Below are 53,643 nucleotides of genomic sequence, written 5' to 3'. Positions count from 1 at the left end.
CCTGATCCCCGGGATCTTCGTGCAGACCGCCGTCTTCGGCTCGATGAACACGGCGATCGGCCTGGCCACCGACATGCAGACCGGCCTGATGGAACGCTTCCGCTCCCTGCCGATGGCGCGCTCCGCCGTGCTGGTCGGCCGTACCACGGCCGACCTGGCGCGCAACGTCTTCGTGGTGGGGCTGATGACCGGGGTCGGCTTCGCGCTCGGGTTCCGCATCCACGCCGGCGTCCCGGCCTTCCTGGGCGGGGCGCTGCTGGTGCTCGCGTTCGGTTTCGCGATGTCGTGGATCTTCGCCGTGGTGGGCATGGCGGTCGGCGACCCGGAGACCGCGCAGGCCGCCGCCTTCCCGGTGCTCGCGCCGCTGGTGTTCGCCTCCGCGGCGTTCGTCCCGGTGTCCACCATGCCCGGTTGGCTGCAGGCCTTCGCGAACCACCAACCGGTGTCGCAGACCGCGCAGGCGGTGCGGATCCTGGTCCTGGGCGGACCGGCCGCCACCGCGGTGTGGCAGGCGCTCGCCTGGGACGCCGGGATCGTGGCGGTCTTCGCACCGCTGGGAGTCCTGTTCTACCGCAGAGCCGTGTAGTTCGCTCCCGTTCGAGGGGAGGTGGTCACGGCCTCGATCCGCCGGGTCATCCGGTTCTCCGGGATCGCGGTCCCATCGCGCCCGGCGAGGCGTTCTTGCCTCCGACGGCTCCAAGCAGCACGCGGCGCAGGCAGAGCAGGACGACCGGCCCGAGCCGATCGCGCCGGAGCCTGACGGGGCGCAGCATGGAGGTGAGAGGTGGCCGCCCCGTCGTGAGCCGCCGGGGCGCCCTCGGTGGCGGAAGGGACGATCGATCATGGCCGAGCCGGTCCTCACCCCCGACCAGCTGGAGCTGCTGGCCACCGCCGCGGGTGCGGCACCGTCGGTGCACAACAGCCAGCCCTGGCGCCTGCGCCCCACTGCCGACGCCCGCGGGATGCTCGTCTTCGGTGACCCGCACCGGGCCGTCGCCGTCAGCGACCCCCTGGGCCGCGCCCTGCACATCTCCGTCGGGACGGCGGTGTTCAACCTGCGGGTCGCCGCCGGGCGGCTGGGCCGGGCGGCCACCGTCCGCCTGCTGCCCGACCCGGCCGACCCGCACCTGCTCGCCGAAGTCGACCTCGGCGCACCCGCCGCACGGCACCCGTTCGGCCATCACCTCTACCCGGCGATCGCGCAGCGTCACTCGAGCCGGCAGCCGTTCGCCAACCGCGACGTCCCCGAAGCCGTTCTCGGCGAACTGATCGAAGCCGCCCGCGAGGAGGACGCCCTGCTCACCCCGCTCGAGGAGGACGCCGTCCTACGCGTGCTGAGCGTGACTGCCGAGGCCGAACAGCGCACCGCCGCCGACCTGGCCCGCCAGGCGGAACTCCGCGGCTGGCTGCGCCTGGAAGCCCCCGCCTCGGACGGCATCCCGGCCGCCGCCCTCGGACCGCAGGACCGCGACGCCCGGGTCCCGATGCGCGACTTCGCGGCAGGACGCCCCGACGCCCCCGCCGAGGTCCCACGACACTTCGAGGCCCTGCCACAGCTGTGCCTGCTGACCACCCGCACCGACCACCCCGCGGACTGGCTGCGCGCCGGACAGGCACTGGAGCACGTCTGGCTGCTCGCGACCGTCCACGGCCTGCGCGCCTCGGTCCTGCACCAGGCCGTCGAATGGGCCGAGACCCGGTGGCGCCTGCGCGATGCCGACGACCCGCCCGGCCACGTGCAAGTGGTGCTGCGCCTCGGCTACGGACCGCCGGGAGCGGCCACCCCGCGCCGTCCGGTTCAGGAGATCCTCGATCTCAGCGGCTATCACGACACGGTGGGATACGGCGAGTCCTCGGCCTGACGACGCTCCCGGCAGCCGGCGGACACAGCGTGTGATCGGCAGGAGGACGAGGTGGCTGGTGAACCGCGCGGTTGCGTGGGTACTCTCCCGGGTCTCCCGGGTCCCCCGGCTCCGGACGACCCGGCGTCTGAGCCATGAGCGGTGACGAAGCGTTTCCGCCACCTGCGGCGGGCACCGGGAGGAGGCGTCCGCGGTCGCAGGCCGTGCCGCCGATCCTCACCCTGACGGTGAACCCCACCGTCGACATCTGCTTCGAGGTCGACCGTCTCGCGGACGTGGGCAAGAGTCGCGCCCGCGTCAGGTTCGTGGCCGCGGGTGGGGGAGGGATCAACGTCGCCCGGGGCGTGTCGCGGCTCGGGGGACGAGCGATCGCCCTCCACACCGCCGGCCGCGAGGTCGGCCGGCGCCTGAACCGGCTGCTGGACGAGGAGGGGGTCGACCACCTCTCTCTCGAGATCGCGCACGAGACCCGCGAAGCGGTCGTGCTGTTCGAGTCGCAGACACGACGCAGCTTTCACATCGTGCCGCCGGGCCCGCGTCTGGACGACCGCGAGGGACGGCGCGTCCTGGAGGCGCTGGAGCGAGCGGTCGCCGGCCACGAGTACGTCGTGGTCAGTGGGAGTCTGCCCGGTGGTCTGCCCGACACCTTCTACGGTGCCGTCGCCCGCCGGGTCAAGGAGGCCGGGTCCCGGCTGGTGCTGGACACCTCGGGGCGGGCCCTGCGCGAGTCCCTGCTCGAGGGCGTCTTCCTGCGCAGGTGCAACAACCACGAGGCCGCCGGCTTCGCCGGCAAGGCCGTTCGGACCTTCGACGACGCCCGCGCCGTCAACGAGTACCTCCTGGCCGCCGGGGCGACCGAGGTCGCCGTCACCACCCTGGGAGAACTGGGCGCACTCTGTTCGACCCGCCACGGTCACACCGAGTTGCGCGCCCCGTCCTTGCCCGGGGAGCCGCTCAGCGACGCCGGGGCGGGAGACGCGATGGTCGCCGCTGTCACCCTTCGGCTGGCCACCGGCGGCGATCCGGTCGAGGCCTGTGCCTTCGGGGTGGCCACGGCCGCTGCCGCGGTGCTCACCCCCGACACCGAGCCGTTCGATCGAGAGGTGGCCGAGTCCCTCTACCCCGCGGTGCGGGTCGTCCGGCCGGCCGGCTCATGACCCGAGGGCCACGGGCCGCTCGACCCTGGAGGGACTGCTCACGGTGGGCGGCGGCCGTGCTCGGCGCCGATCCGCCGGGCGTGGGCGACGATGTCGGCGGCCGCGTGTTCGCTCACGTCCAGGGCGCGGGAGAGGTGGCGCGCACTCCAGCCGTGACGGGCCAGCAGGACGGTCAGGGGGTGGTGCCCGCCGGTGTCGGGCGCGGGCGCGGGGAGAGCCGGTGCGGGCGGGCTGGGCCGGGGCACGGGGGAAGGGCCGGCGCGGTGGCGCAGCAGGGCCCGGCGCAGTTCGTCGGCGCCCCAGACGACGAACGGGAAGGGCAGCACGGTGGCGAGTTGGAGCGGGCTGAGGGCCGCGGTGCCGAAGACGGAGTGCAGGGGCGGCAGGTAGACCAGTGCGGCGGCGAAGGTGAGCGAGAAGGCGATGCCGCCGAGCAGCTGGCGGTTGCCGAGGACGCCCACGGAGCGCAGCGAGGCGTGCTCGGTGCGCACGGCGAAGGCGGTGCCGATCTGGCAGGCGACGATGCCGAGCCAGGTGACGGTGGTGGCCTGCTGGTAGGTGTGGTGCAGCGCGGTGCCGGTTCCGGTGGGGTCGCCCGGGTGCCAGCCGCCGCGGCCGAGGGTGAGGAAGTAGCCGCCCATGACGAGGGCGGCGGAGATCAGTCCCAGGAACCCCACGCGCGGGCCAGCATCGCCGGTTGGATGACGCCTTCGCCGCGCGGGCGGGGCGGGCGGTCCATCAGGCCGGGTTCGGCCTGCTCGCGGCCCAGGGCGAGGGCGGGCAGGGTGTCGGTGCCCAGGTCGATGGCGAGGATCTGCATCACCGTCAGGGGCAGCGGGACGAGGCCACCGGCGAGGGCGAAGACCAGGAACGGGAGGACCTCGGGGACGGCGTGGGCGAAGATGTAGACGATGAACTTGCGGATGTTGTCGTAGGTCCGTCGTCCGGCTTCGACGGCGGCGATGATGGTGGCGAAGTTGTCGTCGGTGAGCACCATGGTCGCGGATTCGCGGGCGACGTCGGTGCCGGAGCGGCCCATGGCGATGCCGATGTCCGCGCGGCGCAGGGCAGGTGCGTCGTTGACCCCGTCGCCGGTCATGGCGACGGTGTTGCCCTCGGCGCGCAGCGCGTCGGCGATCCGCAGTTTCGCCTCGGGTGAGGAGCGGGCGAAGATCACCTCCTCGCCGCGGGCGAGCAGGGTGTCCAGTTCGCGTTCGCTCATCGCCTCCAGTTCGGTTCCGGTGACGATGCGCATGCCACGGTGGCCGATGCCGACCCTGGCGGCGATGGCGGCCGCGGTCAGGCCGTTGTCGCCGGTGACCACGTGCACCGTGATCCCGGCCCGGTGCGCCAGTTCGATGGCGTGGGCGACCTCCGGGCGCGCCGGGTCGGCCATGGCCACCAGGCCGAGCAGGCACAGGTGCCGTTCGGCGTCCTCGCGGCTGCCGGGCGGCGCCTGTCCGGGGCGGCAGGCGTCGACGGGCCACGGCCAGGACCCGCAGCCCGCGTTCGGCCAGCGAACCGACGGTGCGCACGATCCGAGCCCGGTCGGCGGGGGTGAGCGGGCGCTCGTCCCCCTGGTCGAGGAGGGTGTCGGAGCGGAGGAGGAGTTCCTCCGGTGCGCCCTTGCTGTGCAGGACCACGGCGTCGTCGTCCGCCTCGGCGTCGGCGGTGGTCATGAGCTTGATCCGCGGATCGAATCGGAACACCGACCGTCGCAGCCGGTCGCGCTGTTCGGGTGGGGCCCGGTCACCGAGGCGCTCGGCGAGGTCGAGCAGTGCGAGTTCGGTCGGGTCGCCGGTGGGACGACCGTCCGTGCCGGCGGCCGGTGTCGCGGTGGTGCAGACGGCGGCGGCCGCGGCCAGCAGGTGGACCTGCTCGGGGACGGCGATGGGGACGGCGTCGCCGACGTCGATCTCGCCCCGTGGAGTCCAGATGGTGGTGACCCGCATCCGGTTCTCGGTCAGCGTTCCGGTCTTGTCGGTGCAGACGACCCTGGTCGAGCCGAGCGTCTCGACGGCGGAGAGCCGCTTCACCACCGCACCGCGCCGGGCCAGGGCGCGCACACCCGCCGCGAGGGCGAGGGTGACCGTGGGCAGCAGGCCCTCCGGGACGTTGGCGACCAGCAGACCGATCGCGAACGTCATCGTGGCCGTGAGCGACAGTCCGGAGGCCAGGCCGAGCGGGACGAACGCCACGCCCACACCCACGGCGATCACCGCGATCAGTCGCGCAACCCGCTTGACCTGGTGCTCCAGCGGGCTCTCCTCACGCCGGGTGCGCTGGCTGAGCGCCGCGATCCGGCCCAGCTCCGTGTGCATGCCGGTGGCCGTGACGACCCCCAGCCCCTGCCCGCCGGTGCACGTCGTTCCGCTGAAGAGCAGCTCGCGGGCCTGGAGCAATGGGCCGGAGGAGTCGACGAACTCGGCCGAGCGGAACACCGGGACCGACTCGCCGGTCAGCGCCGACAGGTCCACCTCCACCCCACCCGACAGCAGGCGGGCGTCCGCGCAGATCCGAGAGCCCTCCTCCACCACCAGGACGTCACCCGGCACCAGGGTGCTCGCCTCGACCTCCTAGCGCACCCCGTCGCGCACCGCCGCCGCGCGATCCGGCAGGAACGCGGCCAGGGCCTCCACCGCCCGCTCCGCCTGCTGCTCCTGCGCGAAGGCCAGCAGGGCGTTGAGCACGATCACGGCCAGGATCGCCAGCGCCAGTGCCGGTGCGCCGGTGGCCGCGGCGAGAACGGCCGCCACGGTCAGCAGCAGCGCCAGCGGTTGCGTGAACTGCTGGGCGAGCTCGCGGTGCCACCGGCGCCCGCCGCGGCGTGCCAGCGTGTTCGGCCCGTAGACCGTCAGCCGGCGTGCCGCCTCGCGGGTGGCCAGGCCCCGCGGTGAGGTTCGCATGTCGCGCAGGAGCACGGACAGCGGCTCGCGTGGGTCGGGCGGGTCGAGCGGCTCGCGTGGGTCGGGCGGCTCGGCCCCGGCCGCGCTGTCCGCCGGCGGATGGCGCGTCAGGGGCGCTGTCCTGTCGGCCATGTCCCGCTCAGTCCGTCGTCTGCCCCGGGCCACCCCTGGGGCCTTCGTGCAGAACGCTCCAGGAGATGGGGCCGAGCAGGTCGGCCAGGTGCTGCAGGACGTCGCGGAAGAGGTCGTCGACGGCGAGCATGCCGACCGGCCGGTGATCGTCGAGGACGGGCAGGCGCCGGACGCCGCTGCGGCGGAAGAGTCGGTAGGCGGTCTCCAGGTCGTCGGTGACGTCCAGGGTGACCACGGGCGTGGACATCAACTCGGCGACGGGCGCGGTCGCGTCGAGTCCGCGGGCGAGAGCGCGGAGCGCGAGGTCGCGGTCGGTGACGACACCGCACAGGTGCTCGCCGTCGGCGACCAGGAGGCACCCGACGGCCTCCTCGTCCATCCGCTGGGCCGCCTGCCGCACGGTGACACGGGGGGCGACGACCACCGGAGGGGAGGTCATCAGGGCGGAGACCTTCACCGCGCTGCTCCGCCCGCGCGGGTGGCCCGGATGTCGCCGCGGTCGGCCGGCGCGGTCGGTCCGATACCGATGACGATCTCCTGGAACGGTGCGTCGCGCCCCACCGCGATCAGTGCATGGGTCATGACGTCACCCACGGTGTGCAGATGCTCCATGATGCTCTCCTCGACGGGGACTCGATCGTGGCAGTGCCGCGGCCACGGGTGACCGGGGATGCGACTGTCACTGTCAGAGGTGCGGCGTGTGGGGCCCGACCCGGCTGGGCACGAGGGGGCGTCCGGGGTCATCACGTCGTGGACGGTGCGGTGCTGCATGGCCCTCACACCTCCTGGGTGTGGATCCCTGCCGAGGGAAGGATCGCCCTCCACCTCCCAGCCTCCGCCCACGCCACCGACCGCGACCAGGGCCGATCGGTCCCTGCCCGGCGACCGGGCGGCCCGGACGCGCCGATCCCGTCGGCCTCGCGGTGCAGCGGGAGCGACGCCGGTCGAGCGCTGCGGGTGGTCTGCTCGGGGTCGGGTTCCGGCGGGAGAGCGGAGGCCGGGCCGGGGATCAGGCACACGACCGGGACGGGCCCGCGACTGCTGACAGATCCGAGCACACGGGGAAGAGCAGGACGTGCGTCCGCCACCATCGGAAGAGTCGCGCGGCACCTGCCGGGCCGTCGGTCGGCACGACCACGACGCGGGAGGCCGTATCGGTAGCGGCTCATGATTCCTGCCGGCTGATCCACCGGGCGCCCGCGCGGCGACGATGCCCGCCGGCGTCAGCGGGTCGGTTCGTCGGTGGTCCGGATCGCGCGGCCGCTGATGTCCGTCGGTCTGATCCGGATCCACAGGTCCCGCTCGCCGCCCGCCCAGGGGGACGGCTCGTCCCGTTGCTTCAGGTGGGCGAGCGCGGGCCGGTCGTCGATGAGGGTGGCGGTACCGGTGACCAGCACGCTCCAGCCGGTGCGCAGCACCTCGTCGATCCGGTCGACCTCGAAGGCGATGCGCTCACCCACGGTGGTGGCCAGCGGGCCCTCGGCAGCCGTCCGGAAGATCACCGTTCCGTCCAGCACCCAGTAGTTGACCGGCAGGACGAGGGGACCCGCTGCCGTGCCGAGGGCGACCCGGCCGACACCGTCGGTGGACAGTCGATCCCAGCACTCGGCACGGGCCAGCTCCTCCAACACCGGATGTGCGGCGGCGCCCGCCCGGCCCGGCGGCAGGTCGAGTCCGCCACCGAGCAACTGGTCGACCGAGGTACCCAGGACACCGGCGAGCCTGGCCAGAGCTCCCCTCTCGACCTCGGTGGGGGAGGTTTCCAGGTACTCCAGGTACGGCACCGCCATGCCGGCCCGGACCGCGGTCTCCTCCCGGCTGAGTCCCAGCTGCTCACGACGCGACGCGACTCGTCGGCCGAGGTCACCGGGGTTGCCCGGCTTGGCCCGCGCCTCGCTCCGCGCTGTCTGCGCGGAGGTGTGCGGCCGGTCGGACGGCCGCTGCGGGTGCCCGTTCGGGTCTTGGCCGGTGAAGTGGTGCAGGTGGGTGTCCGGGCCGGGAAAGAAGAGGGTGGCGTGGTCGGTGTCAGACCACCGGACCTCCCACGGGGGCTCGCCGTCCGGGCGGTGTACCGCGATCACCTCTCCGTCGCGCGGCGGTACGCCGGGACGGGTGCCCTCCACGATGACGCGGTCTCCGATGGCGGCTCTCATGGCAACCTCCCGAGAGGATCTTCGGCGGTGGACGGCGCGGTCTCGGCCGCTGAGCGGATGGCGCGGGTCCCCGTTCGACGCCGGGTTTCCAGCCTGACCGCCGCCGGTTGTGGTCGCATCCCGGGCGGACGGGGAGGATACGGGCCGGCACAGCGGGAGCCCAGCAGCCGGTCACGCGACCTTCGTCTTCCGGGTCCTTGCACAGGGCCGATCGGTCTGTGACCGAGGGCGCCTGACCCATGCCGCGTGAGCGTCGCAGTGTGACAGTGGACTGGCGGGGATCTCGGTGCGCGCGCAGGAGCGGCGGGCCAGGAGAGGCGGTCATCATGGTCGGCGCCATCGCGAGTGACAGGAACGCCGGGAGGAGCGGCCCGGAGCTCCGGCCGGGGCTGCTGACCTTCCTCGGTGGGGTCGGCACCGTCACCGGCAGCAAGTTCATGGTCGAGACCGACCACGCCCGGGTGCTGGTCGACTGCGGCATGTTCCAGGGCGTGGCCGAGCTGCGGCGACGCAACTGGCGTCCGCTGCCGCTGGCCCCCGAGGACGTGCACGCCGTCGTCCTCACCCACGCCCACCTCGATCACTGCGGCTACCTGCCCCGCCTGGTGCGGGACGGCTTCCACGGCCGCGTGGTCTGCACACCCCACACGGCCCGCCTGGCCGAGATCGTGCTGCGCGACAGCGCCCACCTGCAGCAGGAGCAGGCCGAGCACGCCAACTCCCATGGCTGGTCCAAGCACCGCCCCGCCCAGCCGCTCTACGACAACCACGACGTCGACCGCGCGCTGAGCCTCTTCGCTGCGATGTCGCCGACGGGACGTTGCCGGCCCGCTGCCACCAGCGTTGCGCCGACCGTGCGGCGGCGATCGCGCGCCACGCCGGACTCTCGGCCGAGTCGGCTCGGTAGCACCCGGGGCGAGCTCGTGGGTCGGCGTCAGGGCGTGCCGGCCGCGGCGGTCGCCTCGAGCAGGAGCCGCTTGGTCGGTTCGTGCAGCACGCTGCCGTGGTGGGTCGCCACGACGGCGGCCTGCACGGGGTCGCTCAGGTCGATCGTGAGGGGTCCACCGCGCTTGAGGTGGCGGAGCAGGGCGGTGACGTTGTGCGCGTAGGCGGTCGACGCGGTGACCGGGACCTGGGCGGGGAGGTTGCCGGCGCCGATCACCGTGACCGCGTCGCCCACCAGGGTGAGGGTGTCCGGCTCCGCGCACTCGACGTTGCCACCCGGCGAGTCGGCCGAGCCGACCGCCAGGTCGACCACGACGGAGCCGGGGCGCATGGCCTGCACGGCCTTGGTGGTCAGCAGCACCGGCACCGGGCGGCCTGGCGGGTCGAGCGCGGCGATGACGATGTCGAAGCGGGGCAGCGAGTCGGCCAGCCCCTGGCGCAGCTCGGCCAGCTCGGAGTCGAGTGTCCGGGCGAGCGCGGCACCGTCGTCCACGGGCCGCAGTCCCGGCAGGTCGAGGAGGGCGGCACCCAGCTCGGTGGCGTCCTGGCGGGCCCGTCGGCGCAGTTCGTGGGCGTGGACGAGTGCGCCGAGCCGGCAGGCGGTGTCGACGGCCTGGAGACCGGCGGGCCCGGCGCCGACGACCAGTGCCCGGACCGGCTCGAACGTCGCCTCCGACGAGCCCCAGGGCGGCAGGCAGCGGCGCGTGCGTTCGGCCGCGAGGAGAACCGCTCGGTAGCCACTGACACGGGCCTGGGAGGTGAGGGCGTCCACCGGGTGTCCGGCACCGAGGCCGTCCGGGACCAGGTCGAGTCCGACGGCGGTGACACCCTGGTCGGCCCACTGCCGGATCTGGAAGGGGATGAGCGTCGGTTGCAGCATCGCGATCAGGAGCTGTCCGGGCCGGAAGCGATGGGAGGGGCCGAGCAGGGGGACCCGCACGCCTGCCAGGAGGTCCGCGTGCCGAAGGATCTCGGCGCGCGGGACGACATCCGCGCCGGCCTCGGCGTAGGACTCGTCGTGGAACAGGGCCCCGGCCCCGGCACCGCGCTCCACCAGGACGGCGATCCCCAGGGCGTCGACCGTGTGGACCAGGTCGGGGACGAGAGCGACCCGCCGTTCGCCCGGTGCGGTCTCCCGCAGCACACCCAGGGTCAGCGCCGTCATAGCCGCCGCACCGCCTTCTCGCAGAGATCCTCATGCCCAGTATGTCGCGTTTGCGGCCACCGCTCCCGCGGTCGGATACTCGTCCGGAAGGCGGCTACTCGTCCGGAAGGCGGCGCGAAGGCGACCGGCGTGCCTGGCCGGGAAGCGGAGGAGCCGGAGATGGCCCGCAGGGGTTGGCAGTTCTGGGTGGACCGCGGGGGCACCTTCACCGATGTCGTCGCGCTGAGTCCCGAAGGCCGTTTGCTGACCCACAAGCTCCTCTCGCACGACCCGGCGCGATACCGTGACGCCGCCGTCGCCGGAATCCACGCCCTGCTGGCGGCGGCGGGGGAGGGCGACCGGATCGACGCCGTGCGGATGGGCACCACGGTGGCGACCAACGCCCTGCTGGAGCGCAGGGGCGAGCCGACCGTCCTGGTGATCACCCGCGGCTTCGCCGACGCGCTGCGGATCGGTTACCAGAACCGTCCGCACATCTTCGACCGGGAGATCGCCCTTCCCGAGCCCCTCTACGAGCGGGTGATCGAGGTCGACGAGCGGATCACCGCCGACGGAACCGTCCTGCGCGCTCCTGACCTCGAACAGCTGGCACGGGACCTGCGCCTCTGCCATGGGGACGGCATCCGCTCGGTGGCGGTGGTCTGCCTGCACAGCTACCTGCACCCCGACCACGAGCGGGCGATCGGCCGGCTCGCCGCGGAGATCGGGTTCCCGCAGGTGTCGCTCTCCAGCGAGGCCAGCCCGCTGATGAAGCTGGTCCCGCGCGGCGACACCGCCGTCGTGGACGCCTACCTCTCGCCCGGACTGCGCCGCTACGTCCGGGACGTGGCCGAGGAGTTGAGCGGCGTGCGGCTGATGTTCATGCAGTCCAACGGCGGACTCGCGGAGGCCGGCCACTTCCGCGGCAAGGACGCGATCCTCTCCGGGCCGGCAGGCGGCATCGTCGGCATGGCGCGGATGTCGCAACTGGCCGGCTTCGAAAAGGTGATCGGGTTCGACATGGGGGGCACCTCCACCGACGTGTCGCACTTCGCCGGCGAGTACGAGCGGGTGGTCACCACCCAGGTCGCCGGGGTCCGGCTGCGGGCGCCGATGCTCGCGATCAGCACGGTGGCGGCCGGCGGGGGCTCGGTGCTGCACTTCGACGGCAGCCGCCTGCGGGTGGGTCCCCAGTCGGCGGGGGCCGACCCCGGTCCGGCCTGCTACCGGGGTGGCGGTCCGCTGACCGTCACCGACGCGAACCTGATGCTGGGGCGCATCCAGGCCGAGCACTTCCCGCACGTGTTCGGACCCGGCGGTGACCAGCCACTGGATGGGGAAACGGTGAGCCGTCGGTTCCACTCGCTCGCCGAGGAGATCACCGCTCGCACCGGAGAGCGGCGCTCGCCCGAGGAGGTGGCCGAGGGGTTCCTGCGGATCGCCGTCGACAACATCGCCAACGCCGTCAAGCGGGTCTCCGTGCAGCGGGGACGCGACGTCACCCGGTACGTGCTGACCACCTTCGGCGGCGCGGGCGGCCAGCACGCCTGCGCCGTGGCTGATGCCCTGGGCATCGGCAGCGTCCTGGTGCCCCCGATGGCCGGGGTGCTCTCTGCGCTGGGCATCGGACTGGCCGACACCACCGTTCTGCGCGAGAAGGCGGTGGAGCGCCCGCTGGAGGCCGCGTCGATGAAGGAGGTCCGGGCGATCGCGCAGGCGTTGGAGTCGCAGGCCCGCGCCGAACTGCTCGACGAGGGCGTCGCGCCCGAACGCATCGAGGTCGTCCATCGCGCGCGCCTGCGCTACGACGGGACGGACACCACCCTCCAGGTCGCACTGGACGTGCCGAGCGTGATGATCGCCGCCTTCGAGGCGCGTCACCGTGCCACGTACTCGTTCCTGATGGAACGTCCGATCGTCGTCGAGGCCCTGTCGGTGGAGGCCATCGGTATCACCGAGCAGCCGGACCTCGGTGTGCCGGGCGGATCCGGGGCCCGCTCCGCAGGGACCGCACGGTCCGTAGGGACCGCACGGTCCGTGCGCCTGTTCACGCGCGGAGCCCGGCGCGAGGTGCCCCTGTGCGAGCGCGAGTCGATGCGGCCGGCCGAGACCGTGACCGGTCCGGCGATCATCGCCGAGGCCAACGCCACCACCGTGGTGGACGACGGCTGGCAGGCGACCGTGACACCGCTCGGGCACCTGGTGATGGAGCGGGTGGTGCCCCGCGCGGACGCAGGCGCCGGAACCGAGGCCGACCCCGTGTTCCTGGAGATCTTCAACAACCTCTTCATGGCCATCGCCCAGCAGATGGGCGCCCGCCTGGAGTCGACCTCGCAGTCGGTCAACATCAAGGAACGTCTCGACTTCTCGTGCGCGCTCTTCGACCCGGAGGGCAACCTGGTCGCCAACGCCCCCCACATCCCCGTCCACCTGGGGTCGATGGGCACCACCGTCAAGGAGGTGATCCGGCGCCGTGGCGACACGATGAAGGCCGGCGACGCGTATGCCGTCAACGACCCCTACCACGGCGGCACCCATCTGCCCGACGTCACGGTGGTGACGCCGGTCTTCGATCCCCCCGGTGAGCGCATCCTGTTCTTCGTCGCCTCACGCGGCCACCATGCCGAGATCGGCGGACTCACCCCCGGCTCGATGCCGGCGACCAGTCGGCACATCGACGAGGAGGGCGTTCTGTTCGACAACTGGCTGCTGGTCGAGGACGGGAGGCTGCGCGAGGCCGAGACCCTGCGCCTGCTCACGCAGGCGCCCCACCCCTCCCGCGACCCGGCCACCAACCTCGCCGACCTGCGCGCCCAGATCGCCGCCAACCGCAAGGGCGTCGACGAAGTCGCCGCGATGATCGACCACTTCGGCCTGGAGGTGGTGCAGGCCTACATGCGGCACGTGCAGGACAACGCCGAGGAGGCGGTCCGCCGAGTGATCGACACGCTCGCCGACGGCGCCTGCCGCTACGAGACGGACTCCGGCGCGGTGATCGCCGTGCGGATCTCCGTCGACCGTGAACAGCGCCGCGCCACCGTGGACTTCACCGGCACCTCGCCGCAGCTCGACTCCAACCTCAACGCGCCCTCCGCCGTGGTCACCGCGGCCGTGCTCTACGTCTTCCGCACCCTGGTCGCCGACGACATCCCCCTCAACGACGGCTGCCTACGCCCGCTGAGCATCGTCGTGCCGGCCGGGTCGATGCTCGCACCGCGCCATCCGGCCGCCGTGGTCGCCGGCAACGTCGAGACCTCCCAGGCGATCTGCGGCGCGCTCTACGCCGCACTGGGCATCCAGGCCGAGGGCTCCGGGACGATGAACAACGTCAGCTTCGGAAACGAGCACCACCAGTACTACGAGACGATCGCCTCCGGTGCCGGAGCGGGCAGCGATTTCGACGGTGCGAGCGTCGTGCAGACCCACATGACCAACTCCCGCCTCACCGACCCGGAGGTCCTCGAATGGCGCCTGCCCGTCCTCCTGGAGGAGTTCTCCGTCCGGCACGGCAGCGGCGGCACAGGCCGGTGTCGGGGAGGTGACGGCGCGCTGCGCCGGATCCGGTTCCGCGAGCCGATGACGGTGAGCATCCTGTCGGGACACCGCCGGGTGGCCCCCTACGGCATGGCCGGCGGTTCGCCCGGAGCGCTCGGCGTCAACCGTGTCCGTCGCGCCGACGGCACGGTGGTGCCGCTGAACGGCTGCGACCGCGCGGACCTCGCGGCGGGAGACGCCCTGGAGATCGAGACGCCCGGCGGGGGAGGCTACGGCAGCGGCCCGACCCACGATTCCGGTCGGCCGGGCGGGTGAGAAGTCGGACCCGGTGATCGGCGACGAACGCGAGCCGACCCTCAGCCGGCTGCTCGCCGGGGGCGCCCGGTGCTGGTGCTCGGTTCACGGGGGACGGGGACCGTTCGGGGCTTCCTGCTCGGCTCCGTCAACGGCCCACCCTCGTGGTCAGGCGGGCCAGCATGGTGCGGAACCGGGTGTGCTCGGCCGGGCTGAACCTGGTGAGGAGCCACCTCGGGCCACCCGCCTTCGCTCCAACAGGGACAAGGCGGTTGCCGTCCTGCGGAATGACCACCGTCATATCGGCTGGGCGCGGGCGTCCTCGGCGGGCGAGGCCTGATGACGGCAGGGCCGGTTCAGCCGGGCTGGGGGCCGTGGGTGCCGGGGCCGCGCAGGGAGCGTCCGGTCCAGACCGGCTCCGTGCGGGCCCAGGAGTCCTGCCAACCCCTGGCCGCCGTGCGGGCCAGGAAGTGCAGCCGCAGGCCGAGGCCGGAGGCGACGAGGACGGACAGGCAGCCGAGGGTGAGCAGGCCGAAGCAGGCGGCGTCGCCGACGAGGTCGGCGGCGCTCGCCGGAGGGGCGGCGAGCCGGCCGGCGTCGGTGACCCGGATGCTCACGGTGCTGCCCGGGAGGGCGTGCCGGGTGACGTCGACCGTTCCGGTGTCCTGCTGGCCGGCCGGGTCGGTCCAGGCGGCCTTCGCCTGGTATCCGGTCCGGCCGACAGCGGCCGTGGCAGTGGCCCGGCGGGCCGGGGTCAGGACGATCGCGTCAACACGGTGCAGCCGAGCGGCCGTCACCGCTTCCTGCCGCTGGGCGGATGCCAGCTCGGTGGTCCCGGCGGCCGCGCCCAGCGGGGCGGCCAGCGCGAGGCCGAGTGCTGCGAGCAGCAGTGCCCGGCTGCGGCTCCGGTCGAGGGGGCGAAGCAGCTCGTTGCGCTCGGTGCCAAGGGCCCGGCGCAGGTGCCGGCGCCACCTGCGGACGGCGGGGCGGGGTACGTCGGGCATGTCCGTTGCTCCTCGGGGACGGGGACGGGGACGGGGGTGCGGTGACAGGGGGACGCGCGTGTTGGTCGGCCTCAGCGGTGCGGGATCACCGCGACCGGGGAGTCGGCGTGATGGAGTACGGCGTGGGCCACCGACCCGAGCCGGGGCCCGAGTTCGCGACCGCGCTCGCGCCGGCCGACGACGATCAGGTCGGCGTCGCGGCCGGCGTCCAGCACGGACTGCGCCGCCGAGCCCAGCCGGACCTCGGCGGTCAGTGCCACCTCGGGGTACGTGCGCCGCCAGGCGACGAGGGCTTCGGACAGCAGGGCCTGCTCGGCCTCCTCCTGCTCGGTGACCTCCAACCGCGGCGGGGCCCAACCGAGGGCCGGCCAGGGCGAGAGCGGCGTCCGGGCGTGGACGGCCCGCAGGCGCACTCCGCGCAGGGCGGCTTCGGTGAAGGCGAAGTCGATGACGGAGTCGGCGAGTTGGCCGGTTTCCACCCCGACCACGATCTCCCGCCCGCCCCGCTCCGGGTCAACGGTGGGCTGCCCGGCGCGGACCAGGACCACCGGGGTGTCGACCCGTGCGGCCACGGCGAGGCCGACGGAGCCGACCAGCAGACCTGCGTGGGGCGCCGAACGGCACCGGGCACGGCCCCGCGTAGGGCCTGCGATCAGGCGTGCGGAACGACCGCGACGGGTGCCGGGGCATGGTGGATCACCGCGTGGGCGACCGGGCCCAGCCGCGGCCCCACGCCCAGCGACCGGTCACGTCGACCGACCACGAACAGGGCGGCCTCGCCAGCGGCGTCGACCAGCGCACCGGCCGCGCCGCCGGCCCGGACGTCCTCCACGACCAGGACCTGCGGGTACTTCTCCCGCCACGGCGCCAGCGCGTCCGAGACCAGCCTCGTCGCCAGCGTCTCCAGCAGGCGACGGTCCTCCTGTGACGGCACCCATCCCGCGGCGTAGCCGTAGTTGTAGGTGGGCGGCGTCTCCCAGCCGTGCACCACGTGCACCGGAGCGCCGCGCCGCGCGGCCTCCTCGAAGGCGAAGTCCAGCACCGGACCGGCGGGGACCTGCGGGTCCAGCCCGACGACGACCTCCGGCACGGCGTCGCGCGGCACGGCGTGCTGTGCCGCGCGCGGGTTGGGCGGCATCTCGGCCCGCACCAGCACCACCGGTGTGTCGCAGCGGCCGACGGTCGACAGGCTGACCGAGCCGACCAGCAGGCCGTGGAACCCGCCGAGTCCCCGGGTGCCGAGCACCAGCAGCTCGCATTCGGTGGCCGCCCGCAACAGCGCGTCGACCGCCGCGCCCGCCACCACCGAGGTGGCCACCTCGACTCCCGGATGCGCGGCGCGCAGCTCGTCGGCGAGGCCGTCCAGCATCCGCCGGGCGGCTTCGCGCAGGTCGGCGAGCAGGAGCTGGTCGCCGTTACCGGAGTTGGGCCAGGCGTGCAGGAGCCGCAGCGGCGCCCCGCGGCGGAGCGCCTCGGCGGCCGCCCAGTGCGCGGCCGCTCCGCTGCGCTCCGGGGTGTCGATGGCGGCGAGAACAGGGCGGTTCATGGCAGTGCCTCCAGCGGGCTCGGGATCCGTCGGGACCACTGTCACCGTCGTCGACGGTCGCCGGACAGGGCCCGCGTGGCCCGTAGCCGGGGCCGTTGGTCCCTCGTGAGGATGGGCCGCGGTGGGCTGACCCACCGTCAGGAGTGGAGGTGGATTGTGCCATCCGAAGGGTCCCGCTACGTCCGTGGCCACGACCGGCGCAAGCCAGGGCACGGCCGAGCAGGTCGCGTCGGGCGTCGCTGCTCTCGCGTCGTCCGAGTGGCCGATGCAGGTGGCCGGGGCGCTCGGGTACGCGGTTGTGCCGAGCAGCTTCTTCTCGGGTTCTTCGAGTGGATGGTGCAGCGTCATCGACGCCGGTGTGCCCTTCGCGTGGGTGACTGCGGACGAGGCGTTCGCACCGGTCCCACAAAGGGCCTCACCCAGCCGCGAGTTGCTCGCTTGGACTTCGCAAATCTAGCTAACGCGATGATTGCGTGGTGGGGCCGAAGGTGCTTCGATTCAGTTAGGCAACTTTACTAACCAGTGACGGAGGCCCCCACCGCCATGTCATCGACCCGGACACGCCTCGCCGTGGCAGCCGCCGCGGCCCTCGCGCTCGCCACCCCACTGGCCATCGCGAACGCCGACGCGGCCACGACCCCCAGCACCGTCCAGGCAAACGCCGCCGCCGCACCGGCCGCCGGCTCGTACACCCCAGCCCAGGTCCTGGCCGGCATCCATCAGAACTCGACGGCCGCGAACCAGGTCAACACCAAGCCCCACATCAACACCATGACACGGGCCCAGAACGTGAACGTGTACCAGGTCGCGAAGGGCGTCTACGCCTACACCTCCAGCATGGCCATCGACACCGACGGCAGCGATCCCGACCCCGACCCCGATCACCAGGGCGACACGACCTGGTCGGACAGCAGCGGCAAGGCCCTGGGCGCGCACCACGTGCCCTTCTACGTGCTGGGCGACGACTGCTGGGACCGCACGTCCCCCTGCCCGCACTTCTTCTACAAGGAACACGGCATGTCGGGTCGTCAGTTCGCGCTGATGTTCTACAACGGCAAGGTCATCGGCTCGATCTTCGGCGACACCCAGACCGCGAACAACCAGCAAACCTCGGACAACGACTCCCGCGAACTGGGCGAGGCCTCCGTCAAGGCCGCCCAACTCCTCGGCATCCCGAGCAGCGGCACCACCGGCGGCGTCGACAACGGCGTCACCGTGGTCATGTTCTCCGGCTCCTCCTGGGTCGTGAACGGCACCAACGCCAACCTCAACGACAACGCTCAGGCCCTGGTCCAGAAGGCCCTCGACAGCCTCGGCGCAAGCATGGCCGGAGGCACGCCGCCCAGCAGCCCCCCGCCGACGAGCCCTCCGCCCACGACGACCCCGCCGACCGGCGGGAACACGTCGTACGAGGCCGAGGCGGCAACCCTGGCCGGCGGCACCACCGTCACCAGCTGCGCCCACTGCTCCGGCGGCAAGAAGCTCAGCTACCTGGGCAACGGCGGCACCGCGACCTTCACCGGGATCTCCGAGCCGGCCGCGGGCAGCTACACCATGACTGTCTCCTTCCTGAGCGTCGGCCAGGCCCGCACCGCCACCGTCACCGTCAACGGCGTCGACCAGACCGTCAGCTTCCCCGAAACCCCGGACTACAACACCGTGGTCACCAAGACCGTCACCGTCCAGCTCAAGGCCGGCAGCGGCAACACCATCGAGTTCTCCAACCCCTCGGCCGGAGCGCCCAACCTCGACCGCATCGTCGTCTGAGGAGGGTCGGGGACTGGCACGGTGGCCGATGCTCCGTTTCCAGTCCCCGCCCCGCCGCCTCACCGTGCATGCGGTGCACACGGCTTTGCGACATCGTTCACCGCTGGGCACGCACTGGCGCCCCGCGTACGTTCTCGATCAGGTGGTGGAGCCCGAGCCGGGTGATCCCCCATAGGCGTAGCGGGTGGTCCAGTTCCGACCCCCGAACCCCGTTCTGCGAGGCTGGGCCGGTCACTCGCCGACGACGGGCCATGTGATCGCGGCCGCCTGCAGAAAGAAGAAGCACGGCTGCGATGCAGATCGCGGCTGCGGCCTCCCCGTACCCCCACTTGGAGGCACGACATGCCCAAGGGCACCAGCACCACATCCCACCGCTCCGTCCCGACCGGCACGGCCGCCGTCGCGGTCCTGGTCCTCTCCGTCCCCATGGGACAGGCCGTCGCGGCTGCGACGGCGTCGTCCACGGTCAGCGTCTCCACCGCGGCCCAACTCGTCAGCGCCCTGGCCGCCGCCAAACCCGGCGAGACCATCAAGCTCGCCGACGGAACCTACAAGGGAGTCTTCAGGACCACCGCCAAGGGAACCTCCTCGGCGCCGATCACCCTGACCGGGAGCTCCAAGGCCGTGCTGACCTCGGGCGGCGGCAACGGCTACGGTCTGTGGCTCGACGCCGCGCCCTACTGGCTCCTCACCGGCTTCGCGGTGACCGGTGCCAGCAAGGGCATCGTCATGGACGCATCCCCCTATGTGACGATCAACGGTGTCACCGTCTCCAAGATCGGCTACGAGGGCGTCCACTTCCGCTCCGGCAGTAACCACGGCGTGATCGAGAACTCCTCCGTCCACGACACCGGCACCAGTGAACCCGGCTACGGCGAAGGCGTGTACATCGGCTCGGCCAACAGCAACTGGGACCAGTACGCCGGCCCCACCGGAGTGGACGCCTCGGACTACGTCCAGGTCCTCAACAACAAGATCGGCCCCAACGTCGCCGCGGAGGGTGTCGACATCAAGGAGGGCACCCACTCCGGCGTCATCCGCGGCAACACCTTCGACGGCACCGGCGAGAAGGACCAGAACTCTGGCGACTCCACCATCGACGTCAAGGGCGACGGCTACACCATCGATTCCAACACCGTCACCCACCCCTACACCGACGGCTTCCAGGTCCACAACGTCTACGCCGCCTACGGCTGCGGCAACACCTTCACCAAGAACAGGTTCACCCTCGGCGGCGCCGCCGGCTACGGCATCAACGTCACCGACAACAGCGGATGCAAGACCAAGAACACCGTCTCCACCACCAACACCTCCACCGGAGGCAAGGGCTTGACCAACATCCCCACCACCAAATAGCAGACCGAACACACTCGACCTCCCACCCGTGCACACTCCCCACCGTCCAGTCCATCGCGCGCCACAGACCAGGCGTCATGCCCGGTGACGGCAGCCCCGAACACCGGTGGCGCCCACGCCAGATCCTGACCGGACGCGGGCGCCACCGGGACCGCGGGAGCGCTGCAAGGTACTGGCGTTCCGCCTGGACACGGGTAGCGCGTCTCGGTCTCGGCGCGCACGGCGCGGCGGCCGGCCGCGGCTTGCGGAACCGCCTCCTCTCGACCGGATGCGCACCGTCGCGCCGGGCGGTTGACTGGAACGAGGGCGCGGGCGTCACCGAACGTGGGGTGATCGGGGTTCGACGGGGCGCGCTCGACGCGACCGACGCCGGGGCCGCCGGGCAGGACCGGGAGACCTACCTCAACGAGCGGCTCGACCTGGTGGTCGCCGACGGTGGCTTCGCCGGCTGTCCGCCCGGTGCCCGCGCATCGTCACCACGTCCTGCGCCGCTGCCGGCGCCGCACAGCGCGAAAGGGTTCTCATGAGCGCCGAGAGCAACACCGCCACCGTCAAGTCGATCTACGAGGCCTTCGGCCGGGGAGACGCCCGGACCATCCTGGACGCGTTGAGCGACGACGTCGACTGGGCCACCGAGACCACCTCGACGGCAGCCCCTTGGTACGGGCCGCACCAGGGGAAGGCCGAGGTCGGGGCCTTCTTCGAGCAGTACGGTTCGAGCGTGGAGACCGACGAGTTCATGCCGACCTCCTTCGCCGCGAACGATTCCGAGGTGCTGACCGTGGTGCGACTGCGTGCCCGGGTCCGCGCCACGGGTCAGCCGGTGACGATGGACCTGCACCACCGCTTCACCTTTCGCGACGGCAAGGTCGTCCACTACCGCGGCAGCGAGGACACCGCCCAGGTGGCTGCCGCCTTCGGCGCCTGAGCCAAGCTGAGCCGAGCCGAACGGCGGCGCCGCGGATCAGCCAGCCTGTGGGTCCGGCGCACAGGCCGACGTCGGCCACAGCGAGCAGCCCGCCGGAGCGCCACGCCGCGATGTGCTGCGGGAACACGACGAACTGCGCCACGGCTGCCACCACGCGCTGTACCAGCCGGCCGTCTACGAGGAGATACCAGGGCCGGTGCGCACCGACCTTCACCGCCGCGCGATCACCGTCCTCCGGGTCCTCCCCTCGCCTCCACTGGTCAAGGTCGCCCACCACGCCCGGGCAGCGGGGGACAGTGACACGTGGCTGCGGTTCGCCAAGGCGGCCGCCGACCAGGCCGGGGCAGTCGGGGACGACGGAACCGCGGCTACCCTACTCAACGACATCCTCCAGCACCCCCGGCTCGACAGCCAGGACCGCGCCCGGTCCGCGGTGGCCCTCAGCCGGTCCGTCGTGGAGCGAATCGACTACCGGCGCAGCATCGCAACGCTGAAGACAGCGCCCCCACCGTGGCACGCGACGCGGTGCTCGGCGCCGTCGGCCGACGTGGTCGCCTCGGCGAGTCCGGAGTCGTTGCGGGCGATGGTGAAGACCTTCGCCGAGGCGATGACGTCCGCCGACGTGGACCGGGCCTGCGGCGGGTTCTGTGGACGGTGCAGTGCGAGGCGACGGCCAGGAGGGCCTCGTGACGGGCCGGGTCCAGCCCGGCGGGCACGTCGAGGACGAGGCGGATCTCGCTCACCCGGGCGGGCCGGTCGGAAGCCATCGCGAACTCGGCCCTGACGCACAGGCCTTGCGGATCGACACGGTGGCGGGTGAGGTAGCGGCCGGCGTAGAACGCCACGCAGGAGGCGAGCGGGGCGGCGAACAGCTCGGTCGGGTGGGGCCGGTGTCGACCCCGCCGTCTGCGATCGGAGCCGGCTGCGTGTGGGTCGGCGGGTGCGACGTGGTCGGTGCCGCAGCGGGCTACTCCCCGGCTCGGCGCGGGGCCCGGTCCGGCAGGCCGCCGTGTTGGGCCTCTCGGGGAGATATACCCCACCGGGTACACTTGGCCACAGTGGTTCACTCGAAAGGTGACTGGTATGCAGGTCGACGACGATGCGGTCGGCGCGGTTCTGAACCGGCTCCGCCGCGCCCAGGGGCAGCTCGCCGGCGTGATCGCGATGATCGAGGCCGGGCGCGACTGCAAGGACGTCGTCACCCAACTGGCGGCCGTCTCCCGTGCGCTCGACCGGGCCGGCTTCAAGATCGTTGCTAGTGGCATGCGCCAGTGCATGGCGACCGCGGACGGCGACGCGCCGCCGATGAGTGAGGCCGAGCTCGAGAAGCTGTTCCTCGCGCTGGCCTGAAGTCGGGCGCGTACGGTCGGCGAGGCCGAGAGGTGGGAGCGCCACCCCGGGCAATCCGGGATGTTTGTCTCTTCACCGGGAGATCTGTACTCTCGAAAATACCCGTGGGGGTATTGAGAGCTATGGCGGATGGCCGAGGTGGACATCGAGGCCGCCTCGGTGGCGGACGGGACCACCGCGTGGGCGCACTCCGGCCGGGGGCTGGAGGTCGGCGCGTTCACCGCCACGCCCGACGGCGGCACGGCTGCTCACTGGGCCACGGCCGCTGCCCGCATTCCGGACTACGCAGACATCCTTTTAGCAAGCTGGAGTTGACATGGACTACGGCATTACCGTCACCCTCGACACCCCGTTTCCCGCAGCGGTCGAGCGGGTGCGCGCGGCGCTCGCGGAGCAGGGCTTCGGCATCCTGACCGAGATCGACGTCCAAGCCACGCTGCGGGCCAAGCTCGGCGAGGAGATGGAGGACTACCTGATCCTCGGAGCCTGCAACCCGCCGCTCGCCCACCGCGCGCTCGGCGTCGACCGGCACATCGGCCTGTTGCTGCCGTGCAACGTCGTCGTGCGCACGGCCGACGGCCGCACGGTGGTCGAGGCGATGGACCCGCAGATCATGGTGCAGGTCACCGGACGGCCGGAGTTGGCCGCAGTGGCCGACGAGGCCGCGACCCGCCTGCGCCAGGCCCTGGACGCCCTCGTCGGCTGACCCACCACTCCCCGGCGGTCGTTCGGCCGACTGCGGTTCGCACCCGCGGTCAGCCGTCCTCCGGGGATTTTCTTGGCACTTCTATATACCCCCACCGGTATATGGCCGGCGATGTCGGTCCATTGCCCCGTATCGAGGAGCTCCCTTGAACAGCTCAGCACCCGTCCTGACGGACGGTCCGCCCCAGTCGGGGCCCGGGTCCGCAGCCGCGCGCCCCGGTCTGCTCGGCCGCCTCGGCGTCTGGTCGGTGCAGCACTTCAAGACCGTCCTGGTCGGCTGGCTGGTGGTGGTGGCCGCGCTCGGCGCCTTCGCCCCCCAGGTCACCACCGCGCTGTCCGGGGCGGGGTGGCAGGCGAACGGCTCGGACTCCGTGAAGGTCCGCGCGCTCGCCCAGGACCACTTCGCGGGCAACGCCTCCTCCGCGCTGCAGATCGTGGTGCACGCCGACCGGCCGGTCACCGACCCCGCCGTCCAGCAGGTCATCACCAGGGCTGAGGCGACAGCCGGCGCCGATCCCCGGGTCTCCGTCGTGATCCCGCCGCAGCCCGGCGCCACCGTCAGCCAGGACGGCCGCACCGCGATCCTGCTCGCCGGAGCCAAGGCGAACCCGGATGAGATGGTCCGCGCGGCCGACGACCTCAAGGGCCCGCTCGCCGCCCTGTCCGGCAACGGTGTTCAGGTCAACGCCACCGGCGCCTCCGTGCTGTGGAGCGACTTCAACACCGCCAACCACGACGCGATGATGAAGTCCGAGATCATGTCCTGGCCGGTCACCCTCGCGATCCTGGTACTGGCCTTCGGCTCGCTGGTCGCCGCCGGCCTGCCGCTGCTGCTCACCATGGCCGGCCTGGCCGCCTCCGCCGGCTCACTCGTCCTGATCAGCCACCTCTTCCCGGTCTCCATCTGGGCGATGAACTTCGCCATGATGTTCGCCCTCGCCCTGGGCATCGACTACGCCCTCTTCCTGGTGATGCGCTTTCGCGGCGCCCGCACGGGCCGCCACCGCGGCACCGCCGAAGCGGTGGGCGAGACCATGGACACCGCGGGCAAGGCCGTCCTGCTCTCCGGGGCGACCGTGCTGGTCAGCCTCTCCGCCGTGATGCTGGTCCCGTCCCCGGCGTTCCGCTCGATGGCCGGCGGCATCATGCTCGCCGTCCTGTTCGTGCTGGCCGCCACCCTCACCCTGCTGCCCGCCGTCCTCGGCAGGCTCGGCCACCGCGTCGACGCCCTCGCCCTGCCCTGGGTCAGGACCGGCGAGCAGCGCTCACCGCGCTTCGCCGCCTGGGGCGAACGCCTCTGGAAGCACCCGCTGCGCTACGGCGCCCTGGCCCTGGTCGCGCTGCTGGCCCTGGCCGCACCGGTGATCGGCCTGCGCACCGCGATGCCCTCCATCACCGTCATCCCCACGACCGACAGCGCCCGCGCCGGCTACACCACCGTCCAGCAGGCCTTCGGCCCCGGCGCCCCCGGCACCCTGCAGGTCCTGACCCCCACCAGCCAGGCCGCCCGGAGCGCGGCGACCGTCGCGGCCACCCCCGGCATCGCCGGCGTCATGCCCACCCAGGCCGCCGCGGACGGATCCGGCTGGTCGATGATCCAGGCCGTCCCCACCGTCGACCCCTCCAATCCGCAGCTGGGCACCACCGTGCACACCCTGCGCGCCGAACTCCCGCACGACACCCTGGTCGGCGGCGCCGCCGTCGAGAACCTCGACCTGCAGCACCTGCTCACCCAGAAGACCCCACTGGTCATCGGCGTGGTGATGGGACTGGGCTTCCTGCTCCTGCTCATCGCCCTGCGCGCCCCGCTGATCTCCGCCCTCGGCACCGCCGCCAGCCTGCTCTCCACCGGTGCCGCCTTCGGCGTCGCCCGCCTGATCTTCCAGGACGGCCACGGCGCCGGGCTGCTCGGCTTCCACCCGCAGGGCTTCCTCGACGGCTGGGCCCCGGTCTTCTTCTTCGCGATGATCTTCGCCATCGCCATGGACTACACCGTCTTCCTGCTCGCCTCCGCCAAGGAGCACTACGAACGCACCGGCGACCCGAAGGAGGCGATGGTCGGCGCCATGGCGCACTCCGGCCGCGTGATCTTCGCAGCCGCCGCGGTCATGGTCGCCGTCTTCTTCACTTTCTCCCTGTCCGGACCGCTCCCGCCCAAGGAGATGGGCGTCGTCCTGGGCGTCGCCGTCCTGCTCGACGCCGCGCTCGTCCGGCTCGTCCTGCTGCCGGTGCTGCTCCGCCTCACCGGCCACGCCGCCTGGCACACCCCCGCCTGGCTCGACCGCATCCTCCCGAAGATCCCCTTCTCGCACGGCTGACGCACCCCTGGAGGCGGGCCTGTCGCACCGGCAGCCCCGCCCACCGGGCCTGTCGGACCGCGCGGGACCTCAACCGGCCGACTGTCGGCGCTCCCCGCACCGCGCGCCGGGCCGGCCGCTGCTTGCGGTGGGGGCGGGACGGCTCGGCGCGAGCGAGCCCACCGAGGAAGGGTGGGCGAAGTCGGTGGCAGACGCCACCGCGGACGGCGACGCGCCGCCGATGGGCGAGGCCGGGCTACGGGAAGCTCCTCCTCGCCCTGGCCCGACTCCTGACGTGGAGGGCGGCCCCGTGCGCCGTGTCGGCGCCTGCGTCACTCGTGGGTGCTCTGCGGTGGGGAGGAGCGCAGCGTCGCCAGACGCCTGCGGTACTCCTCGTCGTCGATCTCCCCTCGAGCGAGGCGTTCGGCGAGTAGCTGTTCGGCTGCGGGCGGGGGCGCGGTGGCGGGGCGATCGGTGGGGGGCGGGGTGCGGCCCAGAGCACGGAAGAGCATGATGCCGACGACGATGATCACGGCCAGGAGCAGCAGCATGCCCAAGGACATCCCGAACCAGCCCCACCCGCTCATGCCGTGGTCGTTCCAGTACATCATCAGGCTCACTTCCCGACGTGCCACGGTGCGGGCCCGGTACCCGCAGGATGCCTCACCTCCACACTCTCGCGGTCCGGGCGCAGGGGCAGGGGCCATCCGGCCCCGGTCGCCAGGGGCGGCCGGCCCGATGAGGCCGCTCCTCCTCTCCTTCCGCGCCATCGGCGCGACCGGGGCCCTCCCGTGTCCACCTTGGCCAGGGCCACCGCCACTGGGGCTCCGACCACGGCGATGGCGCAGGCGAGGATCGCAGGCTCCACGAGGACGGCCCACACCGCCCGCAACCGGCCTCGCCTGGAGGGCAGCGGGGGAGCGACCCGCAGTCGTCCTGGCCGAGGATGGCGCTGACCGGCGGCTCCGAGGCGGTCTGCACCGTCAGGTGCGCCTGAAGGGTGCGATCATCCCGGGCCAGGGCCGCCGTTGCACGGGCTCGGCAGCCCGGGCCGAAGGGGGACGTGTGTCCGGTTGTCCCGGCCCGGCGAAGTGGGAGGCTTGGCCTGGGAGGCGTTCCTTCCGGAGGTGGCGGTTATGATCATCGCTTTGGCCATCTGCTTGGGCTGGCTGGTCGCGGGTTCGGTACGGCTTGTCGCCCGCTGGTTGCGGCCGGGTCAGCCGCCCGGTAGCGGGCAGCGCACGGACGCTCGCGAACGGCGGGTCGATCCTCCGGGTGCGGTCACGTGGGAGGAGGCCGAGCTGTTGCTCACGGCCGGGCTGCTCGCGGGTCTGGTCGGGCAGGCGGATTACCAGGACGGCCTGGAGCTGCTGGCCTGCGCCGATGATGAGCGCAGCCCGCTCGAAGTGCCGTCGCTGCGCGAGCGGTGAGCGGCCGGTGGCGCCAACCAGGAGCCGACACGGTGCCGATGGCACGCATCACGGACCTGTTCGAGGTGACGATGGCTCACTCGTACCTATCGAGGGCGAACTGAGGGTTATAGGGAAACGTCGCGAGCCGACAGCGGCCGGAATCGACGTCCATGAAGTCGATCCCGCGCATGTCGAAACGGTGATCGTGCGGCGTGAAGCCCTGGAACGGCTTGCCGTTGAACGTGCCCGTGATCCGCCACGCGACGGCTACGCGCTGTCCGTCGCCGGTTACGGCCTCAACGGTCATCGAGAAGTCCGGCAGGGTGCCGAGGAGTTCAGCGAAGAACTCGCGCACGGCGACCCGTCCGCGTCGCTCTCCGAAGGGGAGGACGTCGTACAGGGCATCCTCGTGGACGAGTTCGGCGAAGCGGTCGAGATCACCGGCGCTGAGGGCTTCGGCCGCGCTCCGCGCAACCTCGACCGGTGGTGCAGACGAGGCGGGTGCGCTCATGTCCTTCTCCTGACAGTCGCCCCGGGGCGCGTGCCCCCTCAGCATCGCGCGGCGTGCTGAGCGGCGCCAACCGGCCGGAGACCGTGGCTGGAGGGCCGAGCCGGGTTCGCCGCTCCCGCCGCCGAACACCTGGTGGCGCGAATTCCGGGGCAGCGCCTCCTAGTCTGGGAGGATGCGCATCGGCGTGGTCACGGTGTTCCTGTGCGGTGACGTGAGGCTCGGTCGCGGTGTCGGATTCCTCGTCCCGTCGGCTTCTCCTGGCCCTGGGGCGAGGCCCTGACCGTGCAGAACCTGGTCGAGCGACTGACCGGGCGGGCCGGTTGCCGGATCGACGAGGACGACTACCCGCGCCTGACCACCCTGAACAGCGCCGCCTCGTTCCTCGTCGAGCGGACCTGACGGTTCGGCGTAGCCTCGCCGCCCGTGCGCGCGGCATCGCCGGTACGGCTGGAGGACATCGTGCAAGGACCGATCGTCGTCGGATTCGACGGATCCCCCGAGAGCGCGGCTGCCGCGGAGTGGGCCGCACGCGAGGCGGCGCGCCGTGGCCTACCGCTGGAACTCGTCCAGGCCTGGCCCTGGCCCCCGAGCCACGTGCTGGGGAGCGAGTCCGCCGTGAGCTGGGGCAGAGCGCGGCTCACCAGCAAGGAGGTCGCACTCCACGCGATGTTCTCCCGCGTGGAGGTGAGCGCCGCGCACCTGCCCGGCGCCCCGGTCGCGGTGCTGGAAACAGCCGGGAAGCACGCGACCGTGCTGGTCCTCGGTTCACGGGGGATGGGCACGGCGCAGGGATTCCTGGTCGGTTCCGTGGGCCAGGAGGTCCTCGGGCGGGCCGACTGCCCCGTGGTGCTGGTCCGGGCGGGCGAGACGGCAGCGGACGAGCACGTGCCGACCGCCGCCGGCCGGGACCCGGCGGACACGCCCTACCGGGAGGTCGCCCTGGGACTGGACCTGCGCCACCCCTGCGATCCCGTCCTCGCCTTCGCCTTCGAGGCCGCCGCGCTGCGCTCGGCCCCGCTGCGCGTGATCCATGCCTGGGGGTCCTCCCTCGTCGGCGAGTACATGGCCCTCGGTGCCACGGCGGGCCTGGCGGTGCGCGTCGAGCAGAGCGAGAAGGAGGCGCTCTCCAGCACGTTGCGTCCCTGGCGCGAGCGGTACCCGCAGGTCGAGGTCCTGCCCAGGTCGGTACTCGGGAGCACGGCACCCGCCTTGCTGGATGCCGCCGCACGGGCCGGGCTCCTGGTGGTGGGCCGCCGCAGCCGGCGTGCGCCGCTGGGTCCACACCTCGGGTCGGTCACCCACGCGGCCGTCCACCATGCGTCGTGCCCGGTGGCGGTGGTGCCCTGCGGCTGAGCCGACCGCGACCGGTGGCTCCCCGTCGTCCCAGGTGTGACCCATGAGTACGCATGTCCATGCGAGACCGCGCAGCGGCCTCGGTGTGAACGACGACGGTGAGCTGGTGGAGCAACTGCGGTGCGGCTGTGGCGAGAGCTGGACGAAGACACACCTGCTGGAGGGTGGGCAGGCCGAGCAGCGGGAGATCGCTCCACCCGCGCGTGATCACGGCGATCGCGCAGTCGCCGGGTGCGCCGCACTCGCCATGGCCGTGATGCGCCCGTCGGCCCCGGTTCCCGGGACGCACGGCCCGCAAGCCGACAGCTCGGCGTGGTCGTAGCGTGGGATCGAGGAGGGAGTGTCGGCGGCGACCAGAACCGGGTGAGGTGGGTGATGCGTCATCGCACCGTGCAAGAGCTGATGACCCGCGAGGTCGTGCGGGTGGCTCCGGAGAGCGGGTTCCGCGAGATCGCGGAGCTGCTGACCGAGTACGGCATCACCGCGCTGCCCGTGGTGGACGGCGAGGACCGGCCGGTGGGAGTCGTCTCGGAGGGCGACCTCATTCGGGCCCAGGCGGCCCAGGAGGACCCCGGCGCGCTGCTGCCGCCGCCGGCGGACCGGTCGGTGGCGAACACGGTGATGACGGCCAGGGAGCTGATGAGCAGCCCGGCGGTCTGCGTCGCGCCCGGCGCCAGTGTCGTGGCGGCCGCCCGGCTCATGGACCGCCACCGGGTCAAGCGCCTGCCGGTGGTGGGGGAGGACGGCCGACTGGTCGGACTGGTCAGCCGTCACGACCTCCTCCAGGTGTTCCTCCGCGATGACCTGGCGATCCGCAGCGAGATCGTGGAGGACGTGCTCAGCCAGATCGAGGGAGTGAGCCCGGCAGCGCTCGGCGTCGAGGTCGAGCAGGGGCACGTGGTACTGAGCGGCACCCTCGAACCCCCGTACCTGGTCCCGATCGTGCTGCGCCTGTGCGGCGCGGTGGACGGGGTGCTCTCGGTCACCGACCGGACGCGGCGGGCGTACCCGTCATCGGGACCGGGGGCGGATCACGAAGCAACGGAGAACGAACGGAGTTCCCGGTCATGAACACCACCAGTGTGCCCGCAGACGCGCCGACCCTGCGCACCAAACGATGGTCCCTGCGCCTGGACCTCTTCGAGGAAGGCGACGTCACCAAAGTCCACGCGGTCCTCGACACCGGTGACAACACGCTCGAGAGCCGCACCACCGCTCGCCGCAACCCCGACGACCCGCCGGTGGCGGAGATCGGCGACGAGTACGCGGCCGGCCGGGCCCTGGTCGATCTGGGGCAGCAACTGCTGAGGGCCGGGCGGGCCGACTCGCAAACCAACGCGACCGGGGCCTGACCTCGCTGACCCGTGGGTCGCCGTCAGCGGGTCGGTTCGTCGGTGGTCCGGATCGCGCGGCCGCTGATGTCGGGGGGTCTGATCCGGATCCACAGGTCCCGCTCGCCGCCCGCCCGGGGCGACGGCTCGTGGGCGGTGCCGTCGGCGGCGCCCAGGAGGTCGGCGAGGCTGACAGGCGCGGGCGGAGTCAGAGGGCTTCGCCGCCGAACGGGAGAGGCTCAGTGGTACGGCACGACCGCGACCGGGCAGCCCACGTGGTGGATCACCGCGTGCGCCACCGGTCCGAGGTGGGCTCCCACAGGGCTGCGGCGGTGGCGGGCACCGATCACCAGCAGTTCGGCCGTGACGGCGGCTTCCACCAGGGTCAGTCCGGCCTGGCCGCGCAGCAACGCGGTCGCTGCCGGCAGGTCGGGGTAGCGCCCCAGCCAGGGCATCACCGCCTCCTCCAGTGCCTGCCGTTCGGGCTCCGCCAGTTCGTCCTCGAGGCCGCCGATCGCGCCGAAGTGCATGTACTCGGTACCGGCCGGCGGACCCCAGGCATGCACCACGGTCAGCGGAACCTTGCGCCGGGCGGCTGCGTCGAAGGCGAAGGCCAGTACCTCCTGGCACGGGTGCGCGAGGTCCAGGCCCACGACCAGGCCCCCAACCGCGCTGCCGTCCGAACTCGGCGTGTTCGTCAGGGCGGACGGTGCGCGCACCAGGACGACCGGGCACGTGGCGTGGACGAGGACATGGTGGCTCACCGAACCGACCAGGAAGCCGCGCAGCGCGCCGAGGCCACGCGAGCCGAGCACCAGGACCGCGGCCCGCTCCGAGGCGGCCTCCAGCACGTCGACCGCGTCATCCGGCACGTGCGTCGCGCGCACCTCCAGGCGGGGGAAGCGGGATCTGATCGCGTCCGCGTGCTCGGCCAGTCGCTGGCGCGCCCAGCGCTCGGCCTGCCCGGTGCCCAGCGGCCTGCGCGGCCCCCACGGCCAGGCCTGGAGAATCTCCAGTGGGAGCTCGCGCCGGGATGCCTCTCGCGCGGCCCACTCGACGGCCGTCCGGCTCGGGTCCGATCCGTCGAATCCGGCGATCACCAGTTCGCCCACTGCGCGCCTCCAGTACCGGGTCGCTGTTCACAGCCGTGGGGCCCGGCTTCCATCGTGCTCACGACGCGGCGAGCCGCGCACGCCGATCACCTTGCTCCAGTGGCCACCGGCCTGGCACGAGCGGTCAGGACCACCGCCGCCGCCCGCCGCGCGGTCGTCCCGGTCGGCGGGGCGCTGGGTCCGGGGTGGTGGTGGGGGAGCGCTCGCATCAGTGCTGTGGCTCGGCACCGCCCAGGTCCAGCCGGAACGGCGGATACTCGTCCGACATCAGGGCTGCGTACACCGCCACCCGGACGACCCACCGGTTGAGGCCCATCAGGAACTCGAAGATCCCGGTGGGATATTTGCTGGTGAAGGCCATGGCGACGGCCGCGATCAGCACCAGCAGGCCGATCAGCCCGCCCGAGTGCCAGTAGTCGCCCAGGAAGAAGCCGACCACGAGGTAGTGGGGGATGGCCAGGAGCCACCACTTCACCAGCACCAGGCCGCGCGAGAGCTGTTCGGGGTAGGCCACCGTCAGGTGGGTCGGATAGTCCGGCACGTCGGCCAGGGTGAACGGGGGGTACCGGTCGGTGCCGAGCGCGGCGTACGAGTAGTAGGCGACGCGCCAGTTCCACCGCAGGACTCCCACGTTGAAGTCGAAGATCGCCCGTGGATAGCGGCCGGTGAACAGGATCGCGAAGAACGCCACCACGGTGAGCACCACGAACGCCAACCACAGGAACACCAGGATGACGTAGTGGGGGATGGCGAGAAGCCACTTCACGAGCCAGAGCCAGCGTGACAGCGGGGAGTCGAGGACCGCCTCCAGCCGGACGGGCTGAACCGTTGCCGATGACATGTCGATCATCCCTCCTGGCGGGCTGCCGCACCGACGCGTGTTCGCAGGTTGTGGAACTGGCGGGTCTGCATGACCAGATGAGCGGGTTCCCCGAACAGCAGGTCCAGGGGTCGGGTGAGCGGCCGCGGTCGGCTGCGGCTACGGGAACGGACCACCAGGCGGGTCCGGCCACCGGAAGCGGGCGCGAGGTGGAATCCCCAGACCGAATCGACGTATGCGCGGGGCAGCGGTCCGCCGTGCACGTCGAACGGCCGGCCGCAGGGCAGTTCGAGTGCTGCCCGTAGCACCAGGGTCCGGTCCGGTACGAGGATCGCGACCGTGAACCAGCTGGCGCCGCTGGGCAGCGAGTCCAGGCGTTGCCCCTCCTCGAGGTTCTGCCACTGGGGAACGATGTGCTCGGCGCTCGGCCGGCCGCCGTTGTCGAGGCGGTTCCAGCTGTACCAGCCGCCGCGGTTGCATCCCATCTGCTGCAGCCAGGGCCAGACCTGCTCCGGCGGCCCGGGCAGGGTCGTGGCCATCGTCCACGTGCTGCCCGGGCCGGGGACGAGGTCGTCACCGGGGTAGGCGCGCACCCGTTCCTCCCAGGTCGCACCCCAGCTCAGCAGCCGCGGCCGCACGAACCACCCGTAGGCGGCCGCGGTGGCCGCCAGAGCGAAGGGAACGCACCCGATCCAGGGCCGATGCTCGTTCACCTCTCCAGCCTCTCGCCGCCGGTTCGGTGGCACCACCGGTGCCAGGCCGCCCCTGCTGGTATCCGTCACTTCGCCTGGGCGCCACCCGGCACGACCATGAGCGGGCAGTAGGTCCGGTGGACCAGGGCGCGGCCGGTGGAGCCGAGGACCATGCCCCGGAAGCCGCCGAGGCCTCGACTGCCGATCACCAGGCAGTGCGCGTGCCGGGCGGCGGTGGCCGGCATCTCGGCGGGGTGGCCGGTGAGCACCTCCTGGCCGGCCCTCGGCGAGTTCGGTGATGACCTCCAGGTCGGGGTGCCGTTCGGAGGCCACCCTGCGGGCCGTCTCCAGAAGCTCCTCACCGTGGGCCCGGAAGCCGATCGCCCAGTGGTGTGCCGGATGCTCGGGCTCGGTCGGGGACCCGGTACCGGAGTGGGAGGCGCCCGCGAGTACGGGGTGGCGGCCTTCGGGCGCGGGGGGCGGGCGGCTACCGGAAGCGCGGCGACCGCCACCGGCAGTGAGACTGAAGAGTGTGACGAAGGCCCGCCGCTGGCTTGGCCGGGTCCACGGGGCGATGACGACGGTGGGCCTGGCAAGCCCGCCGGGAACGGGAGTCGGCGGATGTCTGGGAACGAACAGGAGGCGCGCGGGCGGCTGTCCGACGAGCTGGCCGATCTGGTCCGGCTCGCGAGCACGGCGCTGGGCGAGGTCGCAGCTGGGTTGACCGTCTCCCGGTCGCGAGCCGGGGACACCCCCGTGGGGTCCTTGGAGGGTGGTGCGACGGCGGCTGAGAAGGCGCTGTCCGAGCTGCGTGAGCGGATCGAGGAGGACGCGGCCGGGGTGTTGCCCGGCAGGTCACCGCAGGTGTCGGATCGGTATGCGATCGTCGTCGGTGTCCACGTGGGCACGGAGGTGGAGTGTCTGGCTGAGCTCGTCGAGCTGGTGCTGCGGCTGGCCTGGTCGCGTCAGTCGGCAGCGCCGTGGCCGGAACCGCTGCGCGGGCCGCTGCACGGCATGGGCGGGGTCGTCGGGGCGATGCTCGCCGAGGCCGCCGACCTGCTGGAGAGCGAGGACGCCGAAGCCGAGGCGGATCTCCTCGCGAGGTTTCACGAGGTCGCGCAGCGCCAGCGGCTGCTGTACGAACTGCTGTTCTCCCGGGCCGAACCGGCCGCGGCCGGCGACATCGCCGAGGCGACCCTGCTGGCCTGCTACTACCAGCGCTGCGCGGGCCACGCGGTGTCGATCGCGCGCCACGCGGCCCTGTTCGCGACAACCGCGCAGGGGCTGGGCCGCACTGATCGCACTCTTTGAATCTGGCTCTGACCGTGATTGCGTGAATGATCTTGTGCGGACTCGGAGCGCATCTCGCGCCTTGCCCGAGTCCGGCCTAGTTGGTCGGTGCTGCGCAGGCTCGGCAGGGTTCGAACCTGCGCGCCCCGACAAGCAGTCGGGAGCTCTGGCCAACTGAGCTTACGAGCCAACCGCCCCGCTCCAGGATCTTTCCCTGGTCCGCCGAGGCCGAGCGCGACCCCAGGCAGGTCGCATGCGCTGATCCTATGAAGCCACCAGGGCGGTGGTCGAACGGTTTCTGGTCGTGTGAGCCAGCGAAGGAGCAGGCCGGTACAGCAGGGGGAAGCGTCCGGCATGCCGACCCTGATCCGGCCTTTCACGAACGTCCGGGCAGAGCCGTTTTGTCAAGGAGTGCCATCAGCACTCAGGGCGCCAGCGAGAGGTAGCTCTCGGCACTCGCGGTAGCCAGGGCCGGGACGTGGTCGGGACCGTCGCAGGCCGTCACCGTCACCGTCGCCGAACGTCACGTCAACGGCCAGGGCTGGTGCGGGTGACGCGTTCTCGTTCCCATGCGTACCCTCGGTCTGCCCAGTATGACCAACCGACAGCTGGCCTGTCTGGGGGGCTGTCAGGCCCCGGAGTTGCTCGCCCGGCGGCCCGACGGTCTGCGGTGTGATCGGGCTGTCAGCGCGTTTCGCCGGCCTGGCAGCTGGTGCTCCGGGAGGTCGAGGTCCGCGCCCCGGTGCTGTCGGTGACCGTGGCGGTCACCAGCACGCCGGTGAGGCTGTGGCCGCAGCTGACGTCCAGCTCGGTGGGGCCCGAGTAGAGAACCGCGTAGTAGTTGCTGACCGACCAGCTGACACTGACCGCGCCGACGCCTGAGGTCTGTAGTGTGCAGTCGACATGACCCAAGCTCTGGGGGCCGCCGATAGGCTCCGAGTAGCAGAACATCGAGGCGGCCACGGCGTGTTGGGCGGGTGCGGCCTGGGCAGCCGGCGCGGCGGCCAGGACCGCACCGAGGACCAGCGCGGCGCCGGCGCCGAGCAGGGCGAGACGGCCGGGCCGGGCGGTGTCGGTATGCATGTGAACTCCCGTTGTCGGGCCAGGGGTGACAGGGGGTGTGCGTCTCGCGCGGACTGTGATCAGCCCATGGGCTTCTTCCGGCGCGATGCCCGACTCTGACACGTTGTCACCACTTCGTACAGCGTGCCAACCGGCCAAATATTTATTTCAGACCGCAATTCATTGGCCAGAAGCCATTCTGGCTGATGCCCAGGTCGCCTGCCAGTGAGCCGGACGCTGACTCCGGCGTCCGCGGTCGTCTCCGATGCGGGCGGACCGCCTTTCCACGGTGAGCCCGCGCGGACCTGCTGTCGCGGTCGGGACGGCCCTCGCACGGGGACCGAATGGCCCTGGGACGGCCGCCAGGACGGGCGCAGAGTCGTGGCAGGGGCCGAGCTGCGAGGAGTGCGGACCATGCAGCACCGCAACGTCCACAACGGACCATCCCGGAGGCCGCCCGGGCCATGGACAAGCGCAAGGTCAAGCGACTGCCGGTGGTGGACGAGGTCGGCCGGCTGGTCGATATCGTCAGCCGTCGCGACCTGCTCCAGGTCTTCCTGCGGCACGACGCGGCGATCCGGGAGGAGATCAACCACGACGTGCTCGGCCGGACCCTCTGGCTGGCCCCCGGCGATGTCGGCGTCGCCGTGCAGGACGGAGTGGTCACCCTGACCGGCCGGGTGCCGCGCAAGAGCCTGATCCCGATCACGGAGCAGCTGTGCCGCGCGGTGGACGGCGTGGTGGCGGTCCACCAGACGCTGACCCGACCCGAGGACGACGCCCAGCTCCAGGTGGAGCATCCACCGCCTTGTATCCAGCAGCACCGGCTCAACAACGACGACCTGGCCGGCGACTGGATTTTCGAGGACCCCAGGTTGGACCTTGTCCAGGGACCGGATGAGGTGCTGCTCGCCTTTCTGGCACGGGTGGTCCATCCCGAGGTGGCGGCCGATGTCGAGGAGGCGTTGGCGCGTGCCGAAGAGCTGAACCGGCTTCTGGCACCGGACGGATGGGGCCTGCGCTCCTACGAGTTCGTCTCCGGCCGCCCTCTGTACACCGCTGGCCGGGCCAACGGCAAGAACTTGTACACAGCCAGACCGTTCGGGTGCCTTACGCCGGTTCGGCGAGGCCGCTGCGGTGGGCGAAGACGACGAGTTGGGCGCGGTCGCGGGCGCCGACCTTGACCATGGCGCGGTTGACGTGCGTCTTGACGGTGGCGGGGCTCAGCACGAGGTGAGCGGCGATTTCGTCGTTGGGCAGACCGGTCGCGACAAGGGTGGTGATCTGGCGCTCCCGTTCGGTGAGCGCCTCCAGTCCGCGGCGGGCTGTTTCGTCCCTGGGCCGCGGCATGGCGGGGGTGGCGAGGAAGCGGCTGATCAAGGTCCTGGTCGCGGTCGGGGACAGCAGTGCATCGCCCCGGTTGACGGTGCGCACTGCTTGCAGCAGTTCATCCGCCTCGGCGCTCTTGCCCAGGAAGCCGCTGGCGCCTGCCCGCAGCGCCTCGAAGACGTACTCGTCGATCTCGAAGGTGGTGAGGATGAGGACCTTGACGCCTGCCAGGTCCTCGTCCGCCGTGATGAGTCGGGTCGCGGCGAGTCCGTCGAGGACCGGCATGCGGATGTCCATGAGGACCAGGTCCGCGCGGGCGGCCTTGGCCAGCCGTACCGCCTCTCGCCCGTCGCCGGCCTCGCCGACCACCTCCAGGTCCGGCGCCGAGTCGACCAGGGCCTTGAAGCCGCTGCGCAGCAGGGGCTGGTCATCGGCGATGACTACGCGGATGGTCACTGGTGGGGCTCCGGGGTGAGGTCGAGGGTCTGGTAGGGCAGAGCGGCGGCCACTTGGAACGCGCCGTCCGGGCGAGGGCGAGTGGTGATGGTGCCGCCGAGGGCCAGCACCCGCTCGCGCATGCCCACGATGCCGTGCTGGCCGGAGGGGAGGCTTGCGTTGCCGAGGGTGCGTCCGTCAACTGTGGCTCCAGAGGCGGTACTCGTGCCGCCCAGGTCGTCGACGGTGATGAGCAACCCGTCCCGGTGGTAGGCGAGGGTGAGGCGCGCCTGCCGTCGGCGGGAGTGTTTGTAGGCGTTGGTCAGCGACTCCTGGATCACGCGGTACGCGGTGAGGTCGGCCGCGGGCGCCAGGGGCTGGGCGGCGCCGTCGGTGCGGAGGTCGATGTCCAGGCCGGCCGCGCGCATGGAGACGAGCAGTTCGTCGAGCCCGTCCAGTCCGGGCGCGGGGGTCGTGGTGGGGGCGATGTCCTCTCCGGGCTGTCGCAGCAGACTCACGGTGTCGCGCAGCTCCCCCAGGGCCTTGCGACTGGCGGACTTCACGTGGGCGAGCGCTTCGCGTGCCGCAGCCGGGTCGGCGTGGACCGCCAGCCCCGCGACGTCCGACTGCACGCCGATCACCGCGAGATGGTGTCCGACGCTGTCGTGCAGATCGCGGGCGATCCGCAGCCGCTCCTCGGCGATCCGGCCCCGCGCGTCCTGCTCGCGTTCGAGCTCCGCGCGCTCGGCCCGCTGCTCGACCTCGGCGAGGTAGGCGCGCCGGTTGCGGGCGGAGTCGCCGGCTGCGATGGCGAGGCCGCCGAGCGCGGTGAACGCCAGGTTCTGCGGGCCGAACATCCCCGGGTTGTGAACGACGACATGCGCCAGCGCCAGTGCCCCCAGCGCGGCGCCCGCCACGAAGAGGCCCCGACGGCGTTCGACCAGGTCAGCGACGGTGTACAGAGCGATCGAGGGGGCGAGCAGGATCAGCGCGCCACGGCTGCCGCCGGTCTGGGCGAGGAACAGCTCCGCGGCAACCGCGCTGACCCCCAGGGCCACCAGCGGATGCAGGCGCCTTCCGGCCAGTACTCCGCAGCCGAGTACGGCGGCGATGAGCGCCACCGTGCGGTTGCTCATCGCGGGGGCGGGATGTCCGGCGAAGGTGGTCACCGCAGTCGCGGCGAAGACGGCCAGCGCGATCGTCGCGTCCGCCAGATGCTCATGCCGGCGGACGACGCGACGCAGGTGGCCAATGACGCTCATCCCTTAACGATAGGCGGCTGTTGCCGGACTGCCGTCGGCCGCACGCGGCAGCCGGGGTACCGCGTACGTGGTAGACGGCCGCCGGAGCACCGCGTTCGCGGTAGACGCGGTTGACGTGCCTGGGCGACGACACGGGACCGCCGGTTGGGAAGGGTGGGTTGCGGTTGTGGCGCCGCGGGCTGGACATGACGAGTGCCTGCCGATCGCTGCCAGACGTCACGGAAGTGGAGAACCCCGATGGACCCGATGTTCGATCCGATCCCGCGCTGGAGGATGCCATGAGCGCCGGCATCACGATGGATGGCCTGACCAAGCGGTACGGCGCGGTGACCGCGGTCGACGCGCTGACCTTCACGGTGGAACCCGGTGTGGTGACCGGGTTCCTCGGCCCGAACGGCGCCGGCAAGACCACCACCCTGCGCATGCTGCTCGGCCTGGTGGCGCCCACGGCGGGCCGCGTCCTGATCGACGGCCGCCGCTACGCCGAACTGCCGGAGCCCAGGCGTGTCGTCGGCGCGGTGCTGGAAACGACCGGCTTCCACCCCGGCCGGCGCGGGCGTGATCACCTGCGGATCATCGCCGGGGCGGGCGGCTTCGCGTCCTCACGAGTCGAGGAGGTACTGGAGCGGGTCGGCCTTGCCGATGCGGCCGATCGGCGGGTGGGTGGCTACTCGCTCGGCATGCGGCAGCGGCTGGGGCTGGCTTGCGCCCTTCTCGGAGACCCGCGCGTGCTGGTCCTGGACGAACCCGCCAACGGGCTGGACCCGGCCGGCATGGCCGACCTGCGTGACCTGCTTCGTGGTCTGGCCGGCGAGGGCCGCACCGTCCTGATGTCCAGCCATGTGCTGAGCGAGGTGGCGCAGACCGTGGACCGCGTGGTGATCGTCGCAGGTGGCGCACTGCGCTACGCGGGCCCGCTGACCGAGCTGACCAGCGCGGGGCAGACGCTCGAAGCCGCGTTCCTGCGCCTCACGTCCGACACGGACACGGACACGGACACCGATACCGACACCGACACCGACACCGACACCGACTCCGCGAACGACGCCACGACGGCGTCATTCCGTGGCTGAGCGCGAGGAACGAGAGACATGCACAGCCTGATCCGGACCGAGGTCCTGAAACTGCGCACCGTCCGCAGCCCGTGGCTGCTGCTGGCCGCAGCCCCGCTGCTGGTGACCGCGGGCATCAGCGGCCTGGTGCTCTCCGAAGGGAAGCCCCTCGACACGACCGCACAGAGCGGGGCGCTTTCGCACGTGGGCCTGGCCTCGCTCTTCACCCTGGTGTTCGGGATTCTCGCGGTCGCCGGTGAGTACCGGCACAAGACGATCACCGACACGTACCTGAGCACGCCCGCGCGAGGGCGGGTCATCGGCGCGAAGCTCCTGGTCTACGCGGTCTTCGGCGCGCTGGCCGGGGTGGCGAGCAGTCTCGCGGGACTGGGTGTCGCGGCCCTCTGGTGGTCGGACAAGAGCGTGTCCTTCGCCTGGTCGGACTCGGCGATGTGGACCACGATCGGCGGCGGGATCGCCTGGAACGCGGCGTTCGCCGCCATCGGTGTGGGACTGGGCGCGCTGGTCCGCAGCCTTGTCGGCGCCATCGCCGTCGCGCTGGCATGGGTCGCCCTGGTCGAAGGCATCGTCGGTCAACTGATCGGCAACCTGGCCCGGTGGCTACCGTTCAACGCCGGTCAGGCGCTCGGCGCCGGGGCCAGGACCATGGACACAGGGCACCTGTTGCCGCGCTGGGGCGGCGGCGTGGCGCTGGCCGTCTACACCCTCGTGTTCGCGGTACTCGCCCTTTCCACGACCATGCGACGCGACGTGTCCTGACCAGGAGCACGTACGACTGCTGAGATCAGCGACAGCCCGCGCCGCCACGTGCCTGCGCGCCGACGACGCGGGTTGTCCCGACGCCTCCGCTGTGAGGGGAGCACGACAGTCAGGGGGGATGGATTCTCCGCCGGCATGGCGGGCCTCTCGTGTGGCTGGCCAGTGGCTTTCAGCGAGGAAGGGTCGGTTCAGCCGCCAAGTGCCCTATGGCAGCGAAAGCCGCGCCCAGGTCACCGAGGGTCGACTGGTGATCGATCCATGGGCAGCCGGGCCTGCCGCGGCGCCGACACCGGGCTACATGTGGATCTGCCACCATCGGTCCGCCCCAACGCGAGCCAGCTCAGCGTCGTACTCGGCGGCGTCGAAGTGAAACTCCAGCGGCCGCGTCGTATCCAGGTAAGGAATCTCCCAGTCCGACCACTGCACGACACCCTCGAACCGCTGCACGACCACGGACAGGAAGCCGCAGCAGCCGCCTGTGCAGTCGGGCTCTCCCAGCTCCACGCGTCGCGGCTCGCCGGTCGCACGCAGGGAACTGAGGCCATCGGCAGGCAGCACATCGGCCGCGTACGGGCCACGGCCTCCCTCGCCGACGGCAGACTCCACGACGTCCTCGCCGTTGACCCAAAACCGTACCTGGGCAGCGAACCGGCGCCCTGGCGGCAGCACCCTGATCTCGAGCTGATCGAACATCACACCACCCTACGGGTAGCGCCGACACCGACTTGCACCCCATCTTGCCAGCGCAGCCGCGCTGGCACGCTCAAGGTCTGCGGCCGTAGGGCCGAAAGATCAAGATCTACAGCTGGAGTACTAGGACTCTCGCCCCGTAGGCGATCCCGTGGTACGTCCTTGCTGTACGTGTCTAGCGCAACTTAGTACTCCAGCTGTAGATCGTGATCATGGCTACTTGGTCGGTGATGATGGTGGCTCGGCTGGTTGCAGGCGTGTCGGCTTGCGGGGTGGACGAAGGTCGGCTGAGCGGGCAGCATGCCCTGGTGAGCATCATCATCAAGTTCTTCGTGGCACCGGACGACGAGGCTGCGGCAGCAGTCGTGGATCACGGGCCCGACGAGGCCTTCGAGTCGCTGGTGTTCGGCAACTTCGATGTTGAAGAGGCGATGATCGAGTGGGAGAGCATCCTCACCGGTCGAAGCTTTGACGAGCTCGTTGAAGCCGATGAACCGGCGGTCGTCGCCGACCCCGGCGACGGCGAGGGCCCCATGGTCTTGGCCGCTTCCAAGGTCCTGCAGGACGCGCTCGCCGCTGCCAACGTGCCGAGGCTTGTCGAGGTCGGCGAGCTGTGGGTCCAGGAGCGGGCAGCGGAGGGCGAGGTCTTCGATCCGGAGGTCGCGACCAGGATCCTCGGCGATCTGGCCGAGCTGGCACGAAGCATCGGCAGGCGGGGCGGCAGTCTGTACTGCTGGGTCGCCTAGAGACGCAGACGGCCACCGTTGATCATCGTGAGTTGTGTCGACAAACGAAGATCAGCCGGTGGCCATGGGCCACAGCGTAGACCCTGCCCGCTGGCAGTCGGTATTCGAGGACCTGATGGCCAAAGTCGCGGGCCGGTTCACGCGAGTGGAGCCTCGTCGCCGGGCGCGGGCATTCGTGCTGGGGCTCCTTGCGGACCTGCCGAGGAAGAACTGCTGGACAATCGCCGAGCACGCCGGTGACGCGAGTCCGGCCGGCATGCAGCATCTGCTCAGCCGGGCGTCCTGGGATGCCGACCAGGTCCGTGACGACATACGGGACTTCGTGGTCGACCACCTCCGCGACGAGGACGCTGTGCTGGTCGTCGACGAGACCGGGGACCTGAAGAAGGGCACCGCGAGCGTCGGGGTTCAGCGCCAGTACACGGGCACCGCGGGACGGATCGAGAACTCCCAAGTGGCCGTCTACCTGGTCTACTCAGCCCCGGCCGGGCACGCCGCCATCGACCGCCGCCTCTACGTCCCCCGCTCCTGGACCCAAGATCCCGATCGGTGCCGAGCGGCTGGCATACCCGACGGCCTGAAGTTCGCTACCAAACCAGCCCTGGCCACCGAGATGATCGCCCAAGCCCTGGACACCGGTGTCTCGGCCGCATGGGTCACCGGCGACGAGGTCTACGGCGGCGACCCGCACCTGAGCGCCGAGCTGGAAAGGCGTCAGATCGGCTACGTCCTCGCCGTCTCACGCAAGCGGCCGATCGCCACCCGTGCGGGTGTCTTCCGTGCCGGCGTGCTGGCCCACGGCCTGCCGAAACGTGCCTGGCAGCGACTGTCCGCAGGAGCCGGGGCCAAGGGCCACCGCTTCTACGACTGGGCCCAGGTCGACATCGACAGCCCGCCCGGGCGCCCCGGCCACCGGTGGCTGCTCGTCCGACGCAACCGGCGCACCGGTGAACTTGCCTTCTACCGCTGCTACTCGCCCCGCCCGATCCCGCTCACCACGCTGGTCAAGGTGGCCGGACGCCGCTGGACCGTCGAGGAGACCTTCCAAGCCACCAAGGGCCTGGCCGGACTCGACGAGCACCAGGTCCGCCGCTGGACCTCCTGGCACCGCTGGACCACCCTGGCCATGCTCGCGCACGCCTTCCTTGCCGTCACCGCCGCCATCGAACGAGCCACGAACATCGCGGCCGCCGAACTCAGCCCGCTGACCTGCAACGAGATCCGACGCCTGTTCGCAGCCTTCTTCGCCCAGCCCGTCCGCGACCTCGCCCACTGGCTCCGCTGGTCGGTATGGCGGCGCCGGCACCAAGCACGCGCCCGCACCGGCCACTACCAGCGGCAAGCAGCCCAACAACCATGAAGATCAAGATCTACAGCTGGAGTATTAGGTCGCCCACTTATTTCCTTAGCCGCCCTCATTGGAAGGCGTCTCCCATCCCGGAGGTGCCCAGCCAAGCGACACATAGCTAGGCAGGATAGGAGCATCGGTTTCAGGTGCCGTTCCGATGGGTTTCCACTTGTGCCCCTGGAAATTAGGCTTTAAGCAATCCAGCTTTGACCATATTGCGCGGGTCTTGCGGCGCTCCGTCGTCGTGCACCTTCAGATCGGCTGCCGCCTTCCTGACATGCTACGGTCCCCTTTGATTTTCACCATCAGGTAAGTCAGGTGACCCCAGAACCTCCTCCGAGTCCATCCCGGATACTCCGGGGATACAACAAAGCGCCTCACGGTGCACGGCGTTCGTAGAACGTCTTACACGGCCCGAACCGCTCAGGCAGATCACGCCAGTGCACCCCGGTCCGCACCCGGTGCAGAATTCCGTCGATCACCTGTCGACGGTCCCGCCACCGGCCACAACCCCTGTTGCTCACCGGCGGGAACGGCCGCAGCCGTTCCCACTCGGCATCCGTGAGATCTCCCCGCCCCATGTCCGATCCAACGACCAAGGCGGGCAGTAGTCACATGATCATCCGGACGGGTCCTGGCTGAAGAACGCCCGAGCGGTTGTCATTCTCACAGCGCGAACGGTCGGTGGGCCAGGGCCAGTTCGACCACCTCAGCCGCTGTCGGCTCCGGCCCGTCGGCTGAGTAGATCAAGTCGCTGACATAGCCACTCGGACAGCCAAGGCCCCTGCCCAGCGCCTCCATGGCGCGGTCGATCTCGGCATCATCGGCGCAGTCCCCATCCATGATCTTCTGCACCATCGCAACGGCCGACTCACGAGTCATCACTGCTTCAGCCACCCCCTCCAGGGAACGGAGAGCTTAGCGAGTTACGTGATCGACCGGACAGACCCCCAGGCGAAGCGGAGCTCGCGCAGGACAGCGTCAGGTCGATGCTGGCGGAGTTCACCGCGCCCAGCTTCTTCGGCCTGCACCCTCCGGACGTCTTCCAGATCGACGGGAGCTTCGGGATCACGGCCGCCGAGCCGGGGCTTACCGAGATGCTGGTGCAGAGCCACAACGGCGGGCCGGGACGGCGTCCGCCGTCGGGGCCGGCCTTCTCCTGGTGGTGGTGCTCGGCGGCCGGGTGGCTGGTGGCCTGGTGGCGGGTGGTGTCAGTGGGCGAGGTGGCTCACGCATCCTGCGATCGCGGTGATCGTTCCGAGTGCGATGATGATGATCTGCGCTCGGAGGTTGGGTCGATTGGTTCGCGTTGAGGCCGGCAGTGGGCTGGCTTCGCGTGGTCATCTCTTCTCCCGGGCGACAAGGTGGTAGCGGTGGCAGGGCCCGGGGCCGGGTGGCGCTTTCCTGCCTGCCACCCGACGGCCACTGGCTCACCATTTGGCGGACCCTGGCGAAGCCCGGCTAACGGTGCCGCCGGGCCGACCGAGCTCAGGTCCCGTCCACTGGTCCCGTGCCCGCCGCCGTGCCGTCCGCTGTTGCCCTGTCGACCGCTGTTGTGCTGCTGTGCCTGGCCGCTGCGGGTGCCGGCGGACGCGAGGTGCGGCCGGGAGTGGGGCGGGTGGGCGTGTTGCATTCTGTGTTGTACCGGCTGCGCCTGCGCTCTGTGTCGGGCGCCGGGATGGTTTGGCCACTGGCGCCGCGTGCTGGCCGCGGTCCGCCTCCGCGCCGGTTCGCCTCCGCGCCGGGCCGGCCTTCGCCGGGCGGGCGACGCCTTACTGACTGCCCGTCAGTGATTTCAGGTGGGGTTGGGTCCGTTTCTTGCTGTTTCCCCCGAGTGGGGGCCGCCCCCGTGGATCATGAGGTGTGCGGCGGCCGGTGAGGATGTCGCGCTCTGGTGATCACGATGAAGGAGGCGGTATGGGATTCGCTGATTTCTCCGGTACGTACGAGTTGGCAAGCGGCGAGGGGTACGAGGAGTACTTGGAGTCCATCGGTGTCGACTCGGCCAACCGGAAGGCCATGGCATCGGCTCAGCAGACGGTGACGATCAAGCAGGAAGGCGACCAGTACACGCTGACGACCACCACCCCCACCAAGACGACCAGCTCGCAGTTCGTTCTTGGTCAGGAGTACATCGAGGCGTACGACGACGGCCGCAAGGTCCAAGGGATCTGCCGCCGCGACGGGAACCGACTGGTGCAGGCCCTGAAGCTGGGCGACGTCACGACCACTATCTACCGCAGCTTTGATGACGGGGGCTTCGAGACGGTGTTCCAAGGCGTCAACGTCGTCGCCAAGCGGAGTTACACGCGCCTTGCCTGACAGGTGACTGCTCTATCGGAGCGGGTCCTCAGCGTGATGCCGAGGGCCCGCTTCCGCACGCTCTGGGGAGCGCTGAGATCGTGGCGGGCCGTCAGGTCGCGGCCCCGCTGGCGTGAAGGGTGGGCACCTCGGGTGTCAGCAGCCGCCGGTGGGCGCGGGTGCGCCGATGCCGATGGTGAGGACCTCGGGGGCGGGGACGGAGCAGCAGCCGCCGCCGTCGCCCTGGGCGGATTCGGGCTCGGCGAACAGGCCCGCGCCGCCGCACACGCCGGTGTCGGGGAGGGTGAGTTCGACGCGGGCGGCGGCGTCGTGGTCGCCGGCGAGGGCGGCGGCGATGGAGCGGACCTGCTCGTAGCCGGTCATGGCGAGGAAGGTGGGGGCGCGGCCGTAGCTCTTCATCCCGGCCAGGTACACGCCCTCCTCCGGGTGGGCGAGTTCAGTTGCGCCGTGCGGGTAGACGGTGCCGCAGGAGTGCTGGTTGGGGTCGATGAGCGGGGCGAGCTTGACGGGGGCCTGGAGGCGCTCGTCGAGGCCTAGCCGCAGTTCGCTCGTCCAGGTGTGGTCGGGACGGAATCCGGTCAGGCCGATGACCTCGTCCAGGTGCTCGATGCGGCGGCCGTCGTCCGCGACGAGGACGAGCTGGTCGCCGTCGGTCTCGACGGCCTCGGTGCGGAAGCCCTGGACGACCTCGGCGTGTCCGGCGGCGACGGCCTCCTTGGCACGCAGGCCGAGGGCGCCGCGGGCGGGGAGCTGGTCGGCGTCGCCGCCGCCGAAGGCGCTGCCGACCGCGCCGCGTCGCAGCACCCACACCGCGGTGGTGCCGGGCTCGTCCTTGGCGAGTTCGGCGAGGGTGACCAGGGCGGTGAGGGCGGAGTGGCCGGAGCCGACGACCGCGGTGCGGCGCCCGGCGTGCCGGGCGCGGACGGCCGGGTCGGCGGTGGCGGGGGCGAGGTAGGAGATCCGGTCGGCGAGGGCGCGCTCGCCGGCTGCGGGCAGGCCGTCGCTGCCGAGCGGCCCGGGGCCGCTGACGGTGCCGGAGGCGTCCACGATCGCGGCCGCGGTGAGCCGGTGTTCGGTGCCGTCGGCGTTGCGGGTGTGGAGGGTGAAGGGCTGGTCCTCGCGGCCGGAGTCGACGACGCGGTCACGACCGCGGCGGGCGGCGCCGATCACGGTGGTGCCGTAGCGAACGCGCTCGCCGAGGGCGTCGGCGAGCGGCTGCAGGTACAACTCGGCCCACTCGGCGCCGGTCGGGTACCGCTTCGGCTCGGGGTGCTGCCAGCCGGTCGCCGCCAGGAGGCGGGCGGCGGCCGGGTCGACCAGCTCGGACCAGGCCGAGAACAGCCGGACGTGCCCCCAGGCCCGCACCGAGGTCCCGGCGCGCGAGCCGGCCTCCAGGACCAGCGGCTCCAGCCCCTGCTCCAGCAGGTGGGCGGCAGCGGCCAGCCCGATGGGACCTGCACCGACCACGACGACGGGCAGCGGTCCAGCGGCGGGGGTGTTCTCACTCATCGCGGTTCTCCGGGTGGTGCGGGTGGCTGATGGGCGGTCAGGCAGAACAGAACTGGGTCAGCAGCAGCCGGCGCCGCTGGCGACAGCCTCGCTCTTGGCGGCCGTGCCGCAGCAGGCGCCGGCGTCCTTCGCCTCCTGGGCCGTGCCGCAGCACGGGGCGGGCGCTGCGTGGTGGCCCTCGGGGGTGGTGGGCGCCTCGATGGGGGAGGTGCCGCAGCAGGCGGCGGGCTGGACCGGGGCGGTGGCGGTGGGCTCGGTCATGGTGTGCTCCTTGATCGGATATATGCAGGTCAGCGGGCAGCTCGGTGCTTGCTGCACGTTGATTCGACATTTGTCGATGTGGTTCGAGCTTGCAGTAAGCATCGACGAGTGTCAACATAGACAAATGTCGAATTTGAGCGTGGTGGAGTTGCCGGTCGTCGAGGGCGAGGTCGTGCCGTGCTGCCCGCCGGTGACGTCGGCCGCGCTGTCCGAGGCGGACTCGGTGCGGATGGCGGCGATGTTCAAGGCGCTCTCGGACCCGGTGCGGCTGCGGCTGTTCTCCCGGGTGGCCTCGCACGAGGGCGGCGAGGCGTGCGTGTGCGACATCCAGGACGTCGGGGTGTCCCAGCCCACCGTCAGCCACCACCTGAAGAAGCTGCGTGAGGCCGGGCTGCTCTCCTCGCAGCGGCGTGGGACCTGGGTTTACTACCGGGTCGAGCCGTCGGTGCTCGCTGCGATGGCCGGCCTGCTCGTGGGCAGTCGCTGAGCCGTTGCGGACTCGAGAGGCCCGCTGTCGGCTATTGGCGGCTGTCGCCTCGGGGGCGAGTCCGGGGGACCGGACGGCGGTAGATGACCATGCCGGGGGCCCTCGGCCAGTGTCTGTGGTGCCACCACGAGGGCGGCCTCAGCCAGGTTTGCTGGGCAGCGCAAGCGCAAGCGCTGGGGGCAGGGTCGTCGCGGATACGCCGCTGCGGCCCGCGAGCCGGGAGATCCGGTAGCCGCTCTTGGTTCTGACGGTAGACCTTCGACTTGACGCGAAGGTCAAGCACAGAGCTGGGCGGACGCCAGCCGGTCGGCGGTGCAGGTCAGGCTCAGGGGGCGAGGGTGAGCTGGAGGCGGTGAAAGAAGAAATGCTGAGTCGGGTACCGGTAGAGGTCGGCGAGGGTCATGAAGTCCGTGAAGAAGGGGTCCCAGCGGACGGGGTAGTGCATACCGCGTCCAAGGTCGGCCTCGGTCTCGGCGTCCAGGCTGCGGTGCAGGGCGGCGATGACGCGGTCGCACTTCGCGCCCATCCTCCGATGCCCATAAATGTGGATGGCCGCGCAGGGGCCGAGGTAGTTGATGACGTCGAACGGCTTGGTCGTCGTGCCCAACAGCCGGGCGAATGCTGTGCCGACGCCTTGCGGAAGCCGCCCGAAGATGCGCGCCAGGACCAGCAGCGCACGGACGACCATGTAGCCGAACAGTATGTGGAACAGCAACTGCTCGTTGTTCCATCGGGTGCCGCGGGTGGGCCTGTTCAGGGCGGTCTTGTCGGCCGCGTCGAGCAGGCTGTGGAATTCGACGCGGGCCCGCTCCAACTCCTCATGGACCGCGCGCCGGTCCAACGACGGCCTGCCGGCCATGGCCACCAGCTCCTTCGGCCGGCCCGACCGTGCGGACGGGCCCGGGCTTCGATGATGCCCGCCGTGCGTGCTGTCAGTCGTCAGGGCGCAGGCCGACTTCTGCGGCCTCGTCCAGGGGGATCGCGTCAGCCAGGGGTGAGGAAGCGGCGGGCCCTGGTGAGGTCGAGCGCAGCCCTCTGTTCGGACCCGATGGCGGGCGCGAGGGCACTGATGTGTGCCCGCACGGTAGCCCGTTACTTTCCAGAGCAAGGGAAGGGCTAGCGTGGGCCGCAGAGAGAGGGAGGTGCCCCCGATGCGGGTGGAGATGCTGACGGTTCCGGACTGCCCGAACGGTCCGCTCCTGGAGGCACGACTTGCCGTGGTGCTGGCCGGGTGCTCCGGGGTGGAGCTGCTGCGTCATGTGGTCGAGGACCAGGAGGACGCCGAGCGGCGACGCATGCACGGCTCGCCCACGTTGTTGATCGACGGGCGCGACCCGTTCGCCGCGCCCGGCACGGCGGCGAGCGTCTCCTGTCGCCTGTACCGGACACCGGAGGGCCGCATCGACGGGGCACCCTCGATCGAGGAACTGCGACGCGCGGTGGATGCCCCGGCCGCGACAGCTGGCCCGAACGGGTGGACGGGACCAGCCGGCCGCGACGGCCTCGCCGTCCTCGCTCCCGCCGGCGGGCCGCGGGCGCCCCAGGGGTGCTGCCCGCCGCGCCACGCCGAACCCCGCGGGCAGGACTCCTAGGATCGCTGACGCCGGTCGAGGAGGATGGTCGCATGCAGATCCGGATCGACGCCTTCGACCTGCCGGGCCGCACCTGCGCCACCGGGCCCGGTTTCCCCGGCTACACCGACATCCACGTGGCGGTGCAACGCAGGGACCGACGCGAGGAGTTGCTCGACCCTCAACCCGGCGACGCCGCCACCGCGACCTGGACGCTGGACTGCACCGCCGCCCCGACCAACTCCGGGACCGACCTCAAAGGCCCCTACATCCAGGGCCGCCCCGGCGACAGGTTCATCTACCTCTCGTGGGGGACCCTCGACACGGCCGGCACCTTCACCCTGTTCCGCCGCGCCAAGCTGATGCTCGACGCCATCGCCCCGGCCACCGTCGACGCCGCCCGGCAGTCCGGAACCCTGCTCGGACGCCTGCGCCTGACCGACGCCAAGGGGCACCCCCTGTGCGCCGCCGTCCGGCCACCGCTCATCGAATGGTCCGCCGCGCCCGCACGCTGAACGCCCCACCGGCGGTCAGCAGCCCGCGAGGCCGGCGGCATCCAGGCCGTGAGGCAACTCAACACCGCGGTGGGGGAGAGAGCGCCGCGTCAGGGCTCACTTCAGCAGCGTCTTCATCTGCTGGACGGCAGTGCGGGCGGTACGACCGACCCCGATGAGGGTGGCGGAGGCCGGGCCGGTCCAGTCGCCGTAACCGAGCAGGTGGACGCGCGGGTCCTCCAGGATGGGGGTACCCCCGGCCGAAGGCTGGGGGATGGTGCCCTCGACCGCGAGGCGCCCGCCCGGTCGACGCAGGCCGAGCGGGGTCAGGGGACCGAGGTCGGGGCGGAAGCCGGTGCACCAGATGATCGTGTCGCAGTCCCAGCTGCTGCCGTCGGCCCAGACCGGACCTGTGGGGCCCAGGGTCGCGAACATGGGGTGCGCGGTCAGGAGTCCGGCGTCACGGGCCGCCCGCACCGGTGGTACGGCGACGATGTCGCCGAGCGCGCCGACGCCGCCGTGCGCGGCGCCCGTCGTGGCGGCTTGGACGCGGCGGGTGGCGAGGTCGAACAGCGCGCGGCCGTCGATCTCGTCGGGCAGGTAGCGCGGCGGGCGGCGGGTGACCCAGCGCACGGTGGCACGCGGCAGGAGGTCGGCGGCGATCTGCGCGCCGGAGTTCCCACCGCCGACGACCACGACCCGTTGCCCGGTGAAGTCGACCGCGCTGCGGTAGCCGTAGGTGTGCAGCTGACGGCCCGCAAACCTGCTGCGGCCCGGGATGGTGGGGACGAAGGGTCGTGCCCAGGAGCCGGTGGCGAGGATGACGGCCTGGGCGGCCCAGATGCCGTTGTCGGTGGCGGCGACCAGACCCTCCGAGTCGCGCGTGATGCCCTCGACCCACACGGATCGGTGCACGGGCAGTTCGTAGCGCTTCTCGTACTCGGCGAGGTAGTTCACGACGTGGGTGGCGTCCGGGTACGGCTCGCCGGGCTGCGGGGGCATCATCCGGCCGGGTAGGGAGCTGTACGCGGCGGGGGAGAACAGGCGCAGGGTGTCCCAGTAGTGCTGCCAGGCGCCGCCCGGGGCGGTGTTGGCGTCGAGGATCGCGAAGTCGAGTCCGGCGCGCCGCAGGTGGAAGCCGGCGGCGAGGCCGTCCTGGCGGCCGACGCCCACCAGGACCTGGGTGCGCCGGACCTCGCTCACTTGTTACCGGCCGCGGTGGCCTTGCGGCGGGCGTCGAAGATCAGCGCGACCAGCGCGAGGCCGACGACCCCGCCGATCAGCTGCATGCCGACGAAGCCCGGCACGGAGGCGGGGGCGATGCCGGCGAAGGTGTCGGTGAACGCGCGGCCGATGGTGACGGCCGGGTTGGCGAAGGAGGTGGAGGAGGTGAACCAGTAGGCGGCGCCGATGTAGGAGGCGACCGCGATGGGGGCGAAGCGCAGGTGGTCGGTGTTGGCGAGGCCGAAGATCAGCAGGACCAGACCGGCGGTGGCGACGACCTCGCCGATCAGCAGGTGACCGGCCGAGCGGTCGTGTGTGGACCACTTCACCAGTGCCTGTCCGAACATCGCGTCCGCCAGGATCGCCCCGCCGATCGCGCCGACGATCTGCGCGGGGATGTAGGCGGCGACCTCGCGCGCACCGAGGCCCTTGGGGTCCTTTCGGCCCGTCCACCACTCGGCCAGCGTCACGACCGGATTGAAGTGTGCGCCCGAGATCGGGCCGAGCAGCAGGATCAGCACGCCGAGGCCGAAGACGGTGGCCAGGGAGTTGGCCAGCAGTTGCACGCCGACGTCCTGGCTCAGCTCGGTGGCCTGGATGCCGGAGCCGACCACGACGGCGACCAGGGCGGCGGTGCCCACCAGCTCGGCCGCGACCCTGTTCAGCAGCGGGACGGCCGGCGGCTCGACGGTCAGCGGCTCGGCCTCGGGGTCGGGGTCGGCAAGCTGCTCGGGTCTGGCCTCGTCTATGGCGCTCACGGTGTACTCCTCGTGCGGGGCGGGGCGGGCCGCCAGGGGCTGGGCGTGGTGGTTCAGCAGGACCGCTTGCGGCCTTCCGCGGCGGCTTCGCGGGCGGTGGCGGCCAGCCCGGCGAACTCCACGGCCACGGCCTCGAGGGCGTCGGCGCGGAGCTTGTAGTACGTGAAGCGGCCACAGGGCTCGGTGTCGACCAGCCCGGCGTCACGCAGGATCTTCAGGTGGTTCGACAGATTGGTCTGCTTGGCGCCGATCTCCTCGACCAGATGCGTCGTACAGAGCGCTTCCTTGGCAAGGAGCGCGATGATCTGCATCCGGATCGGGTCGGCCAGAGCCTTCATTACATCACTGTCGACTGATGTCACCATGGACTGATACGTTACCCGTGTCGGGCCCGCGAAGCGAGCCCCCTTCCCCCCGGCCGCCACGGGGGACACCTGCACGTCTCGCGCAGCACGACCTTCCCGCAGCCTTCGGGCCGGGGGGTGCCTTCAGGCCCGAAGGACTGGAACCCCAGATGACCGACTCCCCGCCGCAAGCAGCGTCGGACCCGACACTATCGGCGGGCGCCGCCCGCCTCGCCCTGCGCTACGCCGGCACCTCCGCCTCCGAGACCCTCCAGCGCCTGCTGGACGACTCCTACCGGCTGCCGGCCGAGGGCGCCACGGTCCGCAGCTTCCCCCAGTCGAAGTAACCGACGCTCGCGCCCGGACCACACCGGGCGCGAAGTCCGCACAACCGAAGGAACCGAACACGATGTCCGCTCTCGCCGCCTCCGTGCTGTTCGTCTGCATCCACAACGCCGGCCGCTCGCAGATGGCCGCCGGTTTCCTGCGCCACCTCGCCGGTGACCGCGTCGAGGTCCGCTCCGCCGGCTCGATCCCCGGCGACCAGGTCAACCCGGCCGCCGTCGCGGCGATGGCCGAGCTGGGCATCGACATCTCCGACCAGACCCCGAAGATCCTCACCACCGAGGCCGTCCAGGCGTCCGACTACGTCATCACGATGGGCTGCGGCGACGCCTGCCCGTACTTCCCCGGCAAGAAGTACCTCGACTGGAAGCTGGAGGACCCGGCCGGTCAGGGCGTCGAGGCCGTCCGCCCGATCCGCGACGAGATCAAGGGCCTCATCGAGGGCCTGGTAGCCGAGATCGACGCCAAGCAGCAGACGGGGAGCTGACATCGTCATGGCCGACACCGCCCGGAGAGGTGCCGACGTGCGCGAGGTCACCGTCATCGGCTCCGGCCCCGCCGGATACACCGCCGCGCTCTACACCGCCCGCGCCCAGCTGAAGCCCCTCGTCTTCGAGGGCGCGGTCACGGCCGGCGGTGCGCTGATGAACACCACCGAGGTGGAGAACTTCCCCGGCTTCCGGGGCGGCGTCATGGGCCCGGAGCTGATGGACAACATGCGGGCGCAGGCCGAGCGGTTCGGTGCCGAGCTGGTCCCGGACGACGTGGTCGCGGTCGACCTCACCGGTGACATCAAGACCGTCACCGACTCCGAGGGCACCGTGCACCGGGCCCGCGCGGTGATCGTCACCACCGGCTCCCAGCACCGCAAGCTCGGGCTGCCCCGCGAGGACGAACTGTCCGGTCGTGGCGTCTCCTGGTGTGCGACGTGCGACGGGTTCTTCTTCCGCGACCAGGACATCGCGGTGGTCGGCGGCGGCGACACCGCCCTGGAGGAGGCCACCTTCCTCTCCCGCTTCGCCCGCACGGTCACCGTCATCCACCGCCGGGACACCCTGCGCGCCTCCAAGGCGATGCAGGAGCGGGCCTTCGCCGACCCGAAGATCAGCTTCGCCTGGGACAGCGCCGTCGAGGCGATCCACGGCGACCCGAAGCTGACCGGTGTGACGCTGCGGGACACCAGCACCGGCGAGCTGCGCGAGCTGCTGGTCACCGGCCTGTTCATCGCGATCGGCCATGACCCTCGCACCGAGCTCTTCACGGGCCAGCTGGAGCTGGACGCCGAGGGCTACCTCAAGGTCGAGGCACCGTCCACCCGAACCAACATCCCCGGCGTGTTCGGCGCCGGTGACGTCGTCGACCACACCTACCGCCAGGCGATCACGGCTTCAGGTACCGGCTGCTCGGCCGCACTGGACGCTGAGCGGTACCTGGCCGCCCTCACGAACACCGCCACCGGCGAGTTCGACGAGGAGCAGCTGCAGCCTGCCGTCGCCCAATAGCCCTACCGCGCATGGCACCTGACAGCCCACGGGGCCCGGACGGCACACGCCGCCGGGCCCCTCCCACTGTCAACGGGGCCGAGCGGCCGGCCCTGGTACCGCCTCGCCCCGCTCTGGTGACCCTCACCGCTGACCTCGAACACCGGCTGGCCGTGGCCAAGTGGACGTCGACGCCAACCCGGGGCGCCGCCACGGCGTACCAGGTGCTGTCGTGGCCCACCCTCCACCTGTTCGTCGACGGCCGGATCGTCGCCACCACGATCGCCGGTGTCAAGACCGCCGCAGCGCGACGCACAGACCAACCTTGCACCCTTCCTGAACCGACGCATCCGGCAGCCGGGTCATCGGCAGGGCACTCCCGGCCCGGAGTCTCGTCCGCTATCGTCGGCGGCCGATGAACACCACCGCTGCGCACAACACCTTCCCGTCGGTCGCCATTCAGCCCATGACCGACACCCACGCCGAACAGGTCCTCGCGATCTACCAAGCCGGCATCGACGAGGGCAACGCCACCTTCGAGACCACCGCCCCCACTTGGCAGGCATTCCACGCCGCGAAAC

The 53,643-nt window shown here is 71.7% G+C and carries 57 protein-coding genes, 1 tRNA gene and 5 pseudogenes (1 of these 63 only partly in view); 32 read left to right on the top strand and 31 right to left on the bottom strand.

Going from position 1 to position 53,643, the window contains the following annotated elements; translation table 11 throughout:
• The 3 genes from ABD323_RS05345 to ABD323_RS05335 form a co-directional block, all read left to right on the top strand.
• On the top strand, positions 1–586 hold the 3' portion of the coding sequence (locus ABD323_RS05345; RefSeq protein WP_344439757.1) for an ABC transporter permease. The gene continues 236 nt to the left of window position 1, outside the view; 586 of the gene's 822 nt are visible here — the last part of the coding sequence; the start codon falls outside the window, past its left edge; its stop codon occupies positions 584–586.
• A gap of 256 nt (positions 587–842) precedes the next feature.
• A complete protein-coding gene (locus tag ABD323_RS05340) occupies positions 843–1,862 on the top strand; it encodes an Acg family FMN-binding oxidoreductase (protein ID WP_344439755.1) in 1,020 nt (339 codons plus the stop codon).
• Positions 1,863–2,065: 203 nt separating this feature from the next.
• Entirely contained in the window at positions 2,066–3,019 is a 954-nt protein-coding gene (locus ABD323_RS05335) for a 1-phosphofructokinase family hexose kinase (RefSeq protein ID WP_344439753.1), read from the top strand.
• A 38-nt stretch (positions 3,020–3,057) separates the two neighbouring features.
• On the opposite strand, the gene ABD323_RS05330 is transcribed toward ABD323_RS05335, so the two are convergent.
• The 7 genes and pseudogenes from ABD323_RS05330 to ABD323_RS05300 all read right to left on the bottom strand — a co-directional run bounded on the left by ABD323_RS05330 (position 3,058) and on the right by ABD323_RS05300 (position 8,210).
• Positions 3,058–3,696, bottom strand: a complete 639-nt coding sequence (locus ABD323_RS05330) for a cation transporting ATPase C-terminal domain-containing protein (protein ID WP_344439837.1) — start codon at positions 3,694–3,696, stop codon at positions 3,058–3,060.
• A complete protein-coding gene (locus ABD323_RS05325; protein ID WP_344439751.1) occupies positions 3,678–4,415 on the bottom strand; it encodes an HAD-IC family P-type ATPase in 738 nt (245 codons plus the stop codon). Before ABD323_RS05325 ends, ABD323_RS05330 begins: the two co-directional genes overlap by 19 nt.
• Before the next feature lie 130 nt (positions 4,416–4,545).
• A pseudogene (locus ABD323_RS05320) lies at positions 4,546–5,553 on the bottom strand (HAD-IC family P-type ATPase); the annotation flags it as partial.
• A gap of 42 nt (positions 5,554–5,595) precedes the next feature.
• Positions 5,596–5,925 carry a cation-transporting P-type ATPase gene (locus tag ABD323_RS05315; protein ID WP_425555868.1) on the bottom strand — a complete coding sequence of 110 codons (330 nt, stop codon included), beginning with the start codon at positions 5,923–5,925 and terminating at the stop codon, positions 5,596–5,598.
• Positions 5,926–6,064: 139 nt separating this feature from the next.
• Complete coding sequence (locus tag ABD323_RS05310; protein ID WP_344439746.1) at positions 6,065–6,496, bottom strand: CBS domain-containing protein; 432 nt, start codon at positions 6,494–6,496, stop codon at positions 6,065–6,067.
• A 14-nt stretch (positions 6,497–6,510) separates the two neighbouring features.
• Positions 6,511–6,669 (bottom strand): hypothetical protein, encoded by a 159-nt coding sequence (locus tag ABD323_RS05305; RefSeq protein WP_344439744.1) that lies wholly within the window; start codon positions 6,667–6,669, stop codon positions 6,511–6,513.
• A 611-nt stretch (positions 6,670–7,280) separates the two neighbouring features.
• Positions 7,281–8,210 carry a pyridoxamine 5'-phosphate oxidase family protein gene (locus ABD323_RS05300; protein ID WP_344439742.1) on the bottom strand — a complete coding sequence of 310 codons (930 nt, stop codon included), beginning with the start codon at positions 8,208–8,210 and terminating at the stop codon, positions 7,281–7,283.
• Positions 8,211–8,449: 239 nt separating this feature from the next.
• Here ABD323_RS05300 and ABD323_RS05295 point away from each other — a divergent pair.
• Positions 8,450–8,884 (top strand): annotated as a pseudogene (locus tag ABD323_RS05295) (MBL fold metallo-hydrolase); the annotation flags it as partial.
• Between the two features lie 260 nt (positions 8,885–9,144).
• Here ABD323_RS05295 and ABD323_RS05290 read toward each other — a convergent pair.
• Positions 9,145–10,320: a Rossmann-fold NAD(P)-binding domain-containing protein gene (locus tag ABD323_RS05290; protein ID WP_344439740.1), complete on the bottom strand. Its 1,176-nt coding sequence runs from the start codon at positions 10,318–10,320 to the stop codon at positions 9,145–9,147.
• A gap of 159 nt (positions 10,321–10,479) precedes the next feature.
• Here ABD323_RS05290 and ABD323_RS05285 point away from each other — a divergent pair, with 159 nt between their 5' ends.
• Positions 10,480–14,109: a hydantoinase B/oxoprolinase family protein gene (locus ABD323_RS05285; protein ID WP_344439738.1), complete on the top strand. Its 3,630-nt coding sequence runs from the start codon at positions 10,480–10,482 to the stop codon at positions 14,107–14,109.
• A gap of 335 nt (positions 14,110–14,444) precedes the next feature.
• On the opposite strand, the gene ABD323_RS05280 is transcribed toward ABD323_RS05285, so the two are convergent.
• From ABD323_RS05280 to ABD323_RS05270, 3 genes are all read right to left on the bottom strand, one after another.
• A complete protein-coding gene (locus tag ABD323_RS05280; RefSeq protein ID WP_344439736.1) occupies positions 14,445–15,092 on the bottom strand; it encodes an Rv1733c family protein in 648 nt (215 codons plus the stop codon).
• Between the two features lie 71 nt (positions 15,093–15,163).
• Complete coding sequence (locus tag ABD323_RS05275; RefSeq protein ID WP_344439734.1) at positions 15,164–15,664, bottom strand: universal stress protein; 501 nt, start codon at positions 15,662–15,664, stop codon at positions 15,164–15,166.
• An 80-nt stretch (positions 15,665–15,744) separates the two neighbouring features.
• Positions 15,745–16,638, bottom strand: coding sequence for a universal stress protein (locus ABD323_RS05270; RefSeq protein ID WP_344439732.1), 894 nt, complete (start codon positions 16,636–16,638; stop codon positions 15,745–15,747).
• 570 nt (positions 16,639–17,208) lie between these two features.
• Between ABD323_RS05270 and ABD323_RS05265 the strand changes: the two genes are divergently transcribed.
• The 4 genes from ABD323_RS05265 to ABD323_RS05250 all read left to right on the top strand — a co-directional run bounded on the left by ABD323_RS05265 (position 17,209) and on the right by ABD323_RS05250 (position 20,689).
• A complete protein-coding gene (locus ABD323_RS05265) occupies positions 17,209–18,405 on the top strand; it encodes a glycoside hydrolase family 75 protein (RefSeq protein WP_344439730.1) in 1,197 nt (398 codons plus the stop codon).
• A gap of 342 nt (positions 18,406–18,747) precedes the next feature.
• Positions 18,748–19,761 carry a right-handed parallel beta-helix repeat-containing protein gene (locus tag ABD323_RS05260; protein ID WP_344439727.1) on the top strand — a complete coding sequence of 338 codons (1,014 nt, stop codon included), beginning with the start codon at positions 18,748–18,750 and terminating at the stop codon, positions 19,759–19,761.
• Positions 19,762–19,838: 77 nt separating this feature from the next.
• Entirely contained in the window at positions 19,839–20,288 is a 450-nt protein-coding gene (locus ABD323_RS05255; protein ID WP_344439725.1) for a hypothetical protein, read from the top strand.
• The gene (locus ABD323_RS05250; RefSeq protein ID WP_344439723.1) at positions 20,285–20,689 is read left to right on the top strand and encodes a nuclear transport factor 2 family protein; all 405 of its coding nucleotides are present in this window, start codon (positions 20,285–20,287) and stop codon (positions 20,687–20,689) included. Before ABD323_RS05255 ends, ABD323_RS05250 begins: the two co-directional genes overlap by 4 nt.
• Before the next feature lie 698 nt (positions 20,690–21,387).
• Here ABD323_RS05250 and ABD323_RS45915 read toward each other — a convergent pair.
• Positions 21,388–21,534, bottom strand: a pseudogene (locus ABD323_RS45915) (OsmC family protein); the annotation flags it as partial.
• 238 nt (positions 21,535–21,772) lie between these two features.
• Between ABD323_RS45915 and ABD323_RS05240 the strand changes: the two are divergent.
• The 4 genes from ABD323_RS05240 (at position 21,773) to ABD323_RS05225 (ending at position 25,062) form a co-directional block, all read left to right on the top strand.
• Positions 21,773–22,039, top strand: coding sequence for a metal-sensitive transcriptional regulator (locus ABD323_RS05240; RefSeq protein ID WP_344439719.1), 267 nt, complete (start codon positions 21,773–21,775; stop codon positions 22,037–22,039).
• A 129-nt stretch (positions 22,040–22,168) separates the two neighbouring features.
• Positions 22,169–22,354, top strand: coding sequence for a hypothetical protein (locus ABD323_RS05235; RefSeq protein WP_344439717.1), 186 nt, complete (start codon positions 22,169–22,171; stop codon positions 22,352–22,354).
• Position 22,355: 1 nt separating this feature from the next.
• The gene (locus ABD323_RS05230; protein ID WP_344439715.1) at positions 22,356–22,745 is read left to right on the top strand and encodes a DUF302 domain-containing protein; all 390 of its coding nucleotides are present in this window, start codon (positions 22,356–22,358) and stop codon (positions 22,743–22,745) included.
• A 145-nt stretch (positions 22,746–22,890) separates the two neighbouring features.
• The gene (locus tag ABD323_RS05225; RefSeq protein ID WP_344439713.1) at positions 22,891–25,062 is read left to right on the top strand and encodes an MMPL family transporter; all 2,172 of its coding nucleotides are present in this window, start codon (positions 22,891–22,893) and stop codon (positions 25,060–25,062) included.
• Positions 25,063–25,373: 311 nt separating this feature from the next.
• Here ABD323_RS05225 and ABD323_RS05220 read toward each other — a convergent pair whose 3' ends face one another.
• Positions 25,374–25,652: an SHOCT domain-containing protein gene (locus tag ABD323_RS05220; protein WP_344439835.1), complete on the bottom strand. Its 279-nt coding sequence runs from the start codon at positions 25,650–25,652 to the stop codon at positions 25,374–25,376.
• A gap of 525 nt (positions 25,653–26,177) precedes the next feature.
• Between ABD323_RS05220 and ABD323_RS05215 the strand changes: the two genes are divergently transcribed.
• Positions 26,178–26,471: a hypothetical protein gene (locus tag ABD323_RS05215; protein WP_344439711.1), complete on the top strand. Its 294-nt coding sequence runs from the start codon at positions 26,178–26,180 to the stop codon at positions 26,469–26,471.
• A 76-nt stretch (positions 26,472–26,547) separates the two neighbouring features.
• Here ABD323_RS05215 and ABD323_RS05210 read toward each other — a convergent pair whose 3' ends face one another.
• Entirely contained in the window at positions 26,548–26,964 is a 417-nt protein-coding gene (locus ABD323_RS05210) for an ester cyclase (RefSeq protein WP_344439709.1), read from the bottom strand.
• 423 nt (positions 26,965–27,387) lie between these two features.
• Here ABD323_RS05210 and ABD323_RS05205 point away from each other — a divergent pair, with 423 nt between their 5' ends.
• The 3 genes from ABD323_RS05205 (at position 27,388) to ABD323_RS05195 (ending at position 29,669) form a co-directional block, all read left to right on the top strand.
• A complete protein-coding gene (locus ABD323_RS05205; protein ID WP_344439707.1) occupies positions 27,388–28,317 on the top strand; it encodes a universal stress protein in 930 nt (309 codons plus the stop codon).
• A 375-nt stretch (positions 28,318–28,692) separates the two neighbouring features.
• The gene (locus ABD323_RS05200; protein WP_344439705.1) at positions 28,693–29,388 is read left to right on the top strand and encodes a CBS domain-containing protein; all 696 of its coding nucleotides are present in this window, start codon (positions 28,693–28,695) and stop codon (positions 29,386–29,388) included.
• Positions 29,385–29,669: a dsRBD fold-containing protein gene (locus tag ABD323_RS05195; RefSeq protein ID WP_344439703.1), complete on the top strand. Its 285-nt coding sequence runs from the start codon at positions 29,385–29,387 to the stop codon at positions 29,667–29,669. Before ABD323_RS05200 ends, ABD323_RS05195 begins: the two co-directional genes overlap by 4 nt.
• Before the next feature lie 218 nt (positions 29,670–29,887).
• Here the strand turns inward: ABD323_RS05195 and ABD323_RS05190 are convergent, their stop codons facing one another.
• The 4 genes from ABD323_RS05190 to ABD323_RS05175 form a co-directional block, all read right to left on the bottom strand.
• Positions 29,888–30,760, bottom strand: a complete 873-nt coding sequence (locus ABD323_RS05190; protein ID WP_344439701.1) for a universal stress protein — start codon at positions 30,758–30,760, stop codon at positions 29,888–29,890.
• Positions 30,761–30,968: 208 nt separating this feature from the next.
• A complete protein-coding gene (locus ABD323_RS05185) occupies positions 30,969–31,601 on the bottom strand; it encodes a DUF4389 domain-containing protein (protein ID WP_344439699.1) in 633 nt (210 codons plus the stop codon).
• Positions 31,602–31,606: 5 nt separating this feature from the next.
• Positions 31,607–32,293, bottom strand: coding sequence for a hypothetical protein (locus ABD323_RS05180; RefSeq protein WP_344439697.1), 687 nt, complete (start codon positions 32,291–32,293; stop codon positions 31,607–31,609).
• Between the two features lie 65 nt (positions 32,294–32,358).
• Positions 32,359–32,541, bottom strand: coding sequence for a universal stress protein (locus ABD323_RS05175; protein WP_344439695.1), 183 nt, complete (start codon positions 32,539–32,541; stop codon positions 32,359–32,361).
• Positions 32,542–32,893: 352 nt separating this feature from the next.
• Here ABD323_RS05175 and ABD323_RS05170 point away from each other — a divergent pair, with 352 nt between their 5' ends.
• Positions 32,894–33,583, top strand: a complete 690-nt coding sequence (locus ABD323_RS05170; RefSeq protein ID WP_344439693.1) for a PhoU domain-containing protein — start codon at positions 32,894–32,896, stop codon at positions 33,581–33,583.
• A gap of 96 nt (positions 33,584–33,679) precedes the next feature.
• On the opposite strand, the gene ABD323_RS05165 is transcribed toward ABD323_RS05170, so the two are convergent.
• Both ABD323_RS05165 and ABD323_RS05160 read right to left on the bottom strand, forming a co-directional pair.
• Positions 33,680–33,751, bottom strand: a tRNA-Ser gene (locus ABD323_RS05165).
• 495 nt (positions 33,752–34,246) lie between these two features.
• Complete coding sequence (locus ABD323_RS05160; protein ID WP_344439691.1) at positions 34,247–34,645, bottom strand: hypothetical protein; 399 nt, start codon at positions 34,643–34,645, stop codon at positions 34,247–34,249.
• Positions 34,646–34,968: 323 nt separating this feature from the next.
• On the opposite strand from ABD323_RS05160, the gene ABD323_RS05155 reads away from it, so the two are divergent.
• Complete coding sequence (locus tag ABD323_RS05155; RefSeq protein ID WP_344439689.1) at positions 34,969–35,808, top strand: AbiJ-related protein; 840 nt, start codon at positions 34,969–34,971, stop codon at positions 35,806–35,808.
• On the opposite strand, the gene ABD323_RS05150 is transcribed toward ABD323_RS05155, so the two are convergent.
• On the bottom strand, positions 35,735–36,409 hold the full coding sequence (locus ABD323_RS05150; protein ID WP_344439687.1) for a response regulator transcription factor: 675 nt from the start codon (positions 36,407–36,409) through the stop codon (positions 35,735–35,737). The genes ABD323_RS05155 and ABD323_RS05150 overlap by 74 nt on opposite strands.
• Positions 36,406–37,650 carry a sensor histidine kinase gene (locus ABD323_RS05145; RefSeq protein ID WP_344439685.1) on the bottom strand — a complete coding sequence of 415 codons (1,245 nt, stop codon included), beginning with the start codon at positions 37,648–37,650 and terminating at the stop codon, positions 36,406–36,408. The genes ABD323_RS05150 and ABD323_RS05145 overlap by 4 nt, the downstream gene beginning before the upstream one ends.
• A gap of 278 nt (positions 37,651–37,928) precedes the next feature.
• Here ABD323_RS05145 and ABD323_RS05140 point away from each other — a divergent pair, with 278 nt between their 5' ends.
• Both ABD323_RS05140 and ABD323_RS05135 read left to right on the top strand, forming a co-directional pair.
• Positions 37,929–38,723, top strand: a complete 795-nt coding sequence (locus ABD323_RS05140; protein WP_344439683.1) for an ABC transporter ATP-binding protein — start codon at positions 37,929–37,931, stop codon at positions 38,721–38,723.
• An 18-nt stretch (positions 38,724–38,741) separates the two neighbouring features.
• On the top strand, positions 38,742–39,482 hold the full coding sequence (locus tag ABD323_RS05135; protein ID WP_344439681.1) for a hypothetical protein: 741 nt from the start codon (positions 38,742–38,744) through the stop codon (positions 39,480–39,482).
• 294 nt (positions 39,483–39,776) lie between these two features.
• On the opposite strand, the gene ABD323_RS05130 is transcribed toward ABD323_RS05135, so the two are convergent.
• On the bottom strand, positions 39,777–40,175 hold the full coding sequence (locus ABD323_RS05130; protein WP_344439679.1) for a hypothetical protein: 399 nt from the start codon (positions 40,173–40,175) through the stop codon (positions 39,777–39,779).
• 305 nt (positions 40,176–40,480) lie between these two features.
• On the opposite strand from ABD323_RS05130, the gene ABD323_RS05125 reads away from it, so the two are divergent.
• Positions 40,481–40,918: a hypothetical protein gene (locus tag ABD323_RS05125; RefSeq protein WP_344439677.1), complete on the top strand. Its 438-nt coding sequence runs from the start codon at positions 40,481–40,483 to the stop codon at positions 40,916–40,918.
• Positions 40,919–41,033: 115 nt separating this feature from the next.
• Entirely contained in the window at positions 41,034–42,278 is a 1,245-nt protein-coding gene (locus tag ABD323_RS05120) for an IS701 family transposase (RefSeq protein WP_344439675.1), read from the top strand.
• A gap of 371 nt (positions 42,279–42,649) precedes the next feature.
• On the opposite strand, the pseudogene ABD323_RS05115 reads toward ABD323_RS05120, so the two are convergent.
• Positions 42,650–42,847: pseudogene (locus ABD323_RS05115) on the bottom strand (transposase); the annotation flags it as partial.
• An 85-nt stretch (positions 42,848–42,932) separates the two neighbouring features.
• Entirely contained in the window at positions 42,933–43,163 is a 231-nt protein-coding gene (locus ABD323_RS05110; protein WP_344439673.1) for an e9imm peptide, read from the bottom strand.
• A 92-nt stretch (positions 43,164–43,255) separates the two neighbouring features.
• Here ABD323_RS05110 and ABD323_RS05105 point away from each other — a divergent pair, with 92 nt between their 5' ends.
• Together ABD323_RS05105 and ABD323_RS05100 are read left to right on the top strand one after the other, a co-directional pair.
• A complete protein-coding gene (locus ABD323_RS05105) occupies positions 43,256–43,579 on the top strand; it encodes a hypothetical protein (RefSeq protein ID WP_344439671.1) in 324 nt (107 codons plus the stop codon).
• A gap of 604 nt (positions 43,580–44,183) precedes the next feature.
• Positions 44,184–44,588, top strand: coding sequence for a lipocalin/fatty-acid binding family protein (locus ABD323_RS05100; RefSeq protein WP_344439669.1), 405 nt, complete (start codon positions 44,184–44,186; stop codon positions 44,586–44,588).
• A gap of 135 nt (positions 44,589–44,723) precedes the next feature.
• Here the strand turns inward: ABD323_RS05100 and ABD323_RS05095 are convergent, their stop codons facing one another.
• The gene (locus ABD323_RS05095; protein WP_344439667.1) at positions 44,724–46,097 is read right to left on the bottom strand and encodes an FAD-dependent oxidoreductase; all 1,374 of its coding nucleotides are present in this window, start codon (positions 46,095–46,097) and stop codon (positions 44,724–44,726) included.
• Between the two features lie 57 nt (positions 46,098–46,154).
• Positions 46,155–46,358 carry a hypothetical protein gene (locus tag ABD323_RS05090; RefSeq protein ID WP_344439665.1) on the bottom strand — a complete coding sequence of 68 codons (204 nt, stop codon included), beginning with the start codon at positions 46,356–46,358 and terminating at the stop codon, positions 46,155–46,157.
• Positions 46,359–46,482: 124 nt separating this feature from the next.
• Here ABD323_RS05090 and ABD323_RS05085 point away from each other — a divergent pair, with 124 nt between their 5' ends.
• Positions 46,483–46,845: an ArsR/SmtB family transcription factor gene (locus ABD323_RS05085; RefSeq protein ID WP_344439663.1), complete on the top strand. Its 363-nt coding sequence runs from the start codon at positions 46,483–46,485 to the stop codon at positions 46,843–46,845.
• A gap of 325 nt (positions 46,846–47,170) precedes the next feature.
• Here ABD323_RS05085 and ABD323_RS05080 read toward each other — a convergent pair whose 3' ends face one another.
• Positions 47,171–47,704, bottom strand: a complete 534-nt coding sequence (locus ABD323_RS05080) for a DinB family protein (RefSeq protein WP_344439661.1) — start codon at positions 47,702–47,704, stop codon at positions 47,171–47,173.
• Positions 47,705–47,996: 292 nt separating this feature from the next.
• Here ABD323_RS05080 and ABD323_RS05075 point away from each other — a divergent pair, with 292 nt between their 5' ends.
• Positions 47,997–48,437 carry a hypothetical protein gene (locus ABD323_RS05075; protein WP_344439659.1) on the top strand — a complete coding sequence of 147 codons (441 nt, stop codon included), beginning with the start codon at positions 47,997–47,999 and terminating at the stop codon, positions 48,435–48,437.
• Positions 48,438–48,469: 32 nt separating this feature from the next.
• Positions 48,470–48,931, top strand: coding sequence for a DUF5990 family protein (locus tag ABD323_RS05070; protein WP_344439657.1), 462 nt, complete (start codon positions 48,470–48,472; stop codon positions 48,929–48,931).
• A gap of 96 nt (positions 48,932–49,027) precedes the next feature.
• On the opposite strand, the gene ABD323_RS05065 is transcribed toward ABD323_RS05070, so the two are convergent.
• From ABD323_RS05065 to ABD323_RS05055, 3 genes are read right to left on the bottom strand one after another with little or no spacing between them, the layout of a single operon-like run.
• A complete protein-coding gene (locus ABD323_RS05065; RefSeq protein WP_344439655.1) occupies positions 49,028–50,113 on the bottom strand; it encodes an ArsO family NAD(P)H-dependent flavin-containing monooxygenase in 1,086 nt (361 codons plus the stop codon).
• Positions 50,110–50,892 carry an aquaporin gene (locus tag ABD323_RS05060; protein WP_425555866.1) on the bottom strand — a complete coding sequence of 261 codons (783 nt, stop codon included), beginning with the start codon at positions 50,890–50,892 and terminating at the stop codon, positions 50,110–50,112. Before ABD323_RS05060 ends, ABD323_RS05065 begins: the two co-directional genes overlap by 4 nt.
• Before the next feature lie 53 nt (positions 50,893–50,945).
• Entirely contained in the window at positions 50,946–51,257 is a 312-nt protein-coding gene (locus ABD323_RS05055) for an ArsR/SmtB family transcription factor (protein WP_344439653.1), read from the bottom strand.
• A 149-nt stretch (positions 51,258–51,406) separates the two neighbouring features.
• On the opposite strand from ABD323_RS05055, the gene ABD323_RS05050 reads away from it, so the two are divergent.
• The 4 genes and pseudogenes from ABD323_RS05050 to ABD323_RS05035 all read left to right on the top strand — a co-directional run.
• Positions 51,407–51,583, top strand: coding sequence for a hypothetical protein (locus ABD323_RS05050; protein WP_344439651.1), 177 nt, complete (start codon positions 51,407–51,409; stop codon positions 51,581–51,583).
• 62 nt (positions 51,584–51,645) lie between these two features.
• The gene (locus ABD323_RS05045; protein ID WP_344439649.1) at positions 51,646–52,068 is read left to right on the top strand and encodes an arsenate reductase ArsC; all 423 of its coding nucleotides are present in this window, start codon (positions 51,646–51,648) and stop codon (positions 52,066–52,068) included.
• 7 nt (positions 52,069–52,075) lie between these two features.
• Positions 52,076–53,083 carry a thioredoxin-disulfide reductase gene (trxB, locus tag ABD323_RS05040; RefSeq protein WP_344439647.1) on the top strand — a complete coding sequence of 336 codons (1,008 nt, stop codon included), beginning with the start codon at positions 52,076–52,078 and terminating at the stop codon, positions 53,081–53,083.
• Between the two features lie 445 nt (positions 53,084–53,528).
• A pseudogene (locus tag ABD323_RS05035) lies at positions 53,529–53,643 on the top strand (GNAT family N-acetyltransferase); the annotation flags it as partial.

Origin of the sequence: Kitasatospora nipponensis (assembly GCF_039528135.1) — a bacterium.
Taxonomy (GTDB): Bacteria; Actinomycetota; Actinomycetes; order Streptomycetales; family Streptomycetaceae; genus Kitasatospora; species Kitasatospora nipponensis.
The sequence above is the reverse complement of the archived record's forward strand: the minus strand, read 5'-3'. Positions and strand labels throughout refer to the sequence as shown.

What these genes read in the sequence shown, in the direction of transcription:
- ABD323_RS05340 (WP_344439755.1), top strand. Translation starts at nt 843, where the DNA reads ATGGCCGAGCCGGTCCTCACCCCCGACCAGCTGGAGCTGCTGGCCACC.
- ABD323_RS05325 (WP_344439751.1), bottom strand. Translation starts at nt 4,415, where the DNA reads ATGGCCGACCCGGCGCGCCCGGAGGTCGCCCACGCCATCGAACTGGCG.
- ABD323_RS05315 (WP_425555868.1), bottom strand. Translation starts at nt 5,925, where the DNA reads ATGCGAACCTCACCGCGGGGCCTGGCCACCCGCGAGGCGGCACGCCGG.
- ABD323_RS05310 (WP_344439746.1), bottom strand. Translation starts at nt 6,496, where the DNA reads ATGACCTCCCCTCCGGTGGTCGTCGCCCCCCGTGTCACCGTGCGGCAG.
- ABD323_RS05305 (WP_344439744.1), bottom strand. Translation starts at nt 6,669, where the DNA reads ATGGAGCATCTGCACACCGTGGGTGACGTCATGACCCATGCACTGATC.
- ABD323_RS05300 (WP_344439742.1), bottom strand. Translation starts at nt 8,210, where the DNA reads ATGAGAGCCGCCATCGGAGACCGCGTCATCGTGGAGGGCACCCGTCCC.
- ABD323_RS05290 (WP_344439740.1), bottom strand. Translation starts at nt 10,320, where the DNA reads ATGACGGCGCTGACCCTGGGTGTGCTGCGGGAGACCGCACCGGGCGAA.
- ABD323_RS05285 (WP_344439738.1), top strand. Translation starts at nt 10,480, where the DNA reads ATGGCCCGCAGGGGTTGGCAGTTCTGGGTGGACCGCGGGGGCACCTTC.
- ABD323_RS05280 (WP_344439736.1), bottom strand. Translation starts at nt 15,092, where the DNA reads ATGCCCGACGTACCCCGCCCCGCCGTCCGCAGGTGGCGCCGGCACCTG.
- ABD323_RS05270 (WP_344439732.1), bottom strand. Translation starts at nt 16,638, where the DNA reads ATGAACCGCCCTGTTCTCGCCGCCATCGACACCCCGGAGCGCAGCGGA.
- ABD323_RS05260 (WP_344439727.1), top strand. Translation starts at nt 18,748, where the DNA reads ATGCCCAAGGGCACCAGCACCACATCCCACCGCTCCGTCCCGACCGGC.
- ABD323_RS05255 (WP_344439725.1), top strand. Translation starts at nt 19,839, where the DNA reads ATGCCCGGTGACGGCAGCCCCGAACACCGGTGGCGCCCACGCCAGATC.
- ABD323_RS05250 (WP_344439723.1), top strand. Translation starts at nt 20,285, where the DNA reads ATGAGCGCCGAGAGCAACACCGCCACCGTCAAGTCGATCTACGAGGCC.
- ABD323_RS05240 (WP_344439719.1), top strand. Translation starts at nt 21,773, where the DNA reads ATGCAGGTCGACGACGATGCGGTCGGCGCGGTTCTGAACCGGCTCCGC.
- ABD323_RS05235 (WP_344439717.1), top strand. Translation starts at nt 22,169, where the DNA reads ATGGCCGAGGTGGACATCGAGGCCGCCTCGGTGGCGGACGGGACCACC.
- ABD323_RS05230 (WP_344439715.1), top strand. Translation starts at nt 22,356, where the DNA reads ATGGACTACGGCATTACCGTCACCCTCGACACCCCGTTTCCCGCAGCG.
- ABD323_RS05220 (WP_344439835.1), bottom strand. Translation starts at nt 25,652, where the DNA reads ATGATGTACTGGAACGACCACGGCATGAGCGGGTGGGGCTGGTTCGGG.
- ABD323_RS05215 (WP_344439711.1), top strand. Translation starts at nt 26,178, where the DNA reads ATGATCATCGCTTTGGCCATCTGCTTGGGCTGGCTGGTCGCGGGTTCG.
- ABD323_RS05210 (WP_344439709.1), bottom strand. Translation starts at nt 26,964, where the DNA reads ATGAGCGCACCCGCCTCGTCTGCACCACCGGTCGAGGTTGCGCGGAGC.
- ABD323_RS05200 (WP_344439705.1), top strand. Translation starts at nt 28,693, where the DNA reads ATGCGTCATCGCACCGTGCAAGAGCTGATGACCCGCGAGGTCGTGCGG.
- ABD323_RS05195 (WP_344439703.1), top strand. Translation starts at nt 29,385, where the DNA reads ATGAACACCACCAGTGTGCCCGCAGACGCGCCGACCCTGCGCACCAAA.
- ABD323_RS05185 (WP_344439699.1), bottom strand. Translation starts at nt 31,601, where the DNA reads ATGTCATCGGCAACGGTTCAGCCCGTCCGGCTGGAGGCGGTCCTCGAC.
- ABD323_RS05170 (WP_344439693.1), top strand. Translation starts at nt 32,894, where the DNA reads ATGTCTGGGAACGAACAGGAGGCGCGCGGGCGGCTGTCCGACGAGCTG.
- ABD323_RS05160 (WP_344439691.1), bottom strand. Translation starts at nt 34,645, where the DNA reads ATGCATACCGACACCGCCCGGCCCGGCCGTCTCGCCCTGCTCGGCGCC.
- ABD323_RS05155 (WP_344439689.1), top strand. Translation starts at nt 34,969, where the DNA reads ATGGCCCTGGGACGGCCGCCAGGACGGGCGCAGAGTCGTGGCAGGGGC.
- ABD323_RS05145 (WP_344439685.1), bottom strand. Translation starts at nt 37,650, where the DNA reads ATGAGCGTCATTGGCCACCTGCGTCGCGTCGTCCGCCGGCATGAGCAT.
- ABD323_RS05140 (WP_344439683.1), top strand. Translation starts at nt 37,929, where the DNA reads ATGAGCGCCGGCATCACGATGGATGGCCTGACCAAGCGGTACGGCGCG.
- ABD323_RS05135 (WP_344439681.1), top strand. Translation starts at nt 38,742, where the DNA reads ATGCACAGCCTGATCCGGACCGAGGTCCTGAAACTGCGCACCGTCCGC.
- ABD323_RS05130 (WP_344439679.1), bottom strand. Translation starts at nt 40,175, where the DNA reads ATGTTCGATCAGCTCGAGATCAGGGTGCTGCCGCCAGGGCGCCGGTTC.
- ABD323_RS05120 (WP_344439675.1), top strand. Translation starts at nt 41,034, where the DNA reads ATGGCCAAAGTCGCGGGCCGGTTCACGCGAGTGGAGCCTCGTCGCCGG.
- ABD323_RS05105 (WP_344439671.1), top strand. Translation starts at nt 43,256, where the DNA reads ATGCTGGCGGAGTTCACCGCGCCCAGCTTCTTCGGCCTGCACCCTCCG.
- ABD323_RS05100 (WP_344439669.1), top strand. Translation starts at nt 44,184, where the DNA reads ATGGGATTCGCTGATTTCTCCGGTACGTACGAGTTGGCAAGCGGCGAG.
- ABD323_RS05095 (WP_344439667.1), bottom strand. Translation starts at nt 46,097, where the DNA reads ATGAGTGAGAACACCCCCGCCGCTGGACCGCTGCCCGTCGTCGTGGTC.
- ABD323_RS05090 (WP_344439665.1), bottom strand. Translation starts at nt 46,358, where the DNA reads ATGACCGAGCCCACCGCCACCGCCCCGGTCCAGCCCGCCGCCTGCTGC.
- ABD323_RS05085 (WP_344439663.1), top strand. Translation starts at nt 46,483, where the DNA reads ATGTCGAATTTGAGCGTGGTGGAGTTGCCGGTCGTCGAGGGCGAGGTC.
- ABD323_RS05080 (WP_344439661.1), bottom strand. Translation starts at nt 47,704, where the DNA reads ATGGCCGGCAGGCCGTCGTTGGACCGGCGCGCGGTCCATGAGGAGTTG.
- ABD323_RS05075 (WP_344439659.1), top strand. Translation starts at nt 47,997, where the DNA reads ATGCGGGTGGAGATGCTGACGGTTCCGGACTGCCCGAACGGTCCGCTC.
- ABD323_RS05070 (WP_344439657.1), top strand. Translation starts at nt 48,470, where the DNA reads ATGCAGATCCGGATCGACGCCTTCGACCTGCCGGGCCGCACCTGCGCC.
- ABD323_RS05055 (WP_344439653.1), bottom strand. Translation starts at nt 51,257, where the DNA reads ATGGTGACATCAGTCGACAGTGATGTAATGAAGGCTCTGGCCGACCCG.
- ABD323_RS05050 (WP_344439651.1), top strand. Translation starts at nt 51,407, where the DNA reads ATGACCGACTCCCCGCCGCAAGCAGCGTCGGACCCGACACTATCGGCG.
- ABD323_RS05045 (WP_344439649.1), top strand. Translation starts at nt 51,646, where the DNA reads ATGTCCGCTCTCGCCGCCTCCGTGCTGTTCGTCTGCATCCACAACGCC.
- trxB (WP_344439647.1), top strand. Translation starts at nt 52,076, where the DNA reads ATGGCCGACACCGCCCGGAGAGGTGCCGACGTGCGCGAGGTCACCGTC.